At 64.6% G+C, this 43,321-nt stretch carries 40 protein-coding genes and 1 pseudogene; 19 read left to right on the forward strand and 22 right to left on the reverse strand.

The genetic code is table 11. From position 1 onward, the window contains the following. Positions 1-263: MucR family transcriptional regulator (locus tag ACLBX9_RS04715; protein WP_447718079.1), on the forward strand; the 263-nt coding region annotated here is incomplete at its 5' end. Positions 264-445: 182 nt separating this feature from the next. Here the strand turns inward: ACLBX9_RS04715 and ACLBX9_RS04720 are convergent. Beyond that, positions 446-718, reverse strand: a complete 273-nt coding sequence (locus tag ACLBX9_RS04720; protein ID WP_447718080.1) for a DUF6894 family protein — start codon at positions 716-718, stop codon at positions 446-448. A gap of 288 nt (positions 719-1,006) precedes the next feature. Here ACLBX9_RS04720 and ACLBX9_RS04725 point away from each other — a divergent pair. Continuing rightward, a pseudogene (locus ACLBX9_RS04725) lies at positions 1,007-1,124 on the forward strand (transposase); the annotation flags it as partial. Positions 1,125-1,194: 70 nt separating this feature from the next. Next, positions 1,195-1,833, forward strand: coding sequence for an IS3 family transposase (locus ACLBX9_RS04730; protein ID WP_447718081.1), 639 nt, complete (start codon positions 1,195-1,197; stop codon positions 1,831-1,833). Here ACLBX9_RS04730 and ACLBX9_RS04735 read toward each other — a convergent pair. From ACLBX9_RS04735 to ACLBX9_RS04760, 6 genes are all read right to left on the reverse strand, one after another. After that, positions 1,825-2,583: an SDR family NAD(P)-dependent oxidoreductase gene (locus ACLBX9_RS04735; protein WP_447718082.1), complete on the reverse strand. Its 759-nt coding sequence runs from the start codon at positions 2,581-2,583 to the stop codon at positions 1,825-1,827. The two genes, ACLBX9_RS04730 and ACLBX9_RS04735, sit on opposite strands and share 9 nt — an antisense overlap. A 115-nt stretch (positions 2,584-2,698) precedes the next feature. Beyond that, positions 2,699-3,499 carry an SDR family NAD(P)-dependent oxidoreductase gene (locus tag ACLBX9_RS04740; RefSeq protein WP_447718083.1) on the reverse strand — a complete coding sequence of 267 codons (801 nt, stop codon included), beginning with the start codon at positions 3,497-3,499 and terminating at the stop codon, positions 2,699-2,701. Next, a complete protein-coding gene (locus tag ACLBX9_RS04745; protein ID WP_447718084.1) occupies positions 3,472-5,358 on the reverse strand; it encodes a TRAP transporter large permease in 1,887 nt (628 codons plus the stop codon). The genes ACLBX9_RS04740 and ACLBX9_RS04745 overlap by 28 nt, the downstream gene beginning before the upstream one ends. Further along, positions 5,359-6,369, reverse strand: coding sequence for a TRAP transporter substrate-binding protein (locus tag ACLBX9_RS04750; protein ID WP_447718115.1), 1,011 nt, complete (start codon positions 6,367-6,369; stop codon positions 5,359-5,361). Between the two features lie 53 nt (positions 6,370-6,422). Beyond that, complete coding sequence (locus ACLBX9_RS04755) at positions 6,423-7,472, reverse strand: SDR family oxidoreductase (protein WP_447718085.1); 1,050 nt, start codon at positions 7,470-7,472, stop codon at positions 6,423-6,425. 116 nt (positions 7,473-7,588) lie between these two features. Next, positions 7,589-8,374, reverse strand: a complete 786-nt coding sequence (locus tag ACLBX9_RS04760; protein WP_447718086.1) for a hypothetical protein — start codon at positions 8,372-8,374, stop codon at positions 7,589-7,591. 96 nt (positions 8,375-8,470) lie between these two features. Here ACLBX9_RS04760 and ACLBX9_RS04765 point away from each other — a divergent pair, with 96 nt between their 5' ends. From ACLBX9_RS04765 to ACLBX9_RS04775, 3 genes are all read left to right on the forward strand, one after another. Then, positions 8,471-9,382: a LysR family transcriptional regulator gene (locus tag ACLBX9_RS04765; RefSeq protein WP_447718087.1), complete on the forward strand. Its 912-nt coding sequence runs from the start codon at positions 8,471-8,473 to the stop codon at positions 9,380-9,382. 89 nt (positions 9,383-9,471) lie between these two features. Continuing rightward, a complete protein-coding gene (locus ACLBX9_RS04770) occupies positions 9,472-9,891 on the forward strand; it encodes a hypothetical protein (RefSeq protein WP_447718088.1) in 420 nt (139 codons plus the stop codon). Between the two features lie 48 nt (positions 9,892-9,939). Then, positions 9,940-11,049, forward strand: a complete 1,110-nt coding sequence (locus ACLBX9_RS04775) for an isocitrate/isopropylmalate dehydrogenase family protein (RefSeq protein ID WP_447718089.1) — start codon at positions 9,940-9,942, stop codon at positions 11,047-11,049. Positions 11,050-11,900: 851 nt separating this feature from the next. On the opposite strand, the gene ACLBX9_RS04780 is transcribed toward ACLBX9_RS04775, so the two are convergent. From ACLBX9_RS04780 to ACLBX9_RS04790, 3 genes are read right to left on the reverse strand one after another with little or no spacing between them, the layout of a single operon-like run. Beyond that, entirely contained in the window at positions 11,901-12,362 is a 462-nt protein-coding gene (locus ACLBX9_RS04780) for a PaaI family thioesterase (protein WP_447718090.1), read from the reverse strand. Next, positions 12,359-13,588: a CaiB/BaiF CoA transferase family protein gene (locus ACLBX9_RS04785; RefSeq protein WP_447718091.1), complete on the reverse strand. Its 1,230-nt coding sequence runs from the start codon at positions 13,586-13,588 to the stop codon at positions 12,359-12,361. The genes ACLBX9_RS04780 and ACLBX9_RS04785 overlap by 4 nt, the downstream gene beginning before the upstream one ends. Next, the gene (locus tag ACLBX9_RS04790) at positions 13,575-14,282 is read right to left on the reverse strand and encodes a haloacid dehalogenase type II (protein ID WP_447718092.1); all 708 of its coding nucleotides are present in this window, start codon (positions 14,280-14,282) and stop codon (positions 13,575-13,577) included. The genes ACLBX9_RS04785 and ACLBX9_RS04790 overlap by 14 nt, the downstream gene beginning before the upstream one ends. A gap of 122 nt (positions 14,283-14,404) precedes the next feature. On the opposite strand from ACLBX9_RS04790, the gene ACLBX9_RS04795 reads away from it, so the two are divergent. Both ACLBX9_RS04795 and ACLBX9_RS04800 read left to right on the forward strand, forming a co-directional pair. Beyond that, positions 14,405-15,328, forward strand: a complete 924-nt coding sequence (locus ACLBX9_RS04795) for a LysR family transcriptional regulator (protein WP_447718093.1) — start codon at positions 14,405-14,407, stop codon at positions 15,326-15,328. A gap of 107 nt (positions 15,329-15,435) precedes the next feature. Further along, positions 15,436-17,100 carry an MFS transporter gene (locus tag ACLBX9_RS04800; RefSeq protein ID WP_447718094.1) on the forward strand — a complete coding sequence of 555 codons (1,665 nt, stop codon included), beginning with the start codon at positions 15,436-15,438 and terminating at the stop codon, positions 17,098-17,100. A 481-nt stretch (positions 17,101-17,581) separates the two neighbouring features. On the opposite strand, the gene ACLBX9_RS04805 is transcribed toward ACLBX9_RS04800, so the two are convergent. Then, the gene (locus ACLBX9_RS04805; protein ID WP_244044467.1) at positions 17,582-17,728 is read right to left on the reverse strand and encodes a hypothetical protein; all 147 of its coding nucleotides are present in this window, start codon (positions 17,726-17,728) and stop codon (positions 17,582-17,584) included. A gap of 348 nt (positions 17,729-18,076) precedes the next feature. Continuing rightward, positions 18,077-20,554 carry a GcvT family protein gene (locus ACLBX9_RS04810; RefSeq protein ID WP_447718095.1) on the reverse strand — a complete coding sequence of 826 codons (2,478 nt, stop codon included), beginning with the start codon at positions 20,552-20,554 and terminating at the stop codon, positions 18,077-18,079. Between the two features lie 260 nt (positions 20,555-20,814). Between ACLBX9_RS04810 and ACLBX9_RS04815 the strand changes: the two genes are divergently transcribed. The 10 genes from ACLBX9_RS04815 to ACLBX9_RS04860 all read left to right on the forward strand — a co-directional run bounded on the left by ACLBX9_RS04815 (position 20,815) and on the right by ACLBX9_RS04860 (position 33,458). Further along, a complete protein-coding gene (locus ACLBX9_RS04815) occupies positions 20,815-21,441 on the forward strand; it encodes a helix-turn-helix domain-containing protein (RefSeq protein ID WP_447718096.1) in 627 nt (208 codons plus the stop codon). 146 nt (positions 21,442-21,587) lie between these two features. After that, complete coding sequence (locus tag ACLBX9_RS04820; protein WP_447718116.1) at positions 21,588-22,322, forward strand: ABC transporter ATP-binding protein; 735 nt, start codon at positions 21,588-21,590, stop codon at positions 22,320-22,322. Positions 22,323-22,362: 40 nt separating this feature from the next. Continuing rightward, a complete protein-coding gene (locus tag ACLBX9_RS04825; RefSeq protein ID WP_447718097.1) occupies positions 22,363-23,520 on the forward strand; it encodes an ABC transporter substrate-binding protein in 1,158 nt (385 codons plus the stop codon). A gap of 29 nt (positions 23,521-23,549) precedes the next feature. After that, positions 23,550-24,419 carry a branched-chain amino acid ABC transporter permease gene (locus ACLBX9_RS04830; protein WP_447718098.1) on the forward strand — a complete coding sequence of 290 codons (870 nt, stop codon included), beginning with the start codon at positions 23,550-23,552 and terminating at the stop codon, positions 24,417-24,419. Continuing rightward, positions 24,416-25,453: a branched-chain amino acid ABC transporter permease gene (locus ACLBX9_RS04835; RefSeq protein ID WP_447718099.1), complete on the forward strand. Its 1,038-nt coding sequence runs from the start codon at positions 24,416-24,418 to the stop codon at positions 25,451-25,453. The genes ACLBX9_RS04830 and ACLBX9_RS04835 overlap by 4 nt, the downstream gene beginning before the upstream one ends. After that, a complete protein-coding gene (locus ACLBX9_RS04840; protein WP_447718100.1) occupies positions 25,450-26,265 on the forward strand; it encodes an ABC transporter ATP-binding protein in 816 nt (271 codons plus the stop codon). Before ACLBX9_RS04835 ends, ACLBX9_RS04840 begins: the two co-directional genes overlap by 4 nt. A gap of 10 nt (positions 26,266-26,275) precedes the next feature. After that, entirely contained in the window at positions 26,276-28,309 is a 2,034-nt protein-coding gene (locus ACLBX9_RS04845) for a hydantoinase/oxoprolinase family protein (RefSeq protein WP_447718101.1), read from the forward strand. Beyond that, complete coding sequence (locus ACLBX9_RS04850) at positions 28,306-29,997, forward strand: hydantoinase B/oxoprolinase family protein (RefSeq protein WP_447718102.1); 1,692 nt, start codon at positions 28,306-28,308, stop codon at positions 29,995-29,997. Before ACLBX9_RS04845 ends, ACLBX9_RS04850 begins: the two co-directional genes overlap by 4 nt. A 75-nt stretch (positions 29,998-30,072) precedes the next feature. Next, positions 30,073-31,656 carry an ABC transporter substrate-binding protein gene (locus tag ACLBX9_RS04855; RefSeq protein WP_447718103.1) on the forward strand — a complete coding sequence of 528 codons (1,584 nt, stop codon included), beginning with the start codon at positions 30,073-30,075 and terminating at the stop codon, positions 31,654-31,656. Between the two features lie 35 nt (positions 31,657-31,691). Beyond that, complete coding sequence (locus tag ACLBX9_RS04860; protein WP_447718104.1) at positions 31,692-33,458, forward strand: gamma-glutamyltransferase family protein; 1,767 nt, start codon at positions 31,692-31,694, stop codon at positions 33,456-33,458. A gap of 165 nt (positions 33,459-33,623) precedes the next feature. Here the strand turns inward: ACLBX9_RS04860 and ACLBX9_RS04865 are convergent, their stop codons facing one another. Then, on the reverse strand, positions 33,624-33,956 hold the full coding sequence (locus ACLBX9_RS04865; protein ID WP_447718105.1) for a hypothetical protein: 333 nt from the start codon (positions 33,954-33,956) through the stop codon (positions 33,624-33,626). Between the two features lie 268 nt (positions 33,957-34,224). Between ACLBX9_RS04865 and ACLBX9_RS04870 the strand changes: the two genes are divergently transcribed. Then, complete coding sequence (locus tag ACLBX9_RS04870; RefSeq protein ID WP_447718106.1) at positions 34,225-34,464, forward strand: SDR family NAD(P)-dependent oxidoreductase; 240 nt, start codon at positions 34,225-34,227, stop codon at positions 34,462-34,464. 289 nt (positions 34,465-34,753) lie between these two features. Here the strand turns inward: ACLBX9_RS04870 and ACLBX9_RS04875 are convergent, their stop codons facing one another. The 9 genes from ACLBX9_RS04875 to ACLBX9_RS04915 all read right to left on the reverse strand — a co-directional run bounded on the left by ACLBX9_RS04875 (position 34,754) and on the right by ACLBX9_RS04915 (position 43,287). Further along, on the reverse strand, positions 34,754-35,959 hold the full coding sequence (locus tag ACLBX9_RS04875; protein WP_447718107.1) for an IS256 family transposase: 1,206 nt from the start codon (positions 35,957-35,959) through the stop codon (positions 34,754-34,756). A 647-nt stretch (positions 35,960-36,606) separates the two neighbouring features. After that, positions 36,607-37,260, reverse strand: a complete 654-nt coding sequence (locus ACLBX9_RS04880) for a hypothetical protein (RefSeq protein WP_447718108.1) — start codon at positions 37,258-37,260, stop codon at positions 36,607-36,609. A 296-nt stretch (positions 37,261-37,556) separates the two neighbouring features. After that, positions 37,557-37,829 (reverse strand): helix-turn-helix transcriptional regulator, encoded by a 273-nt coding sequence (locus tag ACLBX9_RS04885; protein ID WP_447718109.1) that lies wholly within the window; start codon positions 37,827-37,829, stop codon positions 37,557-37,559. A gap of 82 nt (positions 37,830-37,911) precedes the next feature. Next, positions 37,912-38,775 (reverse strand): hypothetical protein, encoded by an 864-nt coding sequence (locus tag ACLBX9_RS04890; protein ID WP_447718110.1) that lies wholly within the window; start codon positions 38,773-38,775, stop codon positions 37,912-37,914. Further along, positions 38,756-38,992: a hypothetical protein gene (locus ACLBX9_RS04895; protein ID WP_447718111.1), complete on the reverse strand. Its 237-nt coding sequence runs from the start codon at positions 38,990-38,992 to the stop codon at positions 38,756-38,758. Before ACLBX9_RS04895 ends, ACLBX9_RS04890 begins: the two co-directional genes overlap by 20 nt. 228 nt (positions 38,993-39,220) lie before the next feature. Beyond that, positions 39,221-40,404, reverse strand: a protein-coding gene (locus ACLBX9_RS04900; RefSeq protein ID WP_447718112.1) for an IS3 family transposase whose coding sequence is annotated in 2 segments (ribosomal slippage) — positions 39,221-40,140 and positions 40,140-40,404 — 1,185 coding nt in all. Because the reading frame shifts where the segments join, the coding sequence is not laid out codon by codon here. Positions 40,405-40,705: 301 nt separating this feature from the next. Continuing rightward, positions 40,706-41,512 (reverse strand): SDR family NAD(P)-dependent oxidoreductase, encoded by an 807-nt coding sequence (locus tag ACLBX9_RS04905; RefSeq protein WP_447718113.1) that lies wholly within the window; start codon positions 41,510-41,512, stop codon positions 40,706-40,708. An 84-nt stretch (positions 41,513-41,596) separates the two neighbouring features. Further along, positions 41,597-42,166, reverse strand: coding sequence for a type 1 glutamine amidotransferase domain-containing protein (locus ACLBX9_RS04910; protein WP_447718114.1), 570 nt, complete (start codon positions 42,164-42,166; stop codon positions 41,597-41,599). Positions 42,167-42,204: 38 nt separating this feature from the next. Continuing rightward, on the reverse strand, positions 42,205-43,287 hold the full coding sequence (locus ACLBX9_RS04915) for a catalase family protein (RefSeq protein ID WP_447718117.1): 1,083 nt from the start codon (positions 43,285-43,287) through the stop codon (positions 42,205-42,207). Between the last annotated feature and the right edge of the window lie 34 nt (positions 43,288-43,321).

Here is a 43,321-nt window from a genome sequence, read left to right on the forward strand (position 1 = left end):
TCCGCAAGTCGGTCCGGCCCGACGGCATCGTCAGCTTCATCGACGGCAAGACCTACAAGACGCTCAAGCGCCACCTCACCAGCCACGGCCTCGACCCGAAGAGCTACCGTGAGCGCTACGGCCTGCCGGCCGACTACCCGATGGTCGCCCCCAGCTACGCCGAGCAGCGCTCCGCCCTCGCCAAGGCCATCGGCCTCGGACAGCCCGGCGCCATGGCCGAGCGGCAGCCGAAGCAGCCAAAGGGGCGCCGCAGGGCTACCTAAGCAAAGTTGCACTGCTGCGATGCCCCGCGTGCCGCCCGATCCTATTAGGAGCTGGTAGGGCCATTGCATCATTATACAGGATGCGTTGGTGGACGGGCACGGACCCCGCCATAGCTCTCCGGCATGGCCTAGAGAAATCCTGCGGGAGGTGGCAAGCCGTGGAGTGGCCGGTGCGCTCTTGCTCAGCGAGCATCGTCCTCCTCATCCCGCACGCCGCGCAGCGAAACAGGCGTGTCAGTCATCACGAGCGCCACTTGGAACAGGGTCAGGCCGGTGCTGTCGGTCACTTCAAGACGCCAATCCTCGTCCAGGGCGATGAGCGGCGCATTGTCCTTCATGATCTCGCCCATGAAGCGCAGGGCCTCGACCCGTGCGGCTTCCCAACTCGGCAGGTCCGTGCCGATCACATCGAGGCCGGTCTTGCCGTCGTGGACGTTGAAGTAGAAGCGCGGCATCCAGACCGCTCCCATCGCTATCGGCAGGGGCGGGTGAAAGCCTCGCTCGCGGATGCCGTGTGATCGTGTCCGCGATTGTATATATGCTGACACAGCTTGGCTGCGAGCACCCTGTTCCGAGATTAGTTTTGCTCCGGCTGCGTCAACACGACCGGATGTGTCGCAGTGCGATCTAACTCGGACGCGCTCTGATCTGCCACCATGGACGGGGCAGGGGAGCCGCGCTAACCATCCGCCATGGCCAAAGAGATCTCTTCCGTCGGCGACCTGCGCCGGAAGTCCGAGGTGTCGGACGAGGAGGTCGTCGCCGCCAGCCGGGTGCGGGAGTTGGAAGCCCGGTTGCGCGACCTGGAGCGTCTGCTCGGCCGCAAGACGCTGGAAGTCGAGGTGCTGAAGGAGGCCTTGGCCGCCGCGCGAGTAAAAAAAGTCGCGTGGCCGTTGCCGTCGTCCTCCGGTAGCTCTTCCCGGTGAAGGTCGTGGCCGACGTGTTGGGGGTGGCCCGCTCCAACCTGATCGAGCAGCGGCAGGGCGGCGCGCGCCCTCGGGGCTCCTATCGCCGCGCCGACGACGACGTCATCCTGACCGCCATCCGCACCGTGGCGGACGTGCGACCGACCTACGGCTATCGGCGGGTGACGGCGATCCTGAACCGGACGCGCCGCGCCACTGGCGAACCGCTCTTGAACCATAAGAGATTGTTCCGCCTGATGAAGCAGAGCGGCCTGCTCCTCCAGCGTCACACCGGCATGCGACCGGTGCGCGCTCACGAGGAGTGCGTCATCGCCTCCGCATCGAACCAACGCTGGTCCTCGGATGCGCTGGAGATCACCTGCAGGAACGGCGAGGTCGTCCGGGTTGCCTTTGCCATCGACACCCATGACCGCGAGGTGATCGCCTGGGTAGCTTCTACGGGCGGCATCACCGGCCAGATGGTGCGCGCTCTGATGCTGGCCTGCGTCCAGGGCCGCTTCGGTGTCATTCCGCTTCCGGCCAGACCACGTCGCGCCAGGTTGCCTGAGTGCGCAAAGCCGGACGTTCGGCTTCGCGCCCAAGCCGGCCATACAAGTGACCCGGCCGGCGTCTTCGAAGCGGACGTTGTGCTCGCGTCAGGCTAGAACGTACCCGCCGTTCACATCCAGTATTGCGCCAGTCATGAAGCGCGAGGCGTTCGAGGCCAGGAAGAGGACGACGTCGCTGATGTCCTCGAACTCCGCCAATCGGCCGAGCGGGATCTGCGACGCCAGTCCGTTCCGCTTGCCCTCGGCCGGCAGAAGGTCTCCGACGCGGTCGCCGTTCACGGGACCCGGTGCAATCGTATTCACCAGGATACCCTTGGACGCGTATTCGATCGCTAGATGACGGGACAGGCCGAACACCCCGGCCTTCGCGGCGGTGTAGGAGGCCCCTAGCAGCGGGCTCGTCGTCCGGCCGGCATTGGACGAGAAGTTAATGATGCGGCCGCCGCCGGCCTCGACCATCGCCGGGATGACATGCTTGGCGCAGAGGAAGCTACCCTTCAGGTTGGAATCCAGCACGAGGTCCCATTCCTCCTCGGGCGTCTCGTGGGTGGCCCGGAACGCTTCGCCGTAAGCGCCTGCACCATTGATTAGGACATCGATGCGTCCCGTCAGCTGCATCGCCGCGCCGACCATAGCCCTGACCGAGCCCTCGTGGCGCACGTCCACGGCGACGGCCTCAGCGCGCCCGCCATCTGCCAAAATCATGGCAACCGTCTCCTCGGCACGCTCATGCACGAGATCCGCCACCACCACGGCCTCACCCTGGCCTGCAAAGGCGCATGCAACGGTCCGACCAATGCCGCGGCCGGAGCCAGTCACGATAATTGTTCTTTGCTGTTCTGACATTTTGTCCTCGTCGCACGTCGCTTCGTGAGGATCGTTCTATTTCGAGCTCCTCTCCTCGAGAACTCGCGGCGGCCGGAACAGTGATGTGACCGCGCCTCAACACCGGGCACCCTAATCAGGCTGGATAGGTTGCGGTCGTGCCGCCATCGACGGAGAGGACGGTACCTGTCACGAAATCGGCCGACGGCGAGCACAGGAACGCGATCGCGTTCGCGACGTCGGACGGCTCACCCATCCGGCCGATCGGGGCCGCGCCGTAAAGCTTGAACCCGCTCGGGTCCGCCGATTCGGTGAAGTTCGAGATCATCGGAGTCGCGATCGTGCCTGGTGCGACGGCATTGACGTTGATCCGTTCGCTCGCGAGTTCGGCCGCGAGAACGCGCGTGATCTGGACGAGTGCGAGCTTCGAGGTTGCATAAGCGCCGAGCCCGACCTTCGGCGCCGAAGCCGATGCAGAGGCGACCATCGCGATCTTGCAAGGCGTTGCGTCCGGCTCAGACCGGGCGAATAGGCGCACCGCCTGCTGGCAGGCAATAAGCACCCCCTTCACGTTCACATCCTGAACCTCGTCCCATACCGCAAGGTCCATGGTGGCGAGGCGGCCGCTTCGGAGAATCCCGGCCGCACAGACAAGGATGTCGAGCCCGCCCCAGCGCGCAGCGATCTCGTCGAAGGTGGCCGCCGATGCCGCCTCGTCGCGGACGTCGAGACCGAACGAGAGCGCTTCGCCCCCCTCAGCGAGGATCTCATCGCGAACGCGCGAACTCGAGTCGGAGTCGGCATCGATTGAGGCGACGCGGGCACCCTCGCGGGCGAACAGCAGGGCCGTTTCGCGGCCGATTCCGGACCCCGCCCCGGTGATCGCGACCCGCTTCCGGCCGAACAGCATCACGGCAGGAATGCCGTGCTGATCCACGGCACCGCCGCCACGAGAATGATGGCGACCGCAAGCGCGGCAAGGTACGGGACCATATTTCGCATGGCGCGATCGGGGGACACGCGGGCGATCGCACAGGCCGTGTAATAGCCGTAGCCGAAAGGCGGCGCGAACAGCCCGAAGCCCATCGAGAGGAGCACCACCATCGCGTAGTGCACGTCATTGATGCCGAGGGCCTTCGCGGCGGGGAAGAGAAGCGGCCCGAACAGGACGATCGCCGGGATGCCCTCGAGCGCGCATCCGAGCACGATGAACATCACGATCGATACGGCCATGAACCCGGCCGCTCCGCCCGGAAGATGGGTCAGGATGGCGACGAGTTGACGAGAGAATCCGGATTGCGTCAGCGCCCAGGACATCGCGCCCGCGAGCGCGATGATCAGCAAGATGGCGCCTGACATGGACGCCGTGGCGACGAGCGTTTCGGCCACTCGGCGAAGCGGGAAATAGCGGTAGATTAGGAGGGCGACGACGATGATGTAGAGAATGCCGATCGTGGCCACCTCCGTGGCGGTCGCGACGCCTTCGAGCACCGCGGCGCGGATGATAAAGGGCAGGATCAATCCCGGGAGCGCGCTGAGGAAGGCGAGCCCGATCGCCCGGCGCCGCGCCTCGCGGGCGCGCTCGACATGGTCTCGGCCCGACCGGAGATACACGGCGACAGACAGCATCACGGCCGCCACCGCCGCCGGCAGCAGGCCGCCCGAGAACAGGGCCGAGATCGAGACGCCCGTGACGGAGCCGATGATGATGAGGACCAGGCTCGGTGGGATCGTCTCCGCCATGGCGGCCGAGGTCGCCAGGAGCGCGACGAGATCTCCTTCCCGCATGCCACGCCGCTTCATCTCCGGGATGAGCACGGGACCGACGGCCGCCATGTCCGCCGCCTTCGCGCCCGAGATGCCGGACACGAGGTACATCGCCATCAGGAGTACATAACCGAGGCCGCCGCGGAAATGGCCGAACAGCATGGCCAGGAAATCCACCATGCGTCGGGCGAGTCCGGTGCATTCCAGCAGAAGGCCAAGAAAGATGAAGAGCGGAATTGTGAGCAGGATGACGCTCGACATCCCCTCGTTCATGCGCCCCACGATGACCGAAAGCGGCAGGCGGGTGGCGAATACGAAGTAGAGCAGGGTCGCTAAGCCGAACGAGAACGCGATCGGCACCCCGATCGCGATCAGAAGGGCGACCCCGAACAGGAAGAAGATGAGAAGGTTGAGCGTGCCGAGGCCGAGCAAGACGGGTTTCGCCAGCATGAGCCCGCCCGCGACCGCTACGGTCAGGACCAGGACAGCCAGGAACCGGGGGAGCGGGACGGACGCGGCCACGCGTAGAGCGGTTGAGACCAGCATGAGGACGACACTTGCCGAGACCGCCGCCACACCGTACGCGGCCGGAATGCCGAGATCGGCGGACAGGATGTCGTAGTCCTGCTCGACGAGCCTCAAGGTCGGCCCCACTAGAAGCGCGAGGAACACGGCTACGCATCCCGTGGCGACCAAGTCGACCACCGCTCGGGCCTGCGGACGGAGATTGCCGAGAAACAGCGTGAGCCGCATGTGCTCGTTGCGTCGAAGCGCGCCGACCGTACCCAGCATCCCGAGCCAGAGAAAGACGAGCGAGGCAAGCTCGTCGCTCCAGGTCACGGGTTGGTTCAGAGCATAGCGAGACACAACGGTGGTGGAGAGGATCGCCACCTCGACCACGACCAGGATCGCGGCCACGACGTCCACGACGAGGCCGAGGCCGCGGTCAAGCGTAAACGCTACTGCCTGAAACCGCGTTCTCTCGCGCGCTTGCGGGGTTTCGAACTCCTTATCGGCGACGGTGAGCATTCAGCCGAGCTTCCCGGTATACTTCTCGAGGGTCGTCCAGGCCTGGTCGCCGAACCGCTTCTTCCAGTCGGCGTAGAAGCTCGTCTTTCCGAGCGCGTCGCGGAATGCGGCCCGGTCGGGATCCACGAAGGTCATCCCAAGCCCCTTGAGCTTCGTCGCGATCGTGTCGTTGAGGGCCGCGACATCCTTGCGCTCAGCGATGGCCGCCTCGTTGATGTGCTTGGCCGCAATCGTCTTCACATCGTCCGGGAGGGCCTTCCAGGCCGCGACGTTCCCGATCACCCACAGACCGTCCCACATGTGGTTGGTCATGGAGACGAACTTCTGAACCTCGTAGAACTTCGCCGAGTCGATCAACGCCAGCGGGTTCTCCTGCGCAGACACGAGGTGCGTCTGGAGCGCGGTATAGGTCTCGCCGAAATTGATGCCCTGAGGAGAGGAACCGAAGGCTTTGAACAGTGAGGTCGAGAGCGCACTCTGAGGCACCCGGATCGTGAGTCCTTTCAGGTCGTCCGGTGTCTTCACCGGCTTGTCGCTCGATGTGATCTGGCGGAAGCCGTTGTCGTGCATCTTCTCGAAGACGAAGATGTTGGCCTTGTTGATCGCCGCGCGCACGAGCGCCCCGACTTCGCCGTCCATCGCCTTCCAGATATCGTCGATGGAGTTGAAGGCGAAGCCGACCCCGTTCAACGTCGCAAGCGGGACCAGCGACGACAGTTGCGCGCCGGCCATCTCGTAGAACTCGACCGCCCCGGAACGAAGCTGGGACAGAACCTCCAAATCGCCGCCGAGCTGGCTGCTCGCGAACATGTCGATGGACAGCCGGCCGCCGCTCTCGGACCGGATGGCGTCAAACGCCGCCTTCAGGCGCACGTTCATCGGGTGGGTATCGGCGAGGTTGCTCGCAAATTTGTAGCTGAACTCGGCCGCATGCGCGGGCCGGCGCATGATCGACGCCATCGCGACCCCGCCGATCGCTGCCTGGCCGAATAGCCGCCTTGTCACCCCGATCATATTGCCCTCCCTGTTCTGTTTTTGACGGCGTAGCCGCGACCCGCAATGCGCTACGGGATGATCTGCTGGGCCTGCAGCTGCCGCAGGTGGCCGAGGATCATGTCATCGGTGTCGATGGCCTCGACGAACCCAAACTGGCGCGCCTTGACGGTCGAGGACATCACGTCCCAGTTCACCCCGAAGGTGTAGGAGGCGAAGTTCCAGTCGGCGACTTGGTCGAAGCGGGTTGGCCTCAACGCGTGCTTTGCGACGATTCTATCCCAAAGCTCGCCCTTGTCCGCCATGAAGGCCGGCAGATCGATCGTCTGGATGAGTCCAGGATGCATTCCGAAATGCTCGGCGAGCCGCGGCCAGAGATTGACGTATCTGAAGTGGTCGCCGTTCGTGATGTTGAAGGCCTGGTTGGCGCAATTCTCGGTCGTCGCCATCCAGGTCATCGCGCGGGCGAGAAGACCTGCATCCGTCGCCTGCGTGATCGAGGTGAAGGCGCCGGGGTTGCCAGGGAAACGCAGCGGCAGCCCGAGTTCGCGCGACAGCGTGGCATAGACACCTAACACGGAGATCAGATTCAGCGGATTGCCGAGCGCGAAGCCGCAGATCAGGTGCGGCCGCACGCAGGACCATGACCATGCGCGCCCGGCGCTCGCGGCGACGAGGTGATCCTGCTGGTCGTAGTAGAAGTTTGGCGGGATATGCCGCGGATCATCCTCCTTGGCCGGGTTCTTGAACGGCCCGAGATTCTGTCCGTAGTACTTGGTGCCCTGGACAAGACAAACGTGTTCGAGCTTCGGCGCGTCCGCGAGAGCATCGATCGCTTGGCGGAACATGGCCGCGTTCGGCGGGCATTGCTGGAGGAACGTCGGGGCGTTCAGGAGAGCCGTGTAAAAGACATGCGTGACGTCCGGAACCAGCGGCAGGATCACCCGGCAGGAATCTGAGTCCGTCAGATCGGCGGATAGATTGCGAACCCCACTCTGGTCGCCCTCACCCCGGCGCGAGACGCTCACCACCTCCCAATCCGGCTGAGAGGTGAGATGTGCGGCGAGCGCGCGCCCGGTAATGCCGGTGCCCCCGAGTATTAACGCGACGCGACGCTTCATCCCTCTACCATTCTGTTTTATGAGCTCAGGCTCTTGATCGGAGAGTGCCGGTGGAAGCGAGCGCGCACAATCGGAGCGGCGGCAACACTGTGTTGCCTATTGCTCAACCGCGCCCTTTAATTACGCGCGCGCCACGTCGCTCGTCGGAGGAGGGCCATGTTCCAAGCTAGCCCGACGGCGAGCGCCAGACAAAGCGCCGCTGTGCTGCCCAGGAAGGTGGCCTCGGCAACGATCGCCATACCGACGCTGAAGCCGAGCATCCCCGGGAGAGCGTTGACCAGCATGGCGACGCTGGTGAGAGCGCCGAGCCGGCGATGCACGATGACGACGAGGCTCGTCATCGTCAGCGGAAAAGCGGCGGTCATGCCGGCCGCACTTGGACCGAAGATCTGCGCAAATGCGAGGACGGCAGCCACCAGGGCCGCCACCAGCAGGGCCCGGGCGGGCACGTCCCACCACCTGCGGACGGCTCTGCCGACAGGAGGCGCCGCGAACAGGTGGCGGGTCACAAAGGCCGCCGCGATGAAGGCGACGAGGCAGAGCGCGAGCGCAGCCGGCGCGGGCAGATCGGCCCGTTGCAGAGCCCATACAATGACGGCCCAGCCGGCCATCGCGGACATGAGACTGGCGACAAGGCCGATCGAAGCCGCAAACGCGTAGATGACGATGAAGGCGGCCGTCCCCGGCAGGACGACGAGACCGCCATGGGCGGCTGCGGCCAGAAAGGCACGGTCATGTTCGAGCGCTAACAAGACATAGGCGGGGCCTGCCGAGACCGGCAGGGAGGCGATCATGGCGGCCCCGAGAGGGCCCGAAATTTCAGCGATCATGGAAGCGATGACGACGACGGCCGCGCTCGCCACGAGCTTGACGGCGAGCCCGAGCCAAGCAGCAGATAACATGTTCCCCCTCCGTTGTTCTTGTCAGCCAGCAATATTTCCCCAGCGGTCGTTGGATCATGCTATGGCGAGCAACACAGTGTTCAACGGAGATCAACGGTGGCGGCCACGAGCGACATGGAAATCTTCGTCGCAGTTGTCGATCGCGGCAGTCTGAGCAGTGCTGCTGGTGCGCTCGGAATCACCCGTTCAGGGGTGTGCCGTCGCGTCGAGCAACTCGAGCGACGGCTGGGTGTCCGCCTCTTGAACAGGACGACGCGCCACCTCAGCCTGACTGAGCCCGGCCAGGTGTACCTGCAGCACAGCCGCCAGGCACTCGCCGAGATTGATCGGGCGGAGCAGGCTGCCATGGCATTTCAGCAGGATCCGCGCGGCGTCCTTAGGGTGGTGAGCCCGGTCATGATCGGTCTTCACTCGATCCTGCCCCTCATGCGGGAGTTCCTGGCGACCTATCGCGACCTCGCACTCAACGTCGTCCTGACCGACGACCCCAACCATCCGGTTCAGGAATCTGACGTGATCATTGCGTTCGGAACGCAGCCGGATTCATCGCTGATCGCCCACAAGCTCGCGGAAAGCCGACGCGTCATCTGCGCGGCGCCATCCTACCTGGCCGAGCGGGGCACGCCCGAGCGCCCCGAAGGCCTCGCCGACCACAATTGTCTTCTCCTGAGCGGGATGGGTAGCCTAACCAACGAATGGACGTTCCGCTGCGACGGCCAGGTGTTCGGGGTCAAGGTGACGGGCAACTTTGTGGCGAATAACGGGGACGCCAATTACGAGGCCCTCATCGCCGGGATCGGGATCGGGCGCGCGACGGATCTGCGCGTCGGCAATGACGTGGCGGCAGGCCGCCTCGTGCGCCTCCTCGAAAAATTCGAGCTGGACACGCCGACCCCTATCTACGCGCTGCATCACAGCCGCGAGCAGGTACCCCCGAAGGTTCGATCCTTCATCGACTTCTGCCGAAGCAAGCTTTCCAAGGGACCCATCACCGCGGCCGCCGCGTGATCAACACTCTGTTTCCGCGTGCGCGACTTGAAGACCGTACCTGCGACGGACTTAAGTGGGCGTCGGGAACAAGCTGCAGGGAAGAACCCATGGACGCAACGACAGACCTGCGAGCGGGCACGGATTGGCCGGAAGATATCCGGGCGGAGCTCACGACTAACAACCTAAACGGGTGCGTCGGGCAGCAGCTCGTCTCGGAAAGCGACCGCGTGCGAGTCTGGTCGCTCCGCCTGGGTCCCGGCGAGCGGATCGGCTTCCACCGTCATGTACTCGATTATTTCTGGACGGTGCTGACGGACGGACGCGCGCGCTCCCATTTCGGTGACGGTACGACCCGGGAGACGGCCTACAAGGCCGGCGATACCCGCCACATGACCTACGGTCCGGGTGAGTTCATGGTCCACGATCTCGAGAATGTCGGTGACAGCGAGCTCGTCTTCACGACGGTGGAGTTCCTCGACAGCGACAACCGTCCCCTTGACGTCCCTGAGAGCATTCGTCGCGCCTGAGTGAAGATGCGGCTTCGAAACGTCACTCCGGAACACTGAGGACGAAAGATGGCCTACACGATCGTCACGCTCGGCGGGGACGGCATCGGACCAGAAGTCCTCGATGAAGCGGTCAAGGTGCTGCATGCCGTCGAGGGAGCGGTGTCCGGCCTGTCCCTCGATATCAGGCCCTACCCAGCCAGCGTCGCGCTCTACAGCCAAACCGGCGAGGCGCTGCCTGCCGAGACGTTCGAGGCCGCGCGAGCGGCGGACGCCGTCCTGCTCGGCGCCATGGGGCTGCCGGACGTTCTCATGCCCGACGGCACTGAAGTCCAAGGCCGCGTGATCATCCGGCTGCGCAAAGCGCTCGACCTCTACGCCGGCGTGCGCCCGATCAAGCGCTATCCAGGGGTACCGGTGATCGTCGATCGCGGCTGTCCTGTCGATTTCGTCATCGTGCGTGAGAACACGGAGGGCCTGTTCGCCTCCTTCGACGGCGGGACCGAGATCACCGATCAGGTCGTAGGCGATACGATGCTGGTGAGCCGCCGCGGCACCGAGCGCATCACCCGCGCCGCCTTTGCCTTGGCGCGTAGCCGTTCGGGCCGACCGCTCGACGGCAGGCCACTGGTGACCTGCGTCGACAAGGCGAACATCTTCCGCTCGATGGCCTTTTTCCGCCGCGTCTTCACCGAAGTGGCGCGTGGCGAGTTCCTCGAGATCGCCTACGACTACGCGCTCATCGACGCTCTTTCGCTGTCCGTGCTTCAGGAACCAGCGCGCTACGACGTGCTCGTCATGGAGAACATGTTCGGCGACATCCTGTCGGATCTGGCTACCGCGCTGTGCGGTGGCCTCGGTATGGCGCCGTCCGGCGACATCGGTGATACGCATGGCATGTTCCAGCCCTCGCACGGCTCGGCACCGACCCTGGCTGGGCGTGGGATCGCCAACCCGATCGCCACGATCCTATCCGCAAGCATGATGCTGAGCTGGCTCGGCACGAAGCACAGCGACAGAGCCGCGCTGACGGCCGCCGGGTTGATCGACCAAGCAGTAGGAGCGGTGACGGGCTCAGGGACGCTGACCACGGATCTCGGTGGTACAGCCTCAACGTCGGCGATGGGCGATGCCGTCGCTGAGGCTGTAACCCACCTCGCCCACGGGCGCTCAGCTTAACGCTGAGAGGCTGGATGATGGGTTCAACGTAGCTTGGACCTACCCGACTGTCGAGCCACGGCCGGGGCTCCACATTGGCTGCCGATGTAATCAACTGCTGCTCGTCGCCGCTTGCATATCGTTCGGCTTCGGCATCGCGGCGATTTTGAGCGGCCTGTCGAGGTAAGCTTCTTCGCTCCGATCGTGTTCTCAGGCTGTTTCGCAATGCCAGGAAAGAGGCGTGACGACTTGGATTCGTGCCCTATCTCGGCCCGACGCTGGCCAACGAAGAGGGTGCATGTCTCACTTCCCGACTTCCCGCTACGCCGACCGCACGAGCCTTCAGTTGAAGGCTGAGATCCGCGAGTCACCTTCGAGCGAGGTCTGGGCGGAGATCGAAGCCGAGCGACAGGCACGGGATGAGTGGACGGAGCGCTTGCAAGCGCTGCGACGGGCGCGCGAGCACCTCGCCTCCTGACTGCCCTTCACCTGGCAATATTCGGGGCCGCGAAGCTCCGGCGGAGAGGCGAACACGTCGAGGCTACGGTGATGGACGCGGATCACGACCTTGAGCATTCGTCGCTGTCCGGTCGGTTCAGCCGTGACGACATCACCGTCGAGGTCGAGATCTACCGGGTCGCGAACACGAACGAGCCTTGGCGATTGGGGGTGGTCGACCAGCGCGGCGGCTGCACAGCTCGGCACGAGCGCTTCGAGACCGAACAGGCCGCGTTTGCGGCATTCGTCGCGTTGGTCGAGGCGAACGGCATCACATCGTTCGCCAGCCTTGAACGCCGGTGTCCGTCACTGATTGAGCCACGCCCTGTAGAAAGGCATGGTAGGCGATGCAGTCCGCCCATTATCTGGGGGAACTATCTGTGCCCTACGGATGGCGGCCCAAGTAGTTTCCAGGTCGCCGTTGCGTGCGCGACAAGTTTATCATCGTCGTTGAAGGCATGCGATTGCAGGAAGGAGATCCCGCGTCCGCGGCGCAGGATGCTTCCATCGCACCGGACGTGCCCGGCCGTCACAGCCCCGAGATACTGGACCTTCATCTCCAGAGTCGCACCTGCGCCATCCAATCGATGCAGCAAGTGACCCATGGATACGTCCATGGCGGTCGCCAGGATGCCGCCGTGCAGCGTCCCCTGCGGGTTGAACAAGGTTGGATTGGCGTCAAAACGGACTGAGCACGTCTCGCCGGCATAGGAGATCTCGAAACCCAGGAGCCGCGAGAGGAAGAACGAGCCGAATTCTTGCGTCTCGCTCGCCTGCGCTCGAGCCAGCATTTCATCGCCGAGCGCTGCTCGCTCGGCCGCTTGATCGCCCGTCATGCTTCCTCCCCGGTTATGGAGCGACCGAACGCACCTTCGCCGGAAAGCCGATCGACGTCGGCCTCCTGCAACCCCAGCCATTCTGCCAGGACGACCGCGGTGTGCTCGCCTAGCAGGGGAGGGCGCAGTGCATCCGGAGGGGGCTGGTCGTCGAAGCGTACCGCGCTCGCGAGGTAGCGTACATCACCCGCACTTGGATGGGCGAAGGACCTGGCCACGCCACGTTCGGACAGTTGTGGCGCCTCGCAGACCTCGCCGACGGTCCGGATCGCTCCGCACGGCACGCCGGCGGCGCCAAGCATCGAGATCCAGTGGTCGCGCGTCTCTGCCAGGAAGATCGGTTCCAGGATCGTCTTCAACTCGTCGCGTCGTGCAGCACGATTTGAGGCTCGGGCAAACTCGGGCCGCATAGCAAGTTCGCCTAGACCGAGGGCTTCGCAGAAGGCGCCCCAGAACCGATCGTTCGCGACACCGACGTTGATCCAGCCATCGGCCGCCTGGAAGGTCTCGTAGGGGCTGATCGTCGGGTGGGCATTGCCGCGCCGACGCGGGCTGTTTCCTGTGGCGAAATACATGCCGGCATTGAAGGTCAGCAGTGAGGCCATGGCGTCGAGCATCGATACGTCGACGCGTCCACCCGTACCGGTACGCTCCCGCTGCATCAGCGCCGACAGTACGGCCTGCGCTCCGTAGAGGCCAGTCACGAGGTCAGCGATTGACGTGCCGACTTTCGTGGGCGGCCCGGCGGGGTCGCCGGTGATGTCCATGACGCCGGACTCGCCCTGCACGATCAGGTCGTAGCCGGGCCGATTGACGTTGGGGCCTGTCTGCCCAAAGCCCGAGATCGCGCAGTAGATCAACCGCGCGTTCACCTCAGCGAGGGTTTCGTAACCGAGCCCCAATCGTTCCATCGTACCGGGCCGGAAGTTCTCGATGACGACATCGGCGGCGGAGGCTAGCCGAAGCGCCAGATCCCTGCCGGCCTCAGACTTCAAATCCAGGGCGCAACTGCGCTTGTTGCGGTTGATCGACAGGAAGTAGGCGCTCTCTCCACCACAGAACGGTGGACCGTAGGTTCGCGACTCGTCACCGCGCAGCGGCTCTTCGACCTTGAGCACATCGGCGCCGAGGTCACCGAGTTGCATGGTGGCGAACGGTCCGGAAACAACTCGGCACAGGTCAAGCACCCTGATGCCGTCGAGCGGTTTGGCGTCAGACCATCGCATCGGCCAGGTCCGCCATGGTGGGCACCGTGAGGTCCGGCCGGTATGGAGTCCTGACGAAGGGGCGACCGCGGCGATTGATGAAAGCGGTGTGCATGCCCGCTGCCTTCGCGCCGACGCAGTCGAACTCGTGGTTGGCGACAAACAGGACCTCGTCCATGGCAACGCCCGCCAGTTCGGCCGCCTTGCGGTAGGTCGCGACATGCGGCTTGAACGCGTTCGCCTCGGCAACCGAGATGACTTGGTCGAACGGCACTTTGTGGTAGCGCTTCGCCGTTTCCAGCATGTCGGGGTCGCCATTGGAGAGGACGACAAGCTTGTAGCGTGACTGAAGGCGAGCCAGCGCCTCAGGCACCTCCGGGAAGCATTCGAGTCTCTCGATCGCGGCGACGAGCTCTCGCACTTCCTCGTCGGTGTATGAGATCTTCGCGCGATCGAGCACGCTACATACGGCTGCAAAGCCGATGTCTCGGTAGGGCGTATGCTTGCGATGGAGGAGGGCATCGATCATCGAGTTTTCGAAGTGTGTGCGTCGCCACCAGGTCACGAAGGAATTCGGTTTGCCGGTCCAACCCTTCTTCTGGAGGTACGGGGTCGCGACCTTGACCAAGCCGCCCTGCATATCGACCACCGTGCCGTACTGGTCGAACATACAAACCTTGATCTTGGTCTTCAGAGCCTCAGCGTCCGTTGCCATCGTTTATCCTCCCGGTGGTTCTGTCCACCGCATCAAGGGCGCATTTCAAGCGGTCGGTGAAATGGGTTTTTGATCTGCTCACATTCACCGGCTGAATGGGCCGGGCAAGGAGGCTGGAGGGCATGAACATACGGTCGGTCGACCTCAACCTGCTGGTGGCGCTCGACGCCCTACTCACCGAACTCCACGTCACACGTGCGGCTGAGAAGGTTGGTCTCAGCCAGCCGGCCATGAGCAATGCGCTGTCGCGGCTGCGGCATGTCTTCAAGGATGAGCTGCTGGTGCGCACGCCGCAGGGCATGCAAGCCACACCACGGGCGCGTGAACTCGTCGAGCCCGTACGGCAGGTACTGCGCTCGATCGAGCGGGTGTTAGAAGGTGACACACGCTTCGACCCCGCCTCGTCCGACCGCCGCTTCGCGATCCGGCTGTCTGACCTTCTCGGCCGGCTGTTGCTGCCGGCCTTAGTTGCAGACCTCGCCGAGAGCGCCCCTGCGATCCGCTTCGACGTCGTTCACCTCTCGCCGCACCGCACGACGGACGCGCTGGAGCGGGACGAGATCGACGTCGCGGTCAGCATGGGACTTGAACATGCGGCCTCGATCCAATCCGAACCCTTGATGCGAGACCGCATGGTGTGCGTGATGCGCAGGGAGCACCCGGCAGCACTGGTCGAACTGACGCCCGACGCCTTCCTGGCTGCCAAGCATCTCAAGGTGTCGATGTCACCGACCGATCTCCGCTTTGCCGACGATGTACTGTCTCGCCTCGGCAAAACGCGCAACGTTGTCCTCAACCTACCGCACTGGATGCTCGTGCCTTACGTGCTTGAGCGCTCGAATTTGATCTCCGTCATGCCGCGGCTGTTCGCACTCGCGATCACCGGAGGTGTGCTGACGATGCGGGATCTGCCACTTCCATCGGATCCCTTCGATTGGACGATCTACTGGCACCGCCGAAACGAAGGCAATGACGCGATACGCTGGCTGAAACAGCGGCTGAGGGTGGTGGCGCCGGGTTCGAGCGCTCATTCAGCCGATCAATGACAACATACCATTAAACGATTAGGGCGCCGAGACGTCCGCCCTTTAGCCTTCCGACTTTCCAGGTATCGGCCACCGCAAAAGTAGCCGCCGGAATACGGGAGGACAGGATGACGGTCGACAGCCTAGCTAGCGATGCTGCCGCTCCCATCGGTCACGCCGAGCGCCAAGTCGTGCTCGCCGCTTGTGTTGGCGCGGCCCTGGAATGGTACGACTTCTTCGTGTTCGCCGCACTCGCCGCGACGATCGCCAGCAACTTCTTCACCGGCCTCGACGCCAGCACCGGCTTCATCTTCGCACTCCTGACGTTTGCGGCGGGCTTCATCGTCCGGCCGATCGGGGCGCTGGTGTTCGGACGCATGGGCGATCAGAAGGGACGTAAGCGGACCTTCATGCTCACCGTGATCCTTATGGGCGGCGCGACGGTGCTCCTTGGTGCCTTGCCGACCTTCGGGCAAATCGGCGTTTTGGCCCCGGCGCTCCTCATCCTGCTCAGGATGGTTCAGGGCTTCGCGATCGGTGGTGAATACGGCGCTGCAGCCTCCTACGTCGCCGAGCACGCGCCTCAGGACAAGCGTGGCTCCTACACGGCGTGGGTTCAGACGACTTCCACCATCGGCCTGCTCTTGTCTCTCATCGTCGTGACGACCGCGCGGCAGATCTCCGGAACGGGGTTCGATGCGTGGGGCTGGCGGATCCCGTTCCTGTTCTCGGCCCTGCTTCTGGTCATCTCGATCTACATCCGCCGTTCGATGTCCGAGTCACCCGCGTTCGAACGAGTGAAGGGCGCCGGCCGTATCTCTCCAGCCCCCCTGCGCGAAGCTTTTGGGCAGTGGAGCAACGTCAAACTCGTACTTCAGGGATTGTTCGGTCTCCTCGCCGGACAAGCGGTGGTGTGGTTCACCGCGCTGTTCTACACGTTGTTCTTCCTGACGCAGACGCTCAAGGTCGATCCGGCCAGCGCCAACCTGCTTGTCGGTACGGCGCTGGTGATCAGCATACCGATGTACGTCCTGTTCGGACGCCTCTCCGACCGGATCGGCCGAAAGCCGGTTATCCTGGGAGGCTCGTTCCTGGCGGCGCTGACCATCTTCCCGATTTTCCACGGACTGATGGTGTTTGCCAATCCGGCACTTGCCACAGCTCGCCAAGGTACGCCCATCGTCGTTACCACGGATGCCACCGCCTGCTCCCTGCAATTCAATCCGATCGGGATCGCACGGTTCACAAGCCCATGCGATATCGCGCGCAAGATCCTAGCCTCGAGCGCAGCGAACTACACGCTAGTGAGCGCTCCTTCCGCCTCTGCACACGTCAGGGTTGGAGCGGCCGACATCGAAGCTCCTTCGCTCGCCGACCGACCACCAGCGGAGGCGAAGCGGCTGGAGCAGGCGTTTGCCACCCAGTTGCAGGCGGCACTCGCCGGTGTTGGGTACCCCGCTCACGCCGACCCAGCCGCGATCAACAAGCCGATGGTCGTCTTGCTGCTCACAGTGCTGATGGCCTACGGCGCGATGACGCTCGGGCCTATCTCCGCAGCCCTCGTGGAGATGTTCCCGACGCGGATCAGATACTCCGCCATGTCGTTCCCATACCATATTGGCAACGGCTACTTCGGCGGCTTTCTCCCAGCCATTTGCTTCGCCATCGTCGCGGAAACCGGCGACGCTTTCGCGGGGCTTTGGTATCCTGTTACAATTGCTGCGATCTCGGGATTGATCGGCCTCTTCTGTATTCGAGAGTCGCACAATATTGATATATTTTCCAGAGATTGAATTGCGCAACACTTGATTGACGGTAATTGCAACCTTGAGCATTCGTCGCTGTCAGTTCGGTTCAGCGTAACAGCATCGCCGTTGAGGCCGAGATCTAAACGGTCATAGACACGTTGAGGCTGTAGCGATCGCCTACGAGCTGGACGAGAGGCGACATGCACTGAAGTGGCGATCATCCGAGCGACAGCTTGAAATCACCGGATCCGGCAGCTTCAGACCCAGGCGAACGTCGCTGCTCTCGAGACTCTTGTAGATCGCCCTCAGTCCCTTACGGGCCCATGATCGTTCGGCTCGGGTGAGAAACACGCGCACGCCTCCCGGCCGCAGCGTGGATCAGAGACGCCGAGTTCCGGCGCAGCCAAAGCCAGAGAGCTTGCCAGGCGCGGGAGGCGGCAGGGTAGGGCGGCACAGGCGTCGCGACAGACAGCACCACGACGTCGAGCCTTGAGGCGACCGACGGAGGGTCGATGCCCGAGCGCCGTCAGTCCTTCGGTGTCTTGGCGGGATCATCACCGCCCGGCTGGTCGGTGCCCTGTCCCGGCCGTTCAGTCTTTTCGCTGTTGCCCGTCTGCTTGCGGGCGTCCTCGATCAGATCCTCGGCCACGTCGCGGTCGCGCTCACGGTCCATCGGTTCTCCTCCCTCCTGTGATGGACGACAAGGTGCGCCCGGCTCAATCGATAGAAGCGACGCGGATGCCGATTGGCGCCCGATGCCGGCTGAGCCGCAATCGGGGCCGCTCAGATGGCCGACAAACAGGCGTTCATGCAAGTCGGATAGAGGCGCGACACTTACGTCGCATATCTCCACGCTGATGCCTGAAACATCCGTCCAATCAACGCGACGACGAGAGATGCCATCTTCAAGTCTCATACAATATTTTCAATTCCGGCGTCGGCGATCTCAAAGTCAGCTTTGAAAATTATCGATTGGGCTGCAGTTCTGAAATGGTTCGAAACTTGGACCGGACCAACATTTTCAGGCGACCTGTCTAGCGGCCTCCACGCGGATGTCCTTCACACGCAAATTGGCAGGGTCGTACGGGGCGCTGAGCGATGCTCCTGCGGCAAAGCGCGTACCAGCGACCTCGATCTCGAAGCCTCCTCCGTTGACAAAGTCAGGGGTCACGACAGCACCTCGATCCGCGACATAGCCTAGGCCGATCGAACGCCCGATTGTGTGTCCGAACATCGCCGAAGTAACCCGACCAACGGTGCGGCCGTCATGAATGATCGGCTCGTTGTGGTAGAGCAGCGGCTCAGGGTCATCCAAGGTGAACTGCACGAGGCGCCGGACGAGTCCGCGCTCCCTCTTGCGGAATAGCGCGTCGCGTCCAGTGAAGCCGCCTGGTTTGTCCATCGCCACAGCGAAGCCGAGACCCGCCTCGAAGGGCGTGTCCTCATCCGTGATGTCGTGTCCCCAGTGGCGGTAGCCCTTCTCCATGCGCAGCGAGTTCATCGCGTGATAACCCGCCAGGCGCAGGCCGACAGCCTCGCCCCGCCTCATAATCTCGTCGTAGACGCCCTGGGCGAATTCGGTCGGTATATAGAGTTCCCAGCCGAGTTCGCCGACGTAGGTGATGCGGCTCGCTCGGACGCGCGCGTAACCGAGATCGATTACCCGTGAGGTCGCGAACGGAAACGCCTTGTTGGACAGATCCGCATCCGTCAGGGATTGGAGCAGGTCTCGCGCGCGCGGTCCCATTATGCCGAGCACGGCATGAGCCGAAGTTGCATCGAAGGCATGGGTCCTCGCGCCCTCCGGGATGTTGCGCTTGAGCCAAGCGAAGTCACGCGTCTGCGTGGCCGCCGCCGTGACGATAAGGAAGCGATCCTCCGCCTCCCGCGTGACGGTCAGGTCCGCCTCAATCCCACCTCGATCGTTGAGCCACTGCGTGTAGACGATCTGCCCAACCGGCACCGCGATGTCGTTGGCACAGATGCGGTTGAGGACCCGCTCCGCATCCGGTCCTTCGACCACAAACTTGGCGAACGAAGACTGATCAAAGAGCCCGACTTCCTCGCGCACCGCGCGATGCTCGGCCGCCGAGTGGTCGAACCAGTTCTGCCTGCCGTAGCTGTAATGATAGGCGGGCTTCTCCCCCGGTGCCGCGTACCAATTTGGGCGCTCCCAGCCAGCGGCCTCGCCGAAGCAGGCGCCAGCATCCTTGAGGCGGTCGTGCAGGGCTGAGCGGCGTACGCCGCGCGCGGTCTCCGGCTGCCGGAAGGGCCAATGCATCGCATATAGCAGGCCGAGTCCCTCGACCGTGCGGTCGCGCAGATACGTCCGGTTGCGTTGGAAAGGCATCATGCGCCGGATATCGACGTCCCAAAGGTCCATCGGCGGATGCTCGTCGATGATCCAATCTGCCAGCACCTTGCCCGCGCCGCCAGCCGACTGGATGCCGATGGAGTTGAAGCCGGCCGCGACGAACAAGTTGCGGACCTCGGGCGTCTCGCCGAGTAGGTAGCGGTCGTCCGGCGTGAAGCTCTCGGGTCCGTTAAAAAACAATTGGATCCCGGCCTCGCCAAGTGCCGGCACGCGTCGCACCGCCGCTTCCAGCAAAGGCTCGATGTGATCCAGGTCGTCCGGCAACTCGTCGAAGCAGAACGTCTCAGGAATGCCTGACATTCCCCATGGTTTGGCCACCGGCTCGAACCAGCCGACCAGGAGTTTGCCCGCGTCCTCTTTGATGTAGGTGCAGTTGTCCGCGTCTCGCAGGACAGGCAGATGGCGGGGGAGGTTGGGGATCGGCTCTGTAACGACGTAGAAGTGCTCGGCGGCGTGGAGTGGCACCGCGGCGCCGGCCCGCGCGCCAATCTCGTGCGCCCACATGCCGGCGCAGTTCACGACGACGTCCGCCCGGATGTCGCCAGTCGCAGTGCGCACGCCCACGGCCCTGCCGCCCTCGACTACGATGTGCTCGACCTTGACGTCCTCGAAGATCCGGGCGCCCCGGCTGCGCGCGCCTTTGGCCAGCGCCTGCGTTGTGTCAATCGGGTTGGTCTGACCGTCCTTGGGCAGGTGGACCGCTCCGACGAGGTCGTCCGTGTTGAGGAGCGGCCAAAGCTCGCGGGCCTGTCCGGGACGCAACACGTCGACCTCGAGCCCAAAACAGCGTGCCATCGATGCACCGCGCGTCAGTTCTTCCATGCGGCCTGGCGTCGTTGCCACCGCGAGCGAGCCGACCTGGAGGAAGCCGGTCGCCTGCCCAGTCTCCATCTCAAGCCTATTGTAAAGTTCTGCGGTGTACTGAGCGAGCCGCGTCAGGTTGTGCGTCGCCCGCAACTGACCCACGAGTCCGGCCGCGTGCCACGTAGTTCCGCAGGTCAACTGTTTGCGTTCGAGGAGGACAACGTCTGTGCAGCCACGCAGTGTCAGATGGTAGGCGACGCTGCAGCCGACGATCCCGCCTCCAACGATGACGACGCGTGCCCGACCTGGTAGCTCCGGCATGCCACTCTCCACCCAACCGGCCGTCGCGGCGGCCCCATTGATGTGAAAGAAGTAGCATATTTTTCACGCACGTGAACATAGCTCTCGTCGTGCCAGTCGTCGCGGATGCAACTCCGCTCGCGCCCGCCGGCCATCAGCATCGCTCGACTCGCTGAATCCGGTGACAGCCGACCAGTCCTGGACATATATGGGAGCGTCTTGCGCACGGGCGCCCGCGACGGGCGACACCTACCGGCGCCGTCAGGGAATACGATGGCCACATGAAAAGGGGAGCCTTCGTCTCTCACGTCCTGGATACCCTCCCGACGAAGACTGAGAGCCAGCTTCAGCCTGACGAACTCATGCTCGGCGAGCAGCTCAGGCAGTTGCGCAAGATCAAAGGTTTAACGCTGCATCAGGTGGCGAGCAGCGTCGGCATATCGACAGGTTATCTCAGCCAGATCGAGCGCAATCGCTCCAAACTCCCGATCGGTGTCCTCAAGAAGATCGCCGATCTTTTCGGGGTTCATATGAATTGGTTCTTCCAGCCCGAGATTCTCGGCCCTGTTGAAGAACGCGAGTTCATAGTTCGCGCCGGACGGCGGCGTAAGATGACGTTCACAGGCACCGGAATCCATGAAGAATTACTTTCGCCAAATCTCAACGGACCCCTCGAGGTTTTGCTCAGCGTGATCGAGCCGGGCGCCGACAGCGACTTCTACAGTCACGAAGGCGCGGAGGCAGGGTACGTGATGCGCGGCTCACTTGACCTGTGGATTGGGGACAAACATTTCAAGCTGACACCAGGCGACAGCTTCTCTTTCACAAGCACGACCGTCCACCGCTGCGCGAACACTGGCACAGTCTCGGCTGAGATCATCTGGATCATTACGCCACCGCATTATTGAGACGCCGATTCCAAATCGTGCGCCGAGTCGCGCAAACCAAGCTTCAAACCCCAGAGCCAGCTACGACGGTCGCGTGGCCGGCGTTCGCGCACAAAATCTCCACGCTGCCGCTTCACAAACAAAAAAATCTGTGCTCTTTTTTTCCAATGGCATCGTCCGGTACGCCTACGGCACTCGCTCTGACGGATATCGACGCGGGTTACCTGCCCGGGGTCCAAGTCCTGTCCGGCGTCAGCCTGACGGTACGTGAGGGCGAAGTCGTCAGCCTTCTCGGGCGCAACGGGGCAGGCAAGTCTACAATCATCCGGGTGATCTCGGGACTGCTCCGGCCGCGCTCGGGACATGTAAGCCTCTTCGGCGAGGATATCGCGAGTGCCGACCCGGCCGATTTCGTGGCGCGGGGCGCCGCTGTCGTACCAGAGGGCCGGCGCGTATTCAGCTCCCTCACAGTTGAGGAAAATCTCGCCGTCGGGGCCTTCGCGCACCGACGCGGCCTAGCGCCGAGGCCGGACCTCGATCGGGTCTACACGGCGTTCCCTCGGCTAGCTGAACGGCGACGCCAGAAGGCGTCGACGCTGTCCGGGGGCGAGCAGCAGATGCTGGCGATGGGCCGGGCGCTGATGGCTCGACCTCGTCTGCTCCTACTCGACGAGCCGTCCATGGGCCTGGCGCCAATGCTGATCGAGGCTGTTTTCGACATGATAGACGCGCTGGCCCGGGACGGGATGACGATCCTTTTGGTCGAGCAGAACGCCTGCGAGGCGCTGGATGTTGCCGACCGCGCCTACGTGCTGGAGCGCGGGCGCATCGTGCGATCGGGCGAGGCCGCGACGCTTCAGTCCGATCCGGAGATTCGGTCCAGTTACCTCGGCGTCGGCTGACGCGGAGCACAGTCGATCGCTGAGTGAGAGGGAGTCCACCATGCAGGGCAGGGCGCATAAGGCTCAATCAGCGCTGAAGGCGGTCCTACTCGCCCTGACCGTGCTACCACTCGCCACCGCCAACTTGGCGGCCCGGGAGATCAAGGTCGGCTTCTTTTGTCCGCTCTCGGGGGCAGTCGCCGTCTACGGGAACGACTCGCTTGAAGCGGCGAAAGTCGCCCTTGATGAGATCGCCAAGTCGAAGATGCTCGGCGCCGACACCATCACCCTCGTTACGGCCGACACGGGCGGCAACCCGGGCCAGGCGGCTCAGGCTGTCCAGCGCATGATCGACGCGGACGAGGTGAGCGCGGTCTTCGGAGGGTGCACGAGCCCTGAAACAGCCGCCGCCATCGAGATCACCGAGGCGGCCAAGGTGCCGCTGCTGTCGCATCTGGCGCAGGACACCAGCCTGACGTTGAAGGGCAATCGCTACTTCGCGCGCATCGCCCAGACCGCAAAAACTTTCTCGGCCAGCGCCGCGCAGTGGATGCTGGACAGGCTCAAAGCGAAGTCCACCTACATCCTCGCCCGAAACGACAATTATGGGCAGTCACTAGCAGATGCTTTCGAGGCGAAAGCTAAAGCACTGGGCGTCACAGTCGCAGGGCGCGTCGCCTACGAGCCGAACGGACGCGAGTTCAAGCCGATCCTGTCGAAGATGGCTGATGCGAAACCGGACGTTGTGGCGATCCTTGGCTTCTACACGGACACCGGGCTGATCATTAAGCAGATGGGCGAATTGCAGATCAAGCTGCCGACCTTCGCCAACACCTCGCCCGCCATCAAGCAGTTCCGCGAGATTGCCGGGCCCGCGGCGGAGGGCGCGTACGGAGCGCTCTACTACTTTGCCGGGTCGATCGACACAGTGCGGGGCAAGGACTTCGTGGCGACTTGGCAGGCCACGCGTGGACGCGCGCCCACTCAATACGAAGGGATGGGCTACGACGGCATGTACATCCTGGCCGACGCGATCAAACGCGCTGGTGCTGCCGGCAATGCATCCCCGGACGGCATTCGCGACGCTCTGCTCTCCACAAAGGACTACGCCGGCGCCACCGGCACGATCACGATCCTGCCCAACGGCGACGTCCAGCGCCCGCTACCCTTCGTCCAACTGAGCGGCGACACGCTGAAGCTCGATTTCCTGATGAAATAGGCGGGCGTGAAGACGTCGAGGATTGATCTATGAACCTCGTCATCCCGCTCATGAGCGGCCTCGCGGTCGGCAGCATCTACGGCTTGGTCGCGATTGGCTTCAGCATGATCTTCCGGGCGATGGGTCTCGTGAACTTCGCCCAGGCCGACATCATGATGATCGGCGCGTTCCTCGGCTACGCGATCTTGGCGGCGGCGCCGGGCATTCCCTTCCCAATCGCGGTCCTCGGCGCGATGATTGGGGCTGCGATCCTCGGCCTGGTGATCGAGCGTGCAGCCTTCCGGCCGGCCTTGAAGCGCGGCGCGGACCAGATTCACCTCGTGCTGCTGACGTTGGGCGTCGGGATCGTGCTCGCGAACGCGGCGCGGCTCGTTTGGGGGGCCGATCCTGTAGTCTACCAGACGCCTTTGACGCACGAGATCGTCCATGTGGGCAAATATCCGCTGCCAATCGTCTACTTCTACATTGCCGCAGCGACGCCCCTTCTACTGATCGGGCTCCAGCTTTTTTTCACGCGGACTTGGCTTGGTCTGGCGCTGCGGGCGGTGGCCGACGACCCCGAGACCGCCGCCACGTTCGGCATCCGGGCGGGGCTGGCCTCCTCGCTGTCCTTCGCGCTGGCCTCAGGAATTGGCGCGCTGGCGGGCGCGCTCTACGCTCCCATCACCTACGTATCCTTCGACATGGGCGTCGTCGGCGTAAAGGCGTTCGCCGCCGCTGTCGTCGGCACACTGGGAAGTATCCCCGGCGCGGTGCTCGGTGGCTTCGTCATCGGGCTCGGGGAGACCTTTGGCGGCCAGCTCATTGCCACCGAATACCAGGACAGCATCGCCTTCGCGATCATGATCGGCATCCTGCTGGTCAGGCCGAATGGCCTTTTGGCGGGCGCGCGCCGATGAGCGCCGAGAGCGAGGGCGTCATGCTTCCCGCGTCTTACGGGGGGGACGCCGCCCCGGCACGAAGCACTGCGGGCCGGCACCTGCGCCGCGATTGGCTGATCTTCGCGAGCCTGATGGGCTTAGGACTTGCCCTACCGATCGGACAAGGCGGATTCACACTCTACCTCGGCTGCATCGTGGCCTTTCATGCAATCGCGGCGCTGGGCCTCCAGGTCATGGTCGGGTTGGCGGGCCAACTCTCGCTCGGCCACGCCGCCTTCGTTGGGATCGGTGCCTACGCGTCGATCCTGCTGGAGAAGCGGCTCGGCCTATCCTTCCCGGTGGCCTGCCTCGGCGCGGTGGCGGCGGCGACCGGGGCCGGACTGCTGATGGCGCAGCTCATCCGGCTCTCAGGGGTCTACTTCAAGATCGCGACTTTCGGCTTCGGCGTTATCGTTCACCAGATCCTGACGAACTGGGTCCCACTCACCGGCGGCACCGCCGGAATTCGGGGCGTGCCGCCGATCGGTTTCGGGGGGTTCCAAGTCACAACCCGGCTTGAACTTTTTCTTGTCGAGATGGCGGTCCTCGCCCTCGTCTACGCGGCGCTGCTGCGCTTGACCCATGGGCGGATCGGGCGCGCTTTCCGGGCACTCGGGCAGGATGAAGTTGCGGCGCGCTCGGTCGGGATCCGGACTGACCGCTACCGCGTAGCCGCTATCACGATCGGTTGCGCCATCGCCGGCCTCGGGGGCTCCTTTATGCCGCATGTTTTCCGGTTCGTAAGCCCGGAGAGCTTCACGTGGCACGAGTCACTGCTGTTCCTCATCATGATCACCGTGGGCGGGCTCGGCAGCCTACCGGGAGCGGTGATCGGTGCCACCCTCCTCGTGGTACTGCCTGAGTACCTGCGCGACTTCGCCCAATACAAGATGCTGGCTTACGGCGTCCTCCTGATCGCGGCACTCGCCGTCATGCCGCGGGGGATTGCGGGGCAGGCCGCGCGCGCGATGGACGCGATGGAGCGGCTGCGGCGTGCGGGGCCCCGGCGATGAGTGGCCTGTCTCTCGAACTCTGCGGCCTCACGCGCCGGTTCGGCGGTCTCGTGGCGGTGCGTGAGCTCGACATGCGGGTTGCCCCGGGCACGATCCACGGCCTCATCGGGCCCAACGGGGCAGGCAAGAGCACGGCCTTCGATCTCGTGTCGGGCGTGACGGCGGCGAGCGCCGGCGTGATTCGGTTTGGAGGCCTCGACATCACGCGCGCTTCCGTGGAGGCGCGGGTCGCAGCCGGGATCTGCCGCACGTTCCAGACCCCGCGCCTGTTCGAGGCGATGACCGCCCTTGAGACCGTCATGACCGGCTGCCACCGGCACGTCCCGTACGGCTTCCTCGCGAGCATCTTCTCGTCAGGCTCAAAGGCGTGCGCGGAGGCTGCCACCGAGGTGCAAGCCCTCACCCTCCTCGAGCGCGTCGGCCTCGACAGGGACGCGCGCACCCCCGTGGCGCAGCTCTCCTACGGCCGGCGACGGCTACTCGAGATCGCCCGCGCCCTCGCCACGACACCAAGCCTTCTCCTGCTCGACGAGGTCGCATCCGGCCTCAATCCCGTCGAGACCACTTTCGTCTCCGACCTAGTCCGCGGGCTTGCAAGGGATGGCCTGAGCGTCGTCCTCGTCGAGCACGACATGCGCTTCGTCATGGACCTCTGCGAGCGCGTGACTGTGCTCAACTTCGGCGTCCGCATTGCCGACGGCACACCCGCCGAGATCGCCACCGACGAGGCCGTGATCGAAGCCTATCTCGGCCACCCGCGCGCGCAGGCCGCCTCCCGCCGCGACCGACGGCGCATCGGCCACACGGCCTGAACGGATCCTCATGACCAAACTCATCGGCGTCGACATCGGTGGGACCAACACCGACCTGATCTACGTGGACGCGGTCGCCGGCCGTCTGATGACGGCGAAAGTTCCGACGACGCCCGAGGACCAAGCACTCGGCCTGATGGCCGGGATCGCGGCCCTGGGCGCCGACCTGTCCGAGGTCGATCTACTCATCCACGGCACGACGGTGGCCACGAACGCGGCCATCGAACGCAAGGGCGCCCGCTGCGGCCTCGTCACGACGATGGGCTTTCGCGACATCCTTGAGCTGCGCCGTCGCGACCGCCCGCAGACCTACGGTCTGCGGGCCGACTACACACCGCTGATCCCGCGGCGCGACCGCCGCGAGGTCGTTGAGCGGATCGGACCTGACGGCGAGGTACTCACTCCCCTCGATGCCGCCTCCCTCGAAGCGGCGGTGTCAGGCCTAGCGGATTCGGGCTGCGAAGTCCTGGTGATTGCCTTCCTGCACGCCTACGCCAATCCGGCTCACGAGCGGCAGGCCCGGGACATCGCCGGCCGCATCTGGCCGAACGCGTTCATCGTGCTCGCCTCCGACGTGCTGCCGGCGCTGCGCGAGTTCGAGCGCACCAGCACGGCCGTCGTCAGCGGCTACGTCCAACCGCTCATCGGCCGCTACCTCGCGAGCCTCGGCGAAAAGCTATCCGCGTCGGGCCTCGCGCGCGACCTGCTCGTCGTCCAGTCGAACGGCGGTGTGATGGCAGCCCCGCTCGCGACGAGGTTCGCCGCCAACACCATCCTCTCCGGCCCGGCCGCCGGGGTCACCGCAGCGACGGCGATCTCGCGCGAGGTGGGCCTCACCGACGTCGTGTCCTGCGACATGGGCGGCACGAGCCTCGACATCTGCGTTATCCGCGACGGCCTGCCGGCGCTCACCCAGCAGACGTCGATCGCCTTCGGCGTGCCCCTGGGTCTGCCGATGCTGGACATCGACGCGATTGGCACAGGGGGCGGGAGCCTCGCGCGCGTTGATCGCGGCGGGTTCCTCCAGGTCGGCCCCGACAGTGCAGGTGCCCACCCGGGTCCGGTCGCCTACGGACGGGGCGGCCAAATCCCGACGGTGACAGACGCGAGCGTTGTCTTGGGACTGCTCCGACCAGACGGTGCGATCGGCGCGGGGGACAGCGGGCTCGACCGAACTGGCGCGCGCGCCGCGATCGCCGGGCGGATCGGCGAGCCGCTCGGCGTCGGTCCTGAGGAGGCCGCAGAAGCGATCCTCACGGTCGCTGGTGCCAAGATGGCGGGGCACGTTAGGCGCAAGCTCCTGCAGCGGGGTCTCGACCCGCGTACCTTCTCGATGATCGCCTTCGGAGGAGGCGGCCCCCTGCACGCCAATCGCCTGTTGCGCGAGGTCGGCCTCGCGCGGGCGGTCATACCGATTTTCCCTGGCATTACCTCGGCCATGGGCTGCGTGCTGGGTCGCCTGCGTCACGACTTCACGCGCACGGTGAGTCGGACGGAAGCCGATCTCGAAACGGACGAATTGCAGGCGGTCTACGCCGAGCAGGCCCGCGAGGGCTGCAGCGTGCTGCGTGCGGAGGGCGTCGTGGAGAGCGATGTCGAGGTCCGGTTCGGGGCCGACATGTGCTACCGCGGCCAATCAAATACGCTTCCCGTCGCGTTCTCCGCGTCCGCGCCGCCCACGTGGCCGGAGATCAATGCCGCCTTCGCGGACGCCTACCGTCAGAGCTACGGCCGACTTCTCGACGGCGTCGAGCCGGTGCTGGTGAACGCCCGCACGACCTGCCTCGGCGGGGCTGGACTTACCTCGATAGCAAGCCTCGTTAGAGTGCCGGACGGGCCCGTCCCGGAGCCCCGCGCGACGCGAGTGTTCTTCGCGGGGCGCTGGCTGGAGGCCACCCTCCATGACCGACTGATGTTGCCGGCGGGCGCGGTGGTCGCGGGACCCGCGCTCCTTGTGCAGCCCGACTCCACCACCTTCGTCGAGCCGGGATACGCCGCGCGCGTCCACTCCACGGGGCATATCTTGATCGAGGCCAAGCGATGATGATTGCCGACGCGAACCCAGCGGCGTTGCCGACCGTCGATCCGATCACGCTGAGTGTCCTGCGCGGCGCCTTCGAGCAGATCGCCGAGGAGATGGACACCGTGTTGGCGGCCTCGGCCGTCTCGCCGGTCATCGCAGACGCCTGGGATCGGGCGAGCGGCATCTTTCACCCCGAGACCGGTGAGGTGATCGCGCAGGGCTCGACTGGGCTGCCGATCTTCATCGTTGTCATGCAGCACACCGTGCAGGAGGTGCTGAAGAGCCATCCATCGGCGACGATGAAGCCCGGCGACGTGTTCATCGTGAACGACCCCTACCGGGGCGGCACGCACACGATGGACGTGAAGTTCGTACAACCGTTCTTTCGAGAAGGGCGACTGCTCGCCATCGTGGCTAACACCGGCCATTGGCCCGACGTCGGCGGCATGACTCCCGGCGGCTTCACCCCCGCCTCAACGGACGTGTACCAGGAAGGGCTGCGCTTCCCGCCCGTGCGTCTTTACGACGGCGGCCGCCTGAACGAGGCGCTCCTCGACGTGATGCTGGCCAACATGCGGGTCGCCGAGGACCGTCGCGGCGACATGGCGGCTCAGCTCAACGCGCTCGATCTCGGCTGCCGAAGGCTCGGCGAGCTGTTCGACCGCTACGACGAGGCGCTGGTGTTCGCGGCCGTCGGCGCTCTGAAGTTGCGCTCCGAGCAGCTGATGCGCGAGCACATCGTCGCCATCCCGGACGGAGCCTACCATGTCCAAGACTGGATGGACTCGGACGGCATCGACCCCGACCCGGTGCTGATCGACCTCGTCATGACGGTGGCGGGCGACGCGATCACCTTTGATCTTTCCGGATCCGCCCCGGCCTGCCGCGGCCCGTTCAACGCGCCCTTCTCGAGCACGATGAGCGCGCTGATGATCGGTGTGAAGCACGTCTTCCCCGACGTGCCGATCAACGCGGGCTGCTTCGAACCCTTCACCGTCGTCGCGCCCGTGGGCAGCATGTTCAACCCGCTCCCACCAGCGCCCGTCTCGGGCACGACGACCGAGACCTCGCAGCGTCTCGTCGGCCTGACCATGGCGGCGCTGGCTCAGGCGGTGCCGGACCTCGTCCCGGCCGGCGCCTTCGGTACGGGGACGAACATCGGCTTGGGGGGGACCGTGCCGGGCCAAGGCCAGTACGCCACCATCTTTTTCTTCGGCGGCGGCTACGGCGCCTACTACGACCAAGACGGGCTGACGAATGGCTCGGCGGTCATCTCGGCTTCGCGCAACTCGTCGGTCGAGGTTCTCGAGCGTACAGTCCCCATCCTGTTCACACGCTACGCCATCCGTGAGGGCTCGGCCGGCGACGGCACGTTCAGGGGCGGCTTCGGTGTGGAGATCGACTTTCACCTCCGTGCGGGCGAGGCCTACTTGACCCTGGTGGGCGACCGCGGCCGGTTCGGGCCGCAGGGCGCGGCCGGCGGCGAGGGCGGGGCGGCCGCCGAGCACTGGTTCCACGTGGGTGGCCGAGCGTTCCAGGCCGAGCACCTCACAAAGATCGACCGCCTCCGTCTGGGACCAGGCGACGGCGTCCGCCTGCGTACGCCGGGCGGTGGCGGCTACGGCAACCCGGCACACCGTGATCCCGGCCTCAGGGCGGCGGACGTAGTGGATGGCCTGCGGCCGGCAGATCCGACACTTCAGGCTTGAGCGCGTCGACTCCACGGCCGGTTGAGCGACCACAGGGCAGTCTGGGATCACGACGAGCGGCAGGGAGTGAGGCGGATGGACAGGCGGCGATTTCTACGGGCTGGCGGCGGTGCAGTCGCGGCACTCGCCGCCCCGCGGTTGGCGCGCGCTGCGCCTTCACGCATCCTGCGCTTCGTCCCGAACTCTGACCTGACGATCGTCGATCCGTACGCCACCGCTGCCTACGTCACGCGCACCCACGCCTTCCTCGCCTACGACACGCTCTTTGGTTTAGACGACGCTTTCCGACCGCAGCCGCAGATGGTCGAAGGGCACACCGTCGAAGACGACGGGCGCCGCTGGACGCTGCGGCTGCGCGAGGGCTTGTTGTTCCACGACGGCGAGCCGGTCCTGGCGCAGGACGTGGTGGCGAGCCTGCGGCGCTGGGGGCGGGTCGACGCGTTCGGACAGGCTCTGATGGCGTCCGCCGACGTGCTGGAAGCGCGAAGCGACCGCGAGGTGACGTTCCGGCTCAAGGCGCCGTTCCCGCTTCTGCCCGAGGCGCTCGGAAAGGCAACAGCGTTCGTGCCGGTGATCATGCCGGCGCGCCTCGCGAACATGCCGCCCGGCAAACCGCTCGCCGAGGTCGTGGGCAGCGGGCCGTTTCGGTACGTCGCCTCGGAGCGGGTCGACGGGGTCCGCACCGTCTACGAGCGCTTCGAGCGATACGTTCCCCGACCCGGCGGCGTCACGCAATTCACCGCGGGGCCCAAGATCGCCCACCTCGATCGCGTCGAGTGGCGGACCATTTCGGACGACGGCACCGCGGCCGCCGCGCTCCAACAAGGCGAAGTGGACTGGCTGGAGCGCCCACTATTCGATCTCCTGCCGCAGCTGCGCGACCATAGGGACGTCCGAGTCGACGTGATCGATCAGACCGGCTTCATGGGAATCATCCGGTTCAACCACCTCCACCCGCCCTTCGACAATCCAGCGATCCGCCGAGCGGCGCTGGGCATGATCGACGTCACCGACCTGATGAGTGCGCTTGCCGGTGCGGATCGCTCCTTGTGGGATGACAAGGTGGGGGTGTTCTGCCCGGAATCCCCCATGGCGACAGAGATCGGGCTCGACGTCCTCACGGCGCAGCGCGATCTCAGCGTCGCCAAGAAGGCGTTGGACGCAGCGGGCTACCGTGGCGAACGGGTCGTATTCCTGACCCCGACCAACAATCAGGCAACCAACACCCTGAGCCAGGTGACGGCCGACGCGTTGCGTCAGGGGGGCTTCGCGGTCGAACTCGTCGCTCTGGATTTCGGGGCGTGGCTGACACGTCGGGCGAACAAGGCCAGCCCGGCTCAAGGGGGATGGAACGCCACCACGACCTTCCTGTCGGGGCTCGACCTATGGGACCCGGCGAGCCACCTCGCTATCCGAGGCAATGGCGGCAGCGCCTGGAGCGGCTGGCCGACGAGTCCGCGGTTGGAAGAGTTGCGGGACGCTTGGCTCACCGCCAGGGACCAAGCAAGCCGCCAATCCCTCTGCCGCGATATCCAACGGCAGGTCTGGGCGGACGTCCCCTACATCCCCGGGGGGCGGTGGCGGCAGCCCACCGCCTATCGACGCAATGTCCGCGGTGTCCTGAAGGGCCTCCCTCTGTTCTACAACGTTACCGTGTGACCCCCTGCCCGAAGAAGCACGAAGCCGAGGCCTTTATGCCCGCTGAGACCGCGTTTCCCCCGGAGATCGCCGCCCCGCCGGGGATGGCCACTCGCGCCGTCGTCGCCGGGACCCGGCATGTCGTGTCGGCTGGTCATTACCTAGCGGCAGAGGCCGGATTCCAGGTTCTGGAGGGCGGCGGCAATGCGATCGACGCGGCCGTTGCCGCTGCGCTCGTGCTGGGCGTGGTGTGCAGCGATCAGGTCGGCGTCGCCGGTGTCGCCCCGATGATCATTTGGATGGCTGAGCGAGGCGAACTCGTCGCCATAGATGGACTCGGGCACTGGCCGGCGGCCGCCACCTGCGAATTCTTCCAGCGCGAGCACGGTGGGGCGATTCCGCTCGGACTGCTGCGCACCGTCGTGCCGGCGGCGCCGGACGCATTCATCACCGCGCTCGCGCGCTACGGCACGATGAGCTTCGAAGAGGTCGCCGCCTATGCCATCCGCTTCGCGCGGGACGGGTTCGTGATGTACCCGTTCCTGGCAAGCCAGCTCGGTCTGCACGAGGCGCGGACCCGTACCGTGCCGTCAAACGCCGAGATCTTCATGCCGGGCGGACGCACGCCGCGACCGGGCGAACTGTTCGTGCAAGCCGATCTCGGCCGAAGCCTGCAGTACATGGTTGATCAGGAAACCGCCGCGAAGAAGCACGGGAGGACGGCGGGCCTGAGGGCGGCGCGGGACGCCTTCTACTGCGGCGACCTCATGCGGATGATCATCCGCTTCCACGCGGAGAACGGTGGCCTTCTGACAGAATCCGATATGACCAGGTTTCAGGTCCGCGTCGAACCTACCGTGTCGACGAGTTTTGCCGGTCTTGAGGTTCACTCCTGCGGCTTCTGGTGCCAGGGCCCCACGCTGCTGCAGGCGCTCAACATCGTCGAGGGTCTCGATCTCGTCGGCCTGGGCCATAACAGCGTCGGCTACGTCCACCACATCGCCGAAGCGCTCAAACTCTCTCTTGCGGATCGCGAGGCTTACTACGGAGATCCGCTCCACATTGAGGTAGCCGCGGACCTATTGCTGTCCAAGGCCTACGCTGCCGAGCGCCGTGCACACATCCGGAGCGACGTGGCGTGGCCGGGGCTTCCGGCACCGGGTCACATCCCAGGGCGGCAGGCGGACGTGGTCCTCCACCCTGTTTGGGCCTCCGACGGACCACTCGGGCCTTCGCGCGATACATCCTACGCCTGCGTGCTTGACCGGTGGGGCAACGCAGTCTCGATCACCCCGAGCGACCCCTCAACCGACACGGTGATCATTCCAGGGACGGGATTGGCGCCGTCCTCGCGCGGCTCGCAGTCGCGGGCCGACCCGCGCCATCCCGCTTGCATCGCGCCAGGCAAGCGGCCGCGGCTCACTCCGAACCCCGCGCTGGCGATCGAGCGTGGCCGGCGTGTGATCCCGTTCGGCAGCCCAGGCGGGGACAGTCAGGTGCAAGGTATGCTTCAAGTCCTGCTCAACATGACAGTGTTTGGCATGGATCCCCAGACGGCGATCGAGAGCCCGCGCTTCATCACCTACAGCCACCCCGACTCGTTCGCGCCGAATATCGCTCACCCCGGTCGGCTCTGCCTGGAAGGTCGCTTTCCGCAAGAGACCGGCACTGCGCTGGAAGGGCTGGGCCACGCGATCCAGTGGTGGCCGGACTACCTCTGGCGCGCGGGCGGGGTGTGCCTCATCGACGCTGACGGTGAGACGGGCGTGTTCGGCGCCGGCGCCGATCCTCGTCGCGCCGCTGCCTACGCGGTCGGCTGGTAGTGAAGCGGCTCAAGCAGGTTTGTCCGTTTACCCACGCAGCGGCTCTGAAGCGGTCATTCTGCTTTCGGCCAGACACTGCCACAAAACCCCGAAACAGCTCCCTATGAGGGAGGCCGTGTGGCGGCCGCCCGCAACTTAGCTGCGGGCGGCCGCCACGATGCGGATCTATTTGCGCGTGGCACGGACCGAAGTCTGCGTGCCATCGTCAGCCTTGGCGTCTTCCTTGGTGCTCAATTGCTCGGGCATAAGCGACGCGAGCTTAGCAGCATCGGTGAGCATGGCGGCACAGGTGGCGACTTCCTGTACCATCTCGTTCGTAAGACGAGCCTCGCGGCGGACTCGACCGCTCAGTTTCCTCAGGTCATAGGCCGCATCCATCACCAGCGCTATCGCACCCGTATATGGCGAGTCGCTACGTGGGATGAGGTCGTATTGCTCGGCGATCTCCCAAGCCCAGTCGGGTATGTCATCGAAATCAACGAGGGTCTTGTCGTTCATCGGCTTGGCTCCGTAGCGCACGACGCCCGCCGCCGTGCCGGTACCTTTACGTGACGGAGCGAGGAGGGGTGGGGTGCGAGTTAGACCGCGTTGGCTCTAGTGATGGATCCAAAGGAGCAGGAGCTCAGCAGCCCCGAACTGCTCATGTCCCGCCTCGCGCCGTCCGGCAGACCGATCCCAGACCCAAGGCGCCGGCAGGCACGACGCACTTGCCGAGGCGGGCACCGGCGCGAGGTGAGGGGGAGACGCGGCGGCAGGGGAGGGGGCGATGGACCTGGGCCTCGACGGCAAGGTCGTTCTCATTACCAGCGGCTCAAAGGGGATCGGGCTGGCCTGCGCCCGCGCCTTCCTTGATGAGGGGGCGAAGGTCGGGATCGTCTCCCGACACAAGCCAACCTCGACCGGGCCCGCGAGTTGCTCGGTGACGTCGCCGGATACGCCGCTGACCTCAGCGATCCGGTCGCGGCGCGGGCCGCCCTCGATGCCCTGGAGGGCGAACTTGGCCTAGTCGACGTCCTCGCCAACAGTGCCGGTGCGGCCCGCCGCACGCCGCCTGACGACCTGAACCAACACGCTCAGAGAAGCCAAAGCCCCTGAGCACCCCTGGAGACCATAAACCCCATGAGCAGCACCGCCAGCGCCCGCCAGATCGCCGACGCCTACGGAGATTGGGCCATGCGGTTACAGGAAGATGGCTGGACGCCGTACCTGTTGACCCTGATGTTCCGCCAGTTGCGGGGCTCGGTCGCGTCCGTCAATGAGGTGGACTTTCGGGATGGAATTGGAGCGGCCATCGGTCAGGCGGCCTGCGATGGAAGGGTGATGGTCTCGTCGCTCGGCGTCGGGGCGAGGCCGGCCATGCCCTTGACCTGCATATAGCGATGCTGGAGCTGCCACTCGTCGTTAGCCTCCAACAGCACCGCACCGATCAGCCGCTGGATCGAGTCCGTATTCGGGAAGATACCAACGACATCGGCGCGCCGCTTGATCTCCTTGTTGAGGCGTTCAAGCGGGTTCGTCGAATGTAATTTCGTTCGATGCTGATTCGGGAAGGTGAGGTAAGCGAGCACATCCTCACTCGTGCCTTCGATGAAGCCCTTCAGCTTCGGCCAGCGATTGTGGAGTTGCTCGGCCAGATGCTGGAGCGCAGCGCGGGCTGCGACCTGATCCGGCTGCTGGAAGGCGTGGCGCAGGCCGGCCGCCACCATGGTCTGCTGCGCCCGCGGCACGTAGGCCAGCGCGTTCCGGGTCCAATGAACGCGGCACCTTTGCCATGTCGCCTTCAGCACGCGGCGGATGGCGGCCTTCAGGCCTTCGTGGGCGTCGGAGACCACGAGCTGCACGCCCGAGAGCCCGCGCTTGACCAGGCTGCGCAGGAAATCGGTCCAGAACACTTCCGCCTCGGACGGGCCGATATGCAGGCCGACGATCTCGCGCCGGCCCTCCGTGTCCACCGCCACCGCCACTATGGCGGCCACCGAGACGATCCGGCCGCCCTCGCGCACCTTCAGGTAGGTGGCATCGAGCCACAGATACGGCCACGCGCCAGACAGCGGGCGCATCAGGAAGGCGTTCACGCGCTCGTCGATGTCCTTGCACAGCTTCGACACCGACGACTTCGAAATGCCCGACAAGCCCATCGCCTGCACGAGATCGTCCACGCGCCGGGTCGAGACGCCGGCGATCCACGCCTCCTGGATCACCGCCACCAGCGCCTTCTCGACCGTCTTGCGCGGCTCCAGGAAGCCGGGGAAGTAGCTGCCGGCCCGCAGCTTAGGGATCTTCAGGTTGAGCGAGCCCAGCCGGGTGTCGAGGCTGCGCTCGCGATGGCCGTTGCGGTAGGTGCTGCGCTCGCCCGACCGCTCGTAGCGTCCGGCCCCGATCAGCCCGTCCACGTCAGCCTCCATCAGGATCTGCAGGACCGTCTCGGCGATCGAGCGCAGGAAGTTGCCGTCATCGGCCTTCTGCAGCGCCTCGATCAGTGCCACTCTGTCGTCGGTCATCGGGGTTCTCTCGGCTCGGGTTGCAGTCCGCAAACTCCACCTTAGCCGCCGACCCCGATGGCCACCCCAATCCCCACCCAAACGGGCCCGGAAATTACACCTCGTCCAAGGACGCTACCCGGGGCTCGCCTACGGCGGTCGCGCGCCAGATGGAACGTGAGGCGGAGCGGGTCTACGGCCGATTCGTCACCCGCGTGCGTCGAAATCCGATGGCGCCGTCGAGCTTCGGCCGCCTCCCCGTGTGGATCTGCAGCCCCGACCTCCCCGTCTTTAAGCATGCGAAGCAGAGCTTGGATGACGTCACGATCAACGCTGGGCGCCACCTACATACCCTCAGCTTTCAGCCCCCGCCCCAGCATTCGCGTCTAGCGGAGCCTGTTGATAAGCATTTTAGGGGACGTCAGGACCTATACGTCCGACCGGATTTGCCCCTGCTGCGCTCGCATGCCAAGCTGATCACGCACAGTTCGACGACGTTGTAGATTACGCCCTGAAGTCGATGCTGCGGGGCCTGATCGGCGAGGACGGCGTGTTCGTCTTCCCCCGCAGCAGGTCAGAGATAAGCTCGAGCAGCACCTTCCCCGTCCGAATGGTTCTCTAACCGAATTGCGACGCCGGCCATTGCCACCGGCGTCGCAACGTGTTCGCTACAGCCGGTCGAGAATTTCTTCGATCAAGAAGCACTTCCAATCGTATTCCTTTTTATCTTGACGCCGCAGTCGCAAGGCGATTACACCATAGTTTTCTGTCTTTAAGATTCGCTCAAGCAGATTATTGGGATCCTCAACCATCAGCATTGTGTTAGGATCGTACTTTGGCCTCTTTCGCTTAGGTTGGGCCGGTGTTTCTATCGCCCTCCTCATCACTGCCGCACGGTCGGGCGCAGCCGACTTCGGAGCAGGGCGGGGATTCCGTTCCGCTGTTTCAGTGAGTTCATCTCCAAAGATGGGGTCTTGCCGGATGTCATCCTCAGCGGTTAGCTTCTCACGAGCCTTATCGTCGTGTTCCTCTTTCTCAGCCGCCTTTATCCGACGCCAGAACTCAGCTATTCCCAGTTGCTTCAATTTGTCAGCGACTTCTTGTGGCTGCATATCACCGCCTGCGAAGTAATCAGCGACATCGCCATACGACCGGACTAACTCATAATCAGCGCCACTCGTAGCTGCAACATCAAAGATAAGCCTGGCCGCTGCGGTACTTGTTTTCCGAGGTCCTCGAGCATCGTCGTGAAAAAACTCGTGTGCTAGCAGCTTACCGCGGAGGCCGGCGGTGTTGTTGACGTCACGGATGAACTCAGCCAATAAAGCGATTGCTTCACACTTTGACTCTCGACGCGAAATCCTATCAGCCTCCAGATCGCCCCTGCACTGCTCAAGCCCTTGGATTCGATCTTTATCGTAAACTCTGATCCAAGCATGTAGCCTACAACTCGTTTTATGGCCCATTGACACTGGGTGGCCCTTTCTAAAACAGAAAATCTGTATTCGAGTGCGAGGGCCAGCGACATGTTGATGAAGCGTCAACCGTCGTTGGACAGAGGCACTAAACTGATTTGTTGGGCGGTCCGTCGGTGGGTATTGGCACCACACTAGGACGCTCAATAAAGGCCCCCCCCGTCCTCTACACGGAAGCCGGCGATACGGCCTGGTCCCAAGTGAACAGGTGATGGGAACAGGCCAGCCTGGATCCAAGCATACAGAGTTGAGCGGCTAACCGGTATTGGGCCGCTCAGCCCAGTGATCTGGGATAATCTAACAAATCCCGATGCCGGCAAATCGGGGCAACCTATCGGCGCCACATTTTGTGCTTGATTTATCATCACTGAAGTCCTGTCTTTGTTTCGACAAGACTTAATTAGACGCTTCGGCATCAACGGTCGATTTAACACAGGTACGACATGTCACACGCCATAACCGCGTAGGACATTGCAAGCTATTGTCACTGCTACAGTATCAGTCCCAAACGGGCTCGCTCAGATTGGTGCTGCGACGGTAAGCAGCCATTTTGCCGTAAGCGGTTGCCGTCATCGCGGGGAGGCGAACGTCGAGCGGCGTTAGCATGTCCGGAAAGGGGAAAAAGTCGTTTGCGGCCATCGAACGCCTATCGATTATCGCCTTCAGCTCAAGCTGGAAATGGAGTGCGGCACTGAAGAACATCTTGAGTTCCTGTTTGCGGGCCGCCGTCGCACTCAGCCGTTGGAAGAAGTCCGGTTGGCGCGGATCGAGATACCAATCGAATTTCGCACCGTGGAACCGCGCGCATTGGAGGGGGGCGGATCGCTTGTAGCGCCGCCAAAGCACCTGATGACTGGAGATGCTGCACCAGTCCCTCTTACCGCGCCCAAAGTTGCCCCTGACAAATCCGCCGTGCTTGTTAATGAACTCCCAAGCCTTGCCCAAACTAGCGCGTTTTCGCTTGTCCTCACTCTTAGGTCTAAATGTGAGCAGAAAACGAACCACATCCGCGGTGTAATTGCAATTATTGTAGGATGAATGCTCTTCAATCAACCAAAACATTGGAATGGCAATGACGTTCTCTAGCAATTGCATGTATGCTCGCCCGTCGTACACCTCAGTTAGCCACTCGACCGGCGGATTGATGCCGTGTTCACGCGCCTGGAGGACCGCGCCGCATAAGGCGGCGAAAACGGTGGTCGTCACACCTTGCGGATCATCGGGGGAGTTCAGCCATCCGGAGAAGGCGGCTACCGCGAACTCGCGCTCGAACAGGTAGCGGCTCGGTCGGTCGCTCGTCAGAACCTCGACGGCCTCTTCAACGCGCATCAGATGCCCTTTACTATCGGCTACCTGCTCCATCAGCCGACAGTCCGCCGATGCTATCGCTTGGTGCCTTTGACTGCACTTCACAAAACGCGGCCCATTGCTCCATCATCTCGCGCCGCTTAGCGAGCGGGTCGCCGCGCCGGTAGGTTGCCGCGACCCGGTTCGGCAAGGCATCGGTCGCGTACCAGATCTCCGAGGTGAGATGCGCGCGAAAGGCGTGATCATGTGCGACGAGCTGCCAGATATTCATGCGCAGAAGCATCTCCGCCCTGCGCAATGGCCAACTCCGTGACGCACCTGACGTTTCCGGCGGCTGGGTCGTCAAGCTGCCTCGAAGCCCGGACCGGATTGCGCGAGGATGTCGACCACACGGACGGCAACGTGCGCTACGGTGAGCAGAGAGATCAGCGCCTCAGTCCTCATCAGCAGGTTGGCGCGCGGCGTTGACCTGCCCCTATGCGGTGGTCCGAGTTCAAAGTTAGTGCAGGGTCGGCCTCTGCTCTACGGGTAGCTTGGCCGACGGAGCCGGTCGGGCGAGCGCAGTCGGCCAAGCGGTCATGGCTGGCACGAACACTTCCGGCGCTGGTGGCTTGTAGCCAAGCGCACCGTGCGGGCGGATCGTGTTGTAGTGCCGACGCCAGCTTTCGATGATGATTTGCGCCTCCTTCAGGGTGTAGAAAATCTCGCCGTTCAGGAGTTCATCCCGCAATCGCGCGTTGAAGCTTTCGACAAAGCCGTTCTCCCACGGTGAGCCCGGCGCGATGTAGGCGGCCTTCGCGCCAATCGCCGCAATCCAGGACTGCACCGACTTGGCAATGAACTCGGGCCCGTTGTCGGAGCGAACGTGCTCGGGCACGCCGCGCAGGATAAACAGGTCCGAGAGCACGTCGATCACGTCAGCTCCCTTCAGCTTGCGCGCAACGCGGATCGCCAGACATTCGCGGGTGAACTCGTCGACGACGTTGAGCATCCGGAACTTGCGCCCGTCATGGGTGCGCGCCTCAACGAAGTCGTAGGCCCAGACGTGGTCGCGCCGCTCCGGTTTGAGCCGGATGCAGGAACTCTCCCCGTCCCACAGCCGGCCCTTCTTCTGCTGCCGGCTGGGCACCTTGAGCCCTTCGCGCCGCCAGATCCGCTCGACCCGCTTGTCGTTGACCAACCAGCCGGCCGCCTTCAGCAGCGCGCCGATCTTCCGGTAGCCGTAGCGCCCGTACCGGCGCGCCAGTTCCACGAGATCGGCCGTCAGCGCCGCCTCGTCATCTCTGCCCCGCGGCACCTTGCGCTGCGTCGAGCGATGCTGGCCAAGCGCACGGCACGCGCGGCGCTCGGAGACGTCCAGGACGTCCATGACATGCTCAATGCAGGCGCGTCGGCGCGCGGGGCTGGTCAGTTTCCCCGGGCAGCCTCCTGCAGGATCAGCTTGTCGAGCGTGAGATCCGCGATCGCCTTCCGAAGCCGCTGGTTCTCGGTCTCCAGGTCCTTCATGCGCCGGACCTGGTCGCTCTTCAGGCCGCCGTACTCCTTGCGCCAGCGGTAGTAGGTGACCTCCGTCACGCCGATCGTGCGGATCGCGTCCCCGACGCTCTGGCCCTGCGAGACCAGCACATCCACCTGCCGCAGCTTGGCGACGACATCCTCCGGCTTGTGCCGCTTCGTTCCCATCTGTCCGTCCCCGTCCTGGCCCGAAAGCTATACCTCAGGGCGGACCACTTCATTGGGGGCGGATCAGGGCCGCTCCCGACCCATCCCGGCGTCCGGAAAGTCTGCTTACCGGCGATTTAATTGGCCCAAAACGACCGGGTCTGGCCGAAAGCCGCCGGTCCGCTTCCGAGAAGAGGCGCCGCAAAAGCAGACGGCCTCCTATCGACCCAACCCAGTCATTACTGCGAGAAAGCAGAGCTCCATAAAGCAGCCGTCCGGTGCGTGCATCAGCACTGGAAGGCTGCTGGTCCGCAACGAAGCCTTAGGCCCCCATAGTTAAAACGGAGCCGCCGTCGACCCTGAGGAACTCACCGGTGATGAAGCTGGCGTGTTCCGAGCACAGGAACGTAACCGCGGCTGCGACTTCCTCGGCCCGGCCGCGGCGCTTGGCGACGATGCCGGGACGCTCCTCGTCAAGCGTTAGCTTGATCGCCTCGTCGAAGGAGATGCCCTTCTCCTTCGATTTCTTCTCCATCTGCGCGTCGGTCATCGGCGTGGCGATGAAGGCCGGGCCGACCGCGTTCACGAGCACGCCGTCCGGGCCGTAGGCCTTCGACAGTCCCTTCGCGAGGTTCAGGACGCCGGCCTTCGCGGCCGCATAGGGAAGTTCCTCGATGTAGGGCTGCACGGCGTCCTCCGAGGAGAACAACACGACGCGGCCCCAGCCCGCCTTGCGCATATGTGGGATGAAGGCCCGGGTCGCGCGCACGCCGGCCATGAGGTCGGTCTGCAACGCCTCGATCCAGTCCTCATCCGTGAGGTCGAGGAAGTCGCCCGACGCACCCGTGATGCCGGCGGCGCAGACGAGGATGGTGGGCTTGTCGTCGAAGGCCATGTTGGCGAAGGCGGCGAGCACTTCGATCCCCTTGGCCCCGCTGAGGTCGGCTTCGACGGCGCGGACTTGACCCAGCGCCGACAACTCCGCGGCGGTGGCCTGCAGCTCGGGGCCTTCCTTATCGGTCAGGACGACGTGGACGCCCTCGCGCAGCAGATGCTCGGCGGTCGAGCGACCCATACCCGACTTGCCGCCCGTCACGACGGCGACCCGTCCCTTGATGCCGAGATCCATGGCTGTCTCCTTGGGAAAGCGGTGTTCGGTCGACCGGCTTTGAGCGCCGGGGCTCGCCTATGCCGAAGCCGACTTGAGACGGCTTCAGGCGCTGCGGGCCTGGTCCGGATGACGCCCTTCCGCAAACTCCTCGACGATCTTGGCGCAGAACGCCGGCAGGTCCTTCGGGTTGCGGCTGGTGACGAGGCCCTTGTCGACCACCACCTCCGCGTCGACCCATTCCCCGCCCGCGTTGCGGATGTCGGTCTTCACGGTCGGGAACGACGTCAGCTTGCGCCCCTTCACGACGTCGGCCTCCACCAACGTCCAGGGCCCGTGGCAGATGACGCCAACTGGCTTGGCTTGCTGGAAGAAGTCCCGGACGAAGCCGACAACGGCCTCGCTGCCCCGGAGCTTGTCGGCCCCCACGCTGCCGCCGGGGATGACGAGACCGTCGAAGTCTGAGGCGGATACGCCGTTGATGACCTTGTCAACCGGATACTTCCCAGCCGGGTCGAGGTCGTTGTTGACTGTCTCGGCCTCGCCCGTCTCAAGCCCGACCACCGTTACCGTCGCGCCGGCCGCGAGCAGCGCGTCGCGGGGCTTTGTGAACTCCGGCTCCTCCGTTCCCCGGGGGGCGATCAGGATGGCGATGGTCTTTCCTTGAAGGGTCATGGTTGGCTCCTGTGTGCGTGAACGGCAAGGGGCCGGCCTCAGGCCGGGATGCTCTCCGGCGAGGCGGTGTTCTCGGCGGTCACGCCGTTCTCCCGATGGCGGAAGTCGCTCAGCGCCCGGTAGACCTGAAGACGCGCTCGCATCACCGAACCCAGCGGCTGGTGCGCCGCCAGGCTGTGCGCGGGGCGGAAGGTCATCACCTCGTCGAAGTAGCGAACACGCTCGGGGGAATAGGCGTCCTGCCGGGGCAGGCGGATCATCGCCACCGTACGGTACGGGCTGATCGAGACCGGCCAGTCGACCGAGGCATCCTCGATGGGCTGGCGCTCGGCATCGGCCCAGAGCTGCGCCTTTAGATCGTAGACCACCGCGTTGTCGCGGAAGAAGGCCGCCGCCGCGTGGCGGAAACCGTCCTCGTCACCGTGCGGATCAAGGCGCCATTCGGCGAGGTCCCGTTGGGCAGACGAAGCCGGGACCGCCCCGAGCTTGGCGACGTAGTCGCCGAACCGCATCGGGGCCTGACTGAAGTAGCTATCGGCGAGCGGGTGGCTGTAGGGATGGCCAAGGAAATCGGCCATGGCGCTCTCGGTGCCGAAGGCGTGCAGCACTCGGTTGAGGTTGCGCGCCGTGGCCGCGACGGCACTCTTCACGCCCTCCGGAAGGCCCGTCGATTTCCCGATGACTGTGCCGTCGCGCAGGAAGCCCGCCGCGGTGCCCGACGGGAAGGTCGTGCCGGTGGCGAGTACGAAGTCCTGAGTGTCGACGTCGTGCCCGGGGAGCTTCTCACCCGGCACTCCGAAGACCTTGATCGACATGCCGCGGTGGGTCGACACCCGGTCGCCCAGGATCTCCCCGGGCCCCTGCGCGAAGCGCACCGCCACCTTGTGCGTACCCGGCCTGGCAAACAGGCCTTGCGCGAGTTCTGGGGGCAGGTTCTCCGGAATGACCAGCTCCCCGACGACGCAGGCCGAGCTCTTGGCATGGCTCGCGCGTACCGCGCGGTGCTCACGCTTCTCCACCACCTGCGACTGCTGGGTCATCCCCTGGATGATGCCGTCGATGGACTTCTGCTCGTCCGGGGCGGGCGTCTCGATGTCGGGTGCGTAGCGAAGGAATGTCATCGGCGTATCCTCGACGTGTCGTCCGCCTGCGGGG

The sequence above is a fragment of the Methylobacterium sp. A49B genome, assembly GCF_053346215.1.

Bases quoted from the DNA above. Each gene is read 5' to 3' on its own strand.
- ACLBX9_RS04720 (WP_447718080.1), bottom strand. From the start codon at position 718: ATGCCGCGCTTCTACTTCAACGTCCACGACGGCAAGACCGGCCTCGAT.
- ACLBX9_RS04735 (WP_447718082.1), bottom strand. From the start codon at position 2,583: ATGTCAGAACAGCAAAGAACAATTATCGTGACTGGCTCCGGCCGCGGC.
- ACLBX9_RS04745 (WP_447718084.1), bottom strand. From the start codon at position 5,358: ATGCTCACCGTCGCCGATAAGGAGTTCGAAACCCCGCAAGCGCGCGAG.
- ACLBX9_RS04755 (WP_447718085.1), bottom strand. From the start codon at position 7,472: ATGAAGCGTCGCGTCGCGTTAATACTCGGGGGCACCGGCATTACCGGG.
- ACLBX9_RS04760 (WP_447718086.1), bottom strand. From the start codon at position 8,374: ATGTTATCTGCTGCTTGGCTCGGGCTCGCCGTCAAGCTCGTGGCGAGC.
- ACLBX9_RS04770 (WP_447718088.1), top strand. From the start codon at position 9,472: ATGGACGCAACGACAGACCTGCGAGCGGGCACGGATTGGCCGGAAGAT.
- ACLBX9_RS04775 (WP_447718089.1), top strand. From the start codon at position 9,940: ATGGCCTACACGATCGTCACGCTCGGCGGGGACGGCATCGGACCAGAA.
- ACLBX9_RS04780 (WP_447718090.1), bottom strand. From the start codon at position 12,362: ATGACGGGCGATCAAGCGGCCGAGCGAGCAGCGCTCGGCGATGAAATG.
- ACLBX9_RS04785 (WP_447718091.1), bottom strand. From the start codon at position 13,588: ATGCGATGGTCTGACGCCAAACCGCTCGACGGCATCAGGGTGCTTGAC.
- ACLBX9_RS04790 (WP_447718092.1), bottom strand. From the start codon at position 14,282: ATGGCAACGGACGCTGAGGCTCTGAAGACCAAGATCAAGGTTTGTATG.
- ACLBX9_RS04795 (WP_447718093.1), top strand. From the start codon at position 14,405: ATGAACATACGGTCGGTCGACCTCAACCTGCTGGTGGCGCTCGACGCC.
- ACLBX9_RS04800 (WP_447718094.1), top strand. From the start codon at position 15,436: ATGACGGTCGACAGCCTAGCTAGCGATGCTGCCGCTCCCATCGGTCAC.
- ACLBX9_RS04805 (WP_244044467.1), bottom strand. From the start codon at position 17,728: ATGGACCGTGAGCGCGACCGCGACGTGGCCGAGGATCTGATCGAGGAC.
- ACLBX9_RS04810 (WP_447718095.1), bottom strand. From the start codon at position 20,554: ATGCCGGAGCTACCAGGTCGGGCACGCGTCGTCATCGTTGGAGGCGGG.
- ACLBX9_RS04815 (WP_447718096.1), top strand. From the start codon at position 20,815: ATGAAAAGGGGAGCCTTCGTCTCTCACGTCCTGGATACCCTCCCGACG.
- ACLBX9_RS04820 (WP_447718116.1), top strand. From the start codon at position 21,588: ATGGCATCGTCCGGTACGCCTACGGCACTCGCTCTGACGGATATCGAC.
- ACLBX9_RS04825 (WP_447718097.1), top strand. From the start codon at position 22,363: ATGCAGGGCAGGGCGCATAAGGCTCAATCAGCGCTGAAGGCGGTCCTA.
- ACLBX9_RS04830 (WP_447718098.1), top strand. From the start codon at position 23,550: ATGAACCTCGTCATCCCGCTCATGAGCGGCCTCGCGGTCGGCAGCATC.
- ACLBX9_RS04835 (WP_447718099.1), top strand. From the start codon at position 24,416: ATGAGCGCCGAGAGCGAGGGCGTCATGCTTCCCGCGTCTTACGGGGGG.
- ACLBX9_RS04840 (WP_447718100.1), top strand. From the start codon at position 25,450: ATGAGTGGCCTGTCTCTCGAACTCTGCGGCCTCACGCGCCGGTTCGGC.
- ACLBX9_RS04845 (WP_447718101.1), top strand. From the start codon at position 26,276: ATGACCAAACTCATCGGCGTCGACATCGGTGGGACCAACACCGACCTG.
- ACLBX9_RS04850 (WP_447718102.1), top strand. From the start codon at position 28,306: ATGATGATTGCCGACGCGAACCCAGCGGCGTTGCCGACCGTCGATCCG.
- ACLBX9_RS04855 (WP_447718103.1), top strand. From the start codon at position 30,073: ATGGACAGGCGGCGATTTCTACGGGCTGGCGGCGGTGCAGTCGCGGCA.
- ACLBX9_RS04860 (WP_447718104.1), top strand. From the start codon at position 31,692: ATGCCCGCTGAGACCGCGTTTCCCCCGGAGATCGCCGCCCCGCCGGGG.
- ACLBX9_RS04865 (WP_447718105.1), bottom strand. From the start codon at position 33,956: ATGAACGACAAGACCCTCGTTGATTTCGATGACATACCCGACTGGGCT.
- ACLBX9_RS04870 (WP_447718106.1), top strand. From the start codon at position 34,225: ATGGACCTGGGCCTCGACGGCAAGGTCGTTCTCATTACCAGCGGCTCA.
- ACLBX9_RS04875 (WP_447718107.1), bottom strand. From the start codon at position 35,959: ATGACCGACGACAGAGTGGCACTGATCGAGGCGCTGCAGAAGGCCGAT.
- ACLBX9_RS04885 (WP_447718109.1), bottom strand. From the start codon at position 37,829: ATGCCGAAGCGTCTAATTAAGTCTTGTCGAAACAAAGACAGGACTTCA.
- ACLBX9_RS04890 (WP_447718110.1), bottom strand. From the start codon at position 38,775: ATGGAGCAGGTAGCCGATAGTAAAGGGCATCTGATGCGCGTTGAAGAG.
- ACLBX9_RS04895 (WP_447718111.1), bottom strand. From the start codon at position 38,992: ATGAATATCTGGCAGCTCGTCGCACATGATCACGCCTTTCGCGCGCAT.
- ACLBX9_RS04905 (WP_447718113.1), bottom strand. From the start codon at position 41,512: ATGGATCTCGGCATCAAGGGACGGGTCGCCGTCGTGACGGGCGGCAAG.
- ACLBX9_RS04910 (WP_447718114.1), bottom strand. From the start codon at position 42,166: ATGACCCTTCAAGGAAAGACCATCGCCATCCTGATCGCCCCCCGGGGA.
- ACLBX9_RS04915 (WP_447718117.1), bottom strand. From the start codon at position 43,287: ATGACATTCCTTCGCTACGCACCCGACATCGAGACGCCCGCCCCGGAC.